We start from the raw sequence: 57,671 nt of genomic DNA, 5'->3' as shown, positions 1-57,671 counted from the left end.
CGAACCGTGATCAAGAACCTGGTCGAGAACGCCATCCGCCATGCGCCTGAGGGTGGGCATGTCGAGCTGCAAGTAGAGCAGAACGCCGAATGGATTGTGCTGAATGTCCATGATGATGGCCCAGGTGTTCCTCCGCAAGATTGGGAGCGTGTGTTCGATCCCTTCTACCGGGGCAGTGAGCACGTCGGGGAAGGTTCCGGCCTGGGGCTGTCGATCGTGCGTACCATGGTCCAGCGCGCTGGCGGGGAGGTGACGGTGGGTTACACCGATGAGGCCAGGCAGTTGGGCTGGCGTGTTTGCTTGCGCTGGCGGATGGCTGTCGACTGAGCCCCCCAAAATGACCAGCAAGCATATCAATCCAACAGCTGCGCCAGCACTTGGCTGGCGGCAGCTCCTTGATCAAGCGGCTGGATCACTCAGGTCGTCGGGATCGATCATCTTCCCGCATTGTTCACTGGCCAGCCGGCTGATGATCCGGATCGCCTGGTGGATACCTGCGGTGTTGCGAAAGCTCAGGTGAGGGTTGTGTTCGCACTCCAGCACCTCATCATGCTGGACCAGGGCTTCGCCAAGCAGTTCGAGGGTCCAGGCGTAGCTCTGGATGGTGGATAAGCGTTCCTGGTCAGTCATGGGGCACCTGCCTTGGTTTGGAGGTGCGGTGAGCCAAGTGGCAGATTGGGTGAAAGCGATGAGGTTTGAGAGCCGGCGCTGGGCGGCGGCGGAGAACGGATGCGAGGATCCTGAACGGATTTCTGATGGTCATGCATGAGTTCCTTTCGTTATGGAACTGCCACCGCTCGCGGCCAAGCGAGTTTGGGTGGCAGCAGTACGCGGGTTGGCCGACCGGGACGAAAGGAGCCCGGCACACCCGAAGGTGTCCCGCGCACCACCGCCATAACGCGACATCGCGGGCACAAAAAAAGCGCCTGCGATGAAGACTGGGCGCTGCTGCGCCTTTCGATTCCGACCGGCCAAGGTCGCATCGCCGATGCTTCGGCGACTTGGGCAATTTAGCCCCATGAGGCTGCTTTCGCAAGCGCCTGCGTTATTGGGGCCACCAAGCCGGCTCTGGTTGAAAGCGCGCAGGCTTAGCTTGCTGCGCACTCCATAAGCCAGTCGATCAATACCTGTAACCTTCTGGGCATCGGGTCGTGATGGGGATAGACCAGGTAGTACCCGTAGCTGGAAGCATCCACAAAGTCGCCGAACGGCAGCACCAGCTCACCATGCGCAATACGCTCCCTGACCAGTTGCTCACGGCCAATGGCAATGCCGGCGTGATTCAGCGCAGCGAGCGTGCAAAGGTCTGAACGATCGAATGTGAGGAACCGGCGCGGCGGTTTGATGACGGCACCTGTGCTGTTGGCCCAGAGCTGCCATTCTGCATCGAATGCGGCGTTGTCCCAGGCCGCAACGTCATGCAATGCGGTGCACTGATCCACCGGGTGCGGGTCGCCTGCCAATACATGGGTTTCTGCGTAATAGGGCGAGCACACCGGGGCGATCCGCTCATTCATCAAGTGGATGCTCTGCAATCCGGGATGGTGGCCATCCGAGTAGCACAGGACCAAGTCGATCTTGCGCGTGCGGTAATCGATGCTCTCGTTACCGACCCGAATATCCAGCTGTATATCCGGGTAGCGGGCGCTGAACTGTGCCAGCCGCGGCACCAGCCAGCACTGTGCTACGGACGGGCGTACATACAAGGTCAGCTGGCCGGCGATCTCGGCGTGGGCGCGCGTCTGCACGGCCTCGCCGAGTTCATCCATGGTCCGCTGCATGACGGTGAACAGACGCTCGCCGTCTTCGGTGAGGCTGACCTTGCGCGGCATGCGATGAAACAGCTTGAACCCCAGCTCATCTTCCAGACGGTTAATGCGATGGCTCACGGCACTTCCCGTCAGGCACAGCTCATCGGCTGCGCGCGAAAAGCTCAGGTGCCGTGCGGCCACCAGAAACACATGCAGGCTGCCCAAGTGCGAGCCGTTGAGTTTCACGGGGGTACCGCTGCCGGGCCTGTTCATTGAAGGCTTCGTCCTTTCGCCAGGTAGGCATTGAACTCATCGTCCGGCACCATGCTGCCACCCGTTCCCCAGACCAGGTGGGTAGCTTGCTGCAGCTGGGCCGGGGTGTAGCCCAGGCGCGCCAGATAGTCGCTGGCCTGCAGCACCCGCGCCATGCCGGGTACGCCGGCCAAGGCAGAGGGTTCCAGCTTGACCTTGTCCTGTTCAAAGGCGATCACCATCAGACGGTACAGTTCTTCGTCGGTCACGGTGTAGTAGCCATCGATCAGCCGCTGCATGGCTTTGCCGACGAACCCGGACGGTCGTCCGACCGCCAGGCCGTCGGCGGCGGTGATGTTGTCGATGCCGAAGTCCTGCACGCTGGTTTCGTCGTGCAGGCCGGTGTACACCCCCAGCAGCATGCAGGGCGAGTGGGTGGGCTCGGCGAACACGCAGTGCACGGCATCGCCGAAGACCAGTTTCAAGCCGAAGGCGACGCCGCCCGGACCGCCGCCAACACCGCAGGGCAGGTAGACGAACAAGGGGTGATCGGCGTCCACCTGGATGCCGGCCTGGTCGAATTGTCGAGCCAGGCGCTCGGCGGCGACGGCATAGCCCAGAAACAGTTGCGGGGAGTTCTCGTCGTCAACGAAATAGCAGCTGGGATCGGACGCTGCCTGCTGGCGGCCTTGCTCGACGGCAACGCTATAGTCCGAGGCGTGTTCAACCACCGTTACGCCGTTAGCGCGCAGCTTGTCCTTTTTCCACTGCCTAGCGTCGGATGACATGTGCACGCTCACCTGGAAGCCCAGCTTCGCGCTCATGATGCCGATCGACAAACCCAGGTTGCCGGTCGAACCCACGGCGATCTTGTACTGGCTGAAGAACGCGCGCGCCTGCTCGCTGGCGAGCAGGGCATAGTCATCGGCAGGCGTGATCAGGCCGGCTGCCAAGGCCAGGTCCTCAGCGTGCTTGAGCACTTCGTGGATGCCGCCACGGGCCTTGATCGAGCCTGAAATGGGCAGGTCACTGTCTGCCTTGAGCCACAGGCTACCCACGTTCTGCAGTGATCCTTCTTCGACGAGCAGTTGGCGAAGCTGCGGCAGCGGGGCGATGTGCGACTCGATAACCCCGCCAGTCGCTGCCGTTTCGGGGAATACGGTGGCGAGGTAGGGCGCGAACCTCTGCAGCCGCTCGCTGGTGGCCTGCACATCGGCAGCGGTCAGGCCCACGTCGCTCAACGCATCTGACGCCTTGGCAATGCCAGGATTGAACCAGCTGGTTTCTTTCAGGGCGACCAGGTCGGCGATGATCGGGTGGCTCTGTTGCCAGGCTTGCAAGGTTTTTCCGTGAACCATGATTTCACCCGCTTCTTGTTGGTTTCCAACCATTAGATCTCAGCGATTTGATCAGCTCAAACGATCCCTTCTCAAGGCACAGGTGAACGCATGTCATCCATGGCATTGAGGAGGCACAGACGAGGTGACGGCTCGGGAGGTCGAGCAGAGGGGGGGAGGGTCTATGCACCGATAGCGGCCTGGTGGCCGCTGGTGTTATCCGGGCGGGCCACTGCAGCGGATCTTCGCTGTAGCAGCCCGCCTTGTCAGCGAAGGGATTTTCGCTGGGGAGGGTCGTGGATCACTTGATCAGCGGCACGCCACTGAGCTTCTGCAGTTCGTCGAAGTCGATGTCCGCGCAGATCTCGACCACTTTCAGGCCATCGGCGGTCACTTCCAGCACGGCCAGGTCGGTGTAGATACGGCTGACGCAACCGATGCCGGTCAGCGGGTAGGTGCACTCGGGAACCAGCTTGCTTTCGCCGGACTTGGTCAGGTGGTCCATCATTACGAACACCTGGCGGGCGCCGGTGGCCAGGTCCATCGCGCCGCCCACGGCGGGGATCGAACCTTCGGCGCCGGTGTGCCAGTTGGCCAGGTCGCCTTTGACCGAGACCTGGAAGGCGCCCAGTACGGCGATGTCCAGGTGGCCGCCACGCATCATCGAGAACGAGTCGGCATGGTGGAAGAAGGCACCGCCGGTGAGCAGGGTCACGTGCTGCTTGCCAGCGTTGATCAGGTCATCGTCTTCCTCGCCTGGCGCCGGGCTCGGGCCCATGCCCAGCAGGCCGTTCTCGCTGTGCAGGAACACTTCCTTGTCGCCCAGGTAGTTGGCCACCAGGGTCGGGGCGCCGATGCCCAGGTTGACGTAGGCGCCTTCCTGGATGTCTGCGGCCACGCGCTGGGCCATCTCGGTGCGGGAGAGCTTTTTGGTGATGGTCATGGCAGGCCTCAGACAGCGTTGGCGATCGAAGAAGCGGCGGCGCCGGAAACGGCGACCACGCGCTGGACGAAAATACCCGGGGTGATGATGTGTTCCGGGTCCAGTTCACCGAGTTCGACGATCTGGTCGACCTGGGCGATGGCGGTCTTGGCGGCCATGGCCATGATCGGGCCGAAGTTGCGCGCGGCCTTGCGGTAGACCAGGTTGCCCCAACGGTCACCCTTGTGCGCCTTGATCAGTGCGAAGTCGGCGTGCAGCGGCATTTCCAGCACGTATTGGCGGCCGTCGATCTCGCGGGTTTCCTTGCCTTCGGCCAGCAGGGTGCCGTAGCCGGTCGGCGAGAAGAACGCACCGATGCCTGAACCTGCGGCGCGGATGCGCTCGGCCAGGTTGCCTTGCGGGACCACTTCCAGCTCGATCTTGCCGGCGCGGTACAGTTCGTCGAACACGTAGGAGTCGGATTGGCGGGGGAAGGAGCAGATTACCTTGCGCACGCTGCCGGCCATCAGCAGAGCGGCCAGGCCGATCTCGCCGTTGCCGGCGTTGTTGCTGATGATGGTCAGGTCGCGGGCACCGGTGGCGATCAGCCCATCGATGAGCTCCGATGGCATGCCGGCAGTGCCGAAGCCGCCGACCATGATGGTCGAACCGTCGGTAATCCCTTCCACCGCGCTGGCGATGGACTCAAACGTTTTATTGATCACAGCGAGCTCCTGGTTCTTCCTGGAGTTGAATTGTCGACCTGGCCGCGTACTGACGCGGTGGGGCCATTCAGCGCTTGGCGTGGTGTGCTGACTTGCCTATAGCGTGCCGCAATACCGTGCAACAGTAGAGGGGGCGGAGAGGAATTTGTGCGATTACCGAACTATTGTGCGATTTCTGAGCGGCCCGGATGATGTGCGTTCAGGCGGATGCAAACGACGGTCGTTCCGCGAACCACGCGACCGCCAAGGCCTTGAACGCTTCAGCCGAAGGCGTCAGCGGATAGCGCTGATCATGGGCCAGCACGATGCTGTGGGTTGGCAGTTTCTCCTCGGTCGGCCGGCACACCAGCGCCTGGCCGTCGTAACTGCGGTCACCAAAGGGCCGGGTGTAGATCAGTGCCACACCGAACCCATTGGCGACCAGGCTGCGTTGCAACTCAAAGGTGCGCACACGGTGCACGACGGCGGGCGAAAGGTCGTAAAAGCTGAACAGGTCCAGCACGTGCTGCCAGCTTTGCGCTTGATCGGTAACGACCAGGGTGTATTCGGCCAGCGCCTTGAGGCTGACACGCGGCTCCTTGGCCAGCGGGTGATCGGCCGCCAGCAGTACCTGGGCAGTCAGTTGGCACAGCTGAGTGCATTGCGTGTTCGGCGGTAACCCCAGGTCATACGTGATCGCCAACTCGATCGCGCCTTCGGCAAGCCGTTTGCCAACAAAATCGAAGCTGCCATCGCGCATGTCGACCGTGACCCTCGGGCAAGACGCCTGCAGCTGTCGCACGATCTGTGGCAGGCAATAGGGCGCCAGGTCTTCAAAACACCCGACCACCAGTTCCCCGACGCACTCGCCTGCGTTGGCATTGATCTCGGCAAAGGTCTGAGCCTCGGCCAGCACGCGGCGGGCCTGGACCATGACGGTACGGCCGAATGGCGTCAGCGAGATGCCCAGGCCTCGCTGGCGTATGAAGATCGACTGCCCGAGCACCTCCTCCAGCTCGGTGATGGCCGCCGAGATGGAGGGTTGTGAAACATGCAGCTCCATGGCGGCAGCCGTCAGGTTGCCGTGCTTGGCCGCTGTGAGTGCATAGCGCAGTTGCCGCAGGGTGAACTTCATAGCTTTTTCCGTTGTGATGCATCAGGACTTATTATTTCTTCCTTTCTTGAGGTTGTGAAATATTTCTCCCGTGCACATGTTCTTGTTCGGGAGCGTCACAATGACAATTACAAAAGCTCTGCTTGCCACAACACTTTCTTTCGGGCTGCTGGCGTCTGCGGGCGCCAGCCAGGCGGCCGGGTGGTGCGAGTCTGGCAAAACGGTGAAGTTCGCCGGTTTGAACTGGGAAAGCGGGATGCTGCTCACCGACGTGATGCAGTTCGTGCTGAAAAATGGCTATGGCTGCGACACCGATAGCTTGCCGGGCAACTCCATCTCCATGGAGAACGCCTTGAGCAGCAACGATATCCAGGTGTTTGCCGAAGAGTGGGTGGGGCGCAGCGAGGTCTGGAACAAGGCTGCGGCGGCCGGCAAGGTCGTTGGCGTCGGCTCGCCGGTCGATGGCGCGGTCGAAGGCTGGTACGTGCCGCGTTATGTGATCGAAGGCGATGCCAAACGCAAACTCGAAGCCAAGGCACCGAACCTGAAGACGATCGCCGACCTTGGGCAATACGCCCAAGTCTTCAAGGACCCGGAAGAACCGGACAAGGGGCGCTTCTACAATTGCCCGGCCGGCTGGACCTGCGAGCTGGACAACAGCGAGATGCTCAAGCGCTACGGTCTGGAGAGCCGCTATACCAACTTCCGCCCGGGCACCGGCCCGGCACTGGATGCCGCCGTCTTGTCGAGCTACAAGCGTGGCGAACCGATCCTGTTCTACTACTGGTCGCCAACGCCGCTGATGGGCCAGGCCGACCTGGTCAAGCTGGAGGAGCCCGGCGTGGATAAATCCCTGACCATTCAGGTGGGGCTGTCCAAGGCCTTCCACGAGCAGGCGCCGGAGCTGGTGGCGGTGCTGGAAAAGGTCAACCTGCCGATCGATCTGCTGAACCAGAACCTGGCGCGCATGAGCAAGGAGCGTATCGAGTCGCCGGAACTGGCCAGGTTGTTCCTCAAGGAGCACCCCGAGGTCTGGCACAACTGGGTCAGCGAAGACGCAGCCAAGAAAGTCGACGCGGCACTCTGATCCTGCGCGCGCGTCCGGCGCCTGCCGGGCAAGCCACACGACCGTCCGCTCCATGCACTTGCTCGAGACAATTCCATGTTTCCCAAAAACCTCACGTTCTCCATTGCCGATTGGGTCAATGGCTGGGTCGATGCGCTGGTCAGCAACTACGGTGATGTGTTCCGGCACATCTCTGACACCCTGCTGTGGGCCATCGTCAATCTTGAAGGCCTGCTGCGCGCAGCTCCCTGGTGGCTGATGCTGGCCATCGTCGCCGGTATCGCCTGGCACGCCACCCGCAAGGTCGCGACCACAGCCGTGATCGTCGGCTTGCTGTTCCTGGTGGGTGCGGCTGGCCTCTGGGACAAGCTGATGCAGACCCTGGCACTGATGCTGGTCGCCACGTTGATATCGGTGCTGGTCGGCATCCCGCTGGGGATCCTCTCGGCGCGCAACGACCGCCTGCGGGCGGTGCTGATGCCGCTGCTCGACATCATGCAGACCATGCCCAGCTTCGTGTACCTGATCCCGGTACTGATGCTGTTCGGCCTGGGCAAGGTGCCGGCGATCTTCGCCACCGTCATCTACGCCGCGCCGCCGCTGATCCGGCTGACCGACCTGGGCATTCGCCAGGTGGATGGCGAGGTCATGGAGGCGATCAATGCCTTTGGTGCCAACCGCCTGCAGCAACTGTTCGGCGTGCAGTTGCCACTGGCATTGCCGAGCATCATGGCCGGGATCAACCAGACCACCATGATGGCCCTGTCGATGGTGGTCATCGCCTCGATGATCGGCGCCCGTGGCCTGGGTGAAGACGTGCTGGTCGGCATCCAGACCTTGAATGTGGGGCGCGGCCTCGAAGCGGGCCTGGCCATTGTGATCCTGGCGGTCGTGATCGACCGCATTACTCAGGCCTATGGCCGGCCACGGCATGGGGTGGGCAAATGAGCGCCAAGCAGATGATGAACAAGATCGAAGTCAAGAACGTGTTCAAGATCTTCGGGGCCCGCGCCGAAGAGGCCCTGAAACTGATCCGCCAGAACAGGGCCAAGGACCAGGTGCTGGCCGAAACCGGCTGCGTGGTCGGGGTCAACGACCTTTCGTTGTCCATCGGCAGCGGTGAGATTTTCGTGATCATGGGGCTGTCGGGCTCGGGCAAGTCGACCCTGGTGCGCCACTTCAACCGCCTGATCGATCCGACCAGCGGCCAGATCCTGGTCGATGGCGAAGACATCCTGCAATACGACATGGACGCCCTGCGCGAATTCCGCCGGCACAAGATCAGCATGGTATTCCAGAGCTTCGGCCTGTTGCCGCACCGCACCGTGCTGGACAACGTCGCCTATGGCCTGAAAGTCCGCGGCGAGAGCAAGGCCCTGTGCACCGAGCGTGCCTTGCACTGGATCAATACCGTGGGCCTCAAGGGTTACGAGAAATCCTACCCGCACCAGTTGTCGGGCGGCATGCGCCAGCGCGTCGGCCTGGCCCGTGCCTTGGCGGCCGATACCGACATCATCCTGATGGACGAAGCCTTCAGTGCACTCGATCCGCTGATCCGCGCTGAAATGCAGGACCAGTTGCTGGAGCTGCAAAAGACCCTGCACAAGACCATCGTTTTCATCACCCACGACCTGGACGAAGCGGTGCGTATCGGCAACCGAATTGCCATTCTCAAGGACGGTCGCCTGATCCAGGTCGGCACACCGAAGGAAATCCTCTACCAGCCTGCGGACGAATACGTCGATCGTTTCGTGCAGCGCCGCGTAGCTTCGCTATAAGGAACCGCGTGTATGTCGATAGCCAAAACAATCATCATCGCCGATGCGCCCATTCGCTGGCAGGACGTGGTGGCCGTGGCGCGCCATGGGGCGAAGCTTGAGCTGGCCCCATCGGCCTGGGCGCGGATCGACAACGCCCAGGCGATTGTCCAGTGCATCGTTGCCAGCGGTGAACGCGCCTATGGCGTCAACACCGGGCTGGGCGCCTTGTGCAATGTCTCGCTGCAGGACGAACAGCTTAGTCAGCTATCGCGCAACACCTTGCTCAGCCATGCCTGCGGCGTGGGTGCAGCCCTGTCGGACGAACAGACCCGGGCGATCATGTGCGCAGCGATCGTCAATTTCAGCCAGGGCCGATCCGGCCTTCAGCGCAAGGTGGTCGAAACGCTGCTGACCTTGCTCAACCAGCACATCACCCCGCAGGTGCCGAAGCAGGGGTCGGTCGGGTACCTGACCCACATGGCACACATCAGCATCAGCTTGCTGGGCGTTGGCCAGGTCAGCCATCGCGGCCAGATCGTGCCGGCCAGGCAAGCCTTGGCCGAGGTTGGCCTGGCGCCGATCAGGCTGGGGGCCAAGGATGGCCTGTGCCTGGTCAACGGTACCCCATGCATGACCGGCCTGAGCTGCCTGGCCCTGGACGACGCCACGCGCTTGAGCCAATGGGCGGACGTGATCGGCGCCATGAGCTTCGAGGCCCTGCGTGGCCAGCTCGATGCCTTCGACCCTGAAATCATCGCGCTGAAACCGCACCCCGGCATGCAGCGCGTGGGTAGCAACCTGCGCCGCCTGCTCGACGGCAGCGAAGTCATTGCCAACAGCCATGGCATCCGCACCCAGGATGCTTTGAGCATTCGCTCGATTCCGCAGGTGCATGGCGCCGCGCGCGATCAATTGGCACATGCGGCGCGGCAAATCGAAACCGAGCTCAACTCGACGACCGACAACCCGATGCTGCTGGGTACACCCGAGTCGTACCGGGTGGTTTCCCAGGCGAACCCGCACGGCCAGTCCGTGGCCATGGCGGCCGACTTGCTGGCCATCGCGGTGGCCGAGATCGGGGCGATTGCCGAGCGCCGTCTCGATCGCCTGATCAACCCGTTGGTCAGCGGCTTGCCGGCCTTTCTGGTCAGCCAGCCGGGGGTGAACTCGGGGATGATGATCGTCCAGTATGTGGCCGCTTCGCTGTGTGCGGAAAACCGTCAGCTGGCACAGCCGGCAGTGATCGACAACTACGTCACCTCCGGGCTGCAGGAGGACCACTTGAGCATGGGCACCAATGCCGGGCTGAAGCTGCACCGCGCCTTGGAGAACTGTACGCAGATCCTCGCCATCGAGTACCTGTTGGCGGCCCAGGCATTCGAGTTCCTGAAGGAACAGCGCTTTGGCGCAGGGACGGATGTTGCCTGGCGCTTGCTGCGCGAACGGGTGCCGGCGTATGCGCAGGACCGGTGGCTGGCCCCGGATATCGTCAGCAGTGCAGCGATCCTGAAGGAACCGGGGGTGCTGGATGCTGCCTTCCCCGGGTTGCTGTGACGTGGGCTGTCATGCGTGCTCAACAGCGTTGCTAAACAGCTTGACGGCCTCTACGACCTGGCGCGCTCCGCTTTGAATGTCTTCGATTACCTGTCCCGCTTGGCCTACCATTTCGACGCCGAGGCCGGCTTTACCCAGACTTTTCTGCATGCCCTGGACAGCGACTTGGGAGAGATCATGGTTTCGCTTTACCACATCCTTGATCTCCGTTGTCGCTTGAGCGGTACGCACTGCCAACTTGCGCACCTCGTCTGCTACAACGGAAAACCCCCTGCCGTGCTCTCCCGCTCGGGCCGCTTCAATCGCTGCATTCAGGGCCAATAAGTTGGTTTGCTCGGCAACCTCGCGTATCGTTTGAATGATGCGGTTGATGGCTTCGGATTGCCTGCTGACTGCTTGAATCTGCTCCGCGGCTTGTGAAAGCTCATCGGCAATTTCTTGAACCGTGGCGATGGTTTGACGAACGATAATTGCGCCGTTGTGAGCGTTGCGGTCGGTTTTGTGGGCAATTTCATAAGCCAGCGCGGCAGCCGCTGATTCAGCGTGTTGATGGTTGACTTGAGGTGTGATGTCGCGGGCAAACTTGATGATTTTGTAAAGCCTGTTCTCGGTATCAAAGACGGGGTTGTAAGTAGCGCTCAGCCAGACGGTATTCCCGTGCCGGTCAACTCGGTGGAAGCGGCCAGAGAAAAACTCTCCTGCGTTCAGCCGTGTCCAGAATTGGTGGTATTCAGCCGAGCCCGCTTCCTGCGGCGTGCAAAACAGTCGGTGATGCTTGCCTTGGATGTCTTTTAATTCATAGTTGAATGTGCGCAAAAAGTTTTGATTGGCTTCAATGAGGTGCCCGTTCAGGTCGAACGAGACGATGGCCATTGCGCGATCGATGGCGTCTATTACGCTACGCTGCTCTTGCTCGATTTTTACTCGGCCTGTAACAACGGTGGCGAGCATCAGGATCTGTTCAACTACGCCATCTGAACGGAAAATCGGATTGTAGCTCGCTTCCATCCATACTTTTGTTTCCGCTTTACTACGGAGCGCAAACCGATCGCGAACATGCTCACCCCTGCGTAACGTTGTCCAGAGGTCGCTGCTCAGGCCTGCAGGGGTGTCATCCTTGGGGGCAAGTAGGTTGTGATGCTTTCCAATCAGTTCGTCTTGACGGTAATCCAGCGCATTCAGAAAGTTCTGGTTGGCGCTGAGGATGATACCGTTCGGTGTCAGTACCATCATCAGGTTGGACAGATCGATGGCGCGCGCCCTTGCCTCCGTATACCTTAGCGCCGATGAGGCATGTTCAAGTTCGAGCTTTAATCGTGTATTAAACATAAGCTATCCTAATGTTGCTTTGATTATGGGCTCGGTGCTTCTGTGCCATCGATGTCGCGGCTAAGGCCAACTAACAGGGGGGAGGGCCTCAATCGCTGGCTTTGCAAAAAGATAACCTTGAAATAAGTTGACGCCAATGTCTTGCAGTGTTGTCAATTCTTCAGCGGTCTCTACGCCTTCGGCGATGACCTCGATGCCGAGCGCCTTGGCTATCGTTACGATCCCATGGGTGATCACTCTTTTGGCTTTGCTGTGCTGAATCCCGCGGATGAGGTCCATGTCGATTTTTATGATGTCGGGCTGAAAATCGGCAAGTAAGTTGAGGCCTGAATAGCCGGCGCCGAAATCATCGATAGCCGTTTTAAAACCCTGCTTCTTGTAAGAACTCAGAATGGTCTTGATATGAGATTTGTCAGTGATGCTCTCGCCTTCAGTGACTTCGAATATGATTCTGTCAATCGGGAAACCGAATTGCTCGGCGGCCTCCAGTGTGGTTCGTATGCAGGCTTCTGCTTGATAGACCGCGTTGGGTAAAAAATTGATACTCAAAAAATTTTGAACACTGGCCTTTGCTGCTAATTCAACGGACTTGACACGGCATGCCTGGTCGAAGCTGTATCTATTCGTTTCATTGACTTTCTCCAGAATGGATTGCGCACCCGCTCCGTCTTTGCCACGAACCAGAGATTCATAAGCGAATACGGTGTTGTCGAATGTATTGACAATCGGTTGAAAGGCCATTGTGAAGTCGACATCAAAGCCTTGATTGTCCTTGCAGTTGCGGCAGCCGTAGGGCCGCTGAGCCATGACCGGTATGAGTTGTATAGACAAGCTGGCACCTCGTGTGGGGCGGTGGTATGGCTCCGTGCCGATGTCTTGGAGGTGCGTACACGCTCCCCGAGGTGCAGTATTGCCCCAATACTTGTACAAAGAAAGCTGTTTGTACAATTATCTGCGATGATTTAGGTGTCGTATAAGCCATATCAGGAGCCGAAATAGCCATTTGCAGGTATTCGGGGCTTCTGTGGCCCAGTCTGTACAGCCTTAGAGGCGTTGCAGCGACGCCATTGGCCTGTACAACTGGGCGTTCAACCGGGCCCGGAACCTTATCTTGCAGCGCCGGACCGTGGCCTGAAGCCTCAGAAATGCTTGCTGACACCGGCGACCACGGTGGCGCTGCAGACATCGTCGAAGCCATAGCTGCTGGCACATTCGGCCTGCGACAGGTTGGTGTCCATGTAGCTGAGCCGCCAGGTGAGCCCGAGGAAGTCGCGGCTGAGCCTGGCTTCCCATTCACGGTACGCGTCGCGCGCCTGGCCGCTCTGTGACCAGTAGCTCGGGTCCTTGAAGTCAACGCGCCCGTAGCGCAGCTCCAGGCCGACCTCCAGCGGCAGCACCGTGTGGTAGCCCACGAAGGTATAGAGGCTGTCCTGATCCTTGCCGTACTGAGTGTTGGAATCGTTGGAGTAGTAGGCCGCCAGCTTGAAGCCGTGCACATCGAGAACGGCGTAGAGCTCGGACAGGTTGTATTGGCTCTGCTTGGGGTAGCTGTACCGGAGATAACCCAGGTCCAGGTTCACCTGCTCAGTCATCTGCCAGGCCCAGCCAGCGTAATAGTCGACTTCCTGGCGGGTTTTGCTGCCAAAGCCGAAATCGACGTTCGAGGTCCAGGCGCCGAGGTACAGGCCGCTGGCGTGACTGAGCATGACATCGGCCTGCAGCGCCGGGTCGCCCTGGGTTTGCGAGATGCCGCGGCTGCGGTAGTCACTGACTGCGGCCAGGTCGATGTCGACCGCGAAGTCATTGTTGATCGGCACGGCGAGGGCGGCGGGGGCAAGCGCGAGCGCGGCGCAGCCGAGTGCACACACGGCTGCCAGGGTAGCGTGTTTCATGGGTATCCCTATCTTGTGTTGTGGTTGTTGTGGCAGATAGAAGAAGCGGCATGCCCGGGGGCATGCCGGGAGGATCGCGTTACTTGGCGTAGACCTCGCGGCCACCGAAGTAGGTGGCCAGCACTTGGGTTTCGCCCAGTTGCTGATCGTTCACCGCAAGCACATCGCGGTCGAGGATGACGAAGTCGGCCTGCTTGCCCGGGCTCAGCGAGCCGATCTGCTGCTCCAGCCCCAGCGCCCTGGCGGCATTGGCGGTGTAGGCATACAGCATGGTCTGGCGGTCGAGGCGCTCATCGGCATTGAGCACGCCTAGCTCGCCTTTGCGCGTTGACGCCTGGGCGATGGCCAGCCAGGGGCTTGGCGAGGACACCGGCCAGTCGCTGGCGCCAGCGATGGTCGCGCCATTTTTCTGCAGCGAATGGGCCGGGTACTGGTAGCGGAACGCCACCGCATCGACGTAGGGCTTGACCATGTCGACGGTGTAGTCGTCGCCAGCAGCCCACAGCAGCTGCATCGAGGCAATCACGTCGAGGGCCTTGAAGCGGGCGAAGTCCTGGGGATTGACCAGCTGCAGGTGGGTGATCGAGTGGTGGATGCCGCTGTTGCCGACCTTGCGCGCCTGCTCGACGCCATTGAGCGCTTCACGCACCGCACGGTCGCCGATGGCGTGGATGTGCACCAGCCAGCCACGCTGGTCGGCGGCGCTGACCAGCTCGCCGAAATGTTGCGGGTCGATCAGCAGTTCACCCGGTTTGTGCGTGTTGTGGTACGGCTTGAGCAGGGCGGCCGACTGCGCGGGGTACTCCAGCACGCCGTCGGCAAACACCTTGATGCCCGGCAAGGTCAGGTTCGGCACGCCGGCGAACTGCTTGCGCACGTTGTCGATGGTCTGCAGGTCGGCGGGGGTGCTTTGCGGGTTCACCACCAGCAGCGCGGCGACGTGCGCATTCAGCCCGCCTTGCTCGGCAAGGGCTTTGTAGGCGGGCAGCACGCCCACGGTGTGGTCGGTGGGTTTGATGGCGAAAATCGCCTCGCCCGGCATGCTGTTGGCGGCCGGGTCCATCCAGGCGGTGATACCCAGGCTGTTGTTGAACTGCACGGCGGCCTGTGCGCCCTTGAGCAGGGCAGCGGCATTGGCCTTGGGCAGTACGCTGGCGACCCGGTCCCAGCCGGCGTCGACCAAAAAGCCGCTGGGCTGGCCATCGTCGAAGCTGCCGATGGTGTCTTTTTCCTGCGTGCTCAGGGTGGCCAGCAACGCTTTGTCGATACCGGCGCGTTTGAGCATGGCCTGGTTGGCCCAGGCGGTGTGATAGTCCTCGCCGATGAACACGATGGGCGTGGTGGCCCACTCGCCCTGGCTGAAGCGCTCATTCAGAGCCTTGGCCTGGGCCCAGTAGTTCGAGCTGACACCGAGCACCTGCAGCACATCGCCGTTGCGCGCGCGGCCGTCGTCGCGCCAGGCGCGCAGGCGGGTTTCGAACTCATCCAGTGGCACCGCCTCGCCGCCCATGTCGGCGCCACTGAGTTGCAGGCCGCCGAATATGGCGTGGGAGTGGGTATCGATCAGGCCCGGCGTGACCCGTTTGCCTTGCAGGTCGATCACCTGGGTTTTCGAGTCAGCGCGTGCCCGCGCCTGGGTGTCGGACCCCACGGCAACGATCTTGCCGCCTTCGATGGCAATGGCTTGCACCTGTGGATTGTTGCGGTCGGCGGTGAAGATCTTGCCGTTGACCAGCACCAGGTCGGCGGCGGCCAGTACTTGCCCCGAGGAAAAAGCCACGGCCAGCGCCAGCAAGCCAGGGAGACATCTCGACATGTGTAGCCTCTTGTATTTATGGGTGTAACGCGAGCCTAACCAGCGCGGGCTTGGCATAGAATCGCCAGAACGTTAAAAAGCCTTTTGCCATTCAGGAAAAACCGTATGGATACTTTGGGTGCGATCTCAATGTTTGTCGCCACGGCCGAGCACGGCAGCTTCAGCCGCGCCGCCGAGGCGCTGGGCAAGACGCCTTCGGCGCTGACCAAGGCAGTCACGCACCTGGAGCGCGAGTTGGGCAGCCAGTTGTTCGAGCGCAGCACCCGGCGCATCGTGCTGACCGAAGCCGGGCGGCTTTACCTGGAAACCGCCCGGCAGGTGTTGAAGAGCCTGCACGAGGCCGGTGAAGAGATCAGCCAGCTGCAGGGTTTGTCCGGCACGCTGCGCCTGACCGCGCCGCTGGCATTTGGCCGGGCGTTCCTGGCCGATGCCTGTGCCGGCTTCATGGGCGAGTACCCGCAGATCCAGCTGCGGGTGGAGTTGTCCGACGCCTTCGTCGACCTGATCGAAGCCGGTTACGACCTCGCGCTGCGCGAAGGGCACAGCGACCTGCCGGGCCTGATTGCCCGGGTCATCGGCAACAACCGCATCTTCCTCTGTGCCAGCCCCGACTATGTCGAGCGCAACCCACTGCCGGTGACGGCGCACAGCATCGGCCAGCATCACTGGCTCAAGTACATTCACCCAGCGCTGGATGCCAAGTTCTGGTGGATGCAATGCGAAGGGGTGCGCATGCGCCTGCCGTACCCGCAGAAGGCGCGGCTGGAGAGCGACAATTACGACTTGCTGCTGCGCAATGCACTGGCAGGCCACGGCATCCTGCACACCCCGGAATGGAGCGTTCGTCGCTATTTGCAAGAGGGGCGGCTGGTACGGGTGATGGAGCACTGCGTGATCGAGCCGGATGCCTTCGGTGATGACATCCTGGCCGTTTACCCCAGCCACCGGCGCGCCAGCGGCAAGGTGCTGGCGTTCATCGACTACCTGCAGGGCTACCTGCAGCGATTGTGAGGCTTAGCCGATCGGGTCCTGGCCGAGCACCTTGCTCAACGCTACCCGGGCATCCTCCAGCTGCACCAGCGACGCATGCCGAGCGCCGAGGGCGTCACCGTTCTGGATGGCGGTGAGGATCGCCTTGTGCCGCGGCAGGGCCAGCTCGTCGAAGTTGGGGCGCTGGTTGGAATAGCGCACCGACTCGCGCAACGCCAGCGAGAGCATGTTGCACAGGTAGGCGAGCAGGTCGTTGTGGGTGGCGTCGGCGATACGCGCATGGAAGTCCAGGTCCGGTTGCAGGCGCTCTTCATGAGTGCGTGCGGCTTCCATGCGCTGGTAGGCCTCGCTGATCGACTCGATATCGGCGGGGGTGGCGTTGGTCGCGGCCAACGCCGCCGAAGCGGGTTCGATGACCCAGCGCACGCTGGACAAGGTGTTGAAGAACTCCTGCTGCGGCGTGGCCTGCATTAGCCAGTGCAGCACGTCGGGGTCGAGCATGTGCCAGTCGTGGCGCGGGCGCACGAGGGTGCCGACCCGAGGGCGTGCTTCGATCAGGCCCTTGGCGGTGAGGGCGCGCATCGCTTCACGGAATACCGGCCGGCTGATCGCATAGGCCTCGCACAGGCTGGCTTCGGCGGGCAGCTTCTGCCCCGGCTGGAGCTGGCCGGATACTATCTGCAGGCCGAGGTCCTGGACCAGGGTGGCATGCATGCTCTTGCGCGTGGTGGGCTGGCGGTAGTTCATGTGCGGTGCTGGCGGTCCATCGGAGCGGGGGGGCATCATATCACCAGCTTCCAGGCGTACGCTGTACTTGTGGGAGCCGCGCTTGCCGGCGATGGGCCGCGAAGCGGCCCCGGCAGTTTGTGCAAAACCTTGAAATCCTGGGGCCGCTTCGCGGCCCATCGCCGGCAAGCGCGGCTCCCACAGGGGAGGCGTTAGCCTCAGATATCGGGCAAGACCGTTGCTCCCGGGGGCAGGTACAGGCTCAGTGGGAGTGCTTGGGCACCGCAGAACCCCGGCAACCGACCAGGAAGTCGAAGTCGCAGCCTTCATCGGCCTGCATCACATGGTCAATGTACAACTTCGCATAACCCCCGCTGATCAACTGCTGCGGCGCCTGCAGATCCGCCAGGCGGCCGGCCAGTTCCTCATCGGAGATATCCAGGTGCAAGCGGGCTTCATGGCAGTCCAGCTCGATCCAGTCACCTTCGCGCACGGCCGCCAAAGGCCCGCCTGCGGCAGCCTCCGGAGCCACGTGCAGGACTACGGTGCCATACGCCGTGCCGCTCATGCGCGCGTCGGAGATGCGCACCATGTCGGTCACACCCTGGGCCAGCAGCTTGGCCGGCAGGCCCATGTTGCCCACTTCGGCCATGCCCGGGTAACCCTTCGGGCCGCAGTGTTTCATCACCAGCACCGAGCTTGCATCGACCTCCAGTTCCGGGTCGTTGATGCGCGCCTTGTAGTCCTCGAAGTTCTCGAACACCACCGCGCGGCCACGGTGGCGCATCAGCTCTGGGGTTGCCGCCGAAGGCTTGAGCACCGCGCCCTTCGGCGCGAGGTTGCCGCGCAGGATGCAGATGCCGCCATCGGCCACCAGCGGCTTGTCGATCGGGCGGATGACCTCTTCGTCATACAACGGCGCGCACTGGCAGTTGTCCCACAGGCTCTTGCCGTTGGCGGTCAATGCGCCGGGGTAGGGCAGCAGGTTGTGCTCGCCCAGGCGACGGATCACCGCCGGCAGGCCGCCTGCGTAGTAGAACTCTTCCATCAGGAAGCGCCCGGACGGTTGCAGGTCGACCAGGGTCGGCGTGCCACGGCCGACGCGGGTCCAGTCTTCCAGCTGCAGGTCGACGCCGATGCGCCCGGCGATGGCCTTGAGGTGGATCACCGCGTTGGTCGAACCGCCGATGGCGGCGTTGACACGGATGGCATTCTCGAAGGCTTCGCGGGTGAGGATCTTCGACAGGCGCAGGTCTTCATTGACCATCTCGACGATGCGCATGCCCGACAGGTGAGCCAGCACGTAACGGCGCGAATCCACTGCCGGGATCGCCGCGTTGTGCGGCAGCGAGGTACCCAGCGCTTCGGCCATGCACGCCATGGTCGAGGCGGTGCCCATGGTGTTGCAGGTGCCCGCCGAGCGCGACATACCGGCTTCGGCCGAAAGGAACTCGTTGAGGTCGATCTGCCCGGCTTTGTAGGCCTCATGCATCTGCCAGACGATGGTGCCAGCGCCGATGTCGCGGCCTTTGTGCTTGCCGTTGAGCATAGGTCCGCCGGTGACCACGATCGCTGGCACGTCGCAGCTGGCAGCGCCCATCAGCAGGGCTGGGGTGGTCTTGTCGCAGCCGGTCAGCAGCACCACGGCGTCCACCGGGTTGCCGCGGATGGCTTCTTCCACGTCCATGCTTGCCAGGTTGCGAGTGAGCATCGCGGTGGGGCGCAGGTTGGACTCGCCGCTGGAGAACACCGGGAACTCCACCGGGAAGCCGCCGGCCTCCAGCACGCCTTTCTTCACATGCTCGGCAATCTTGCGAAAGTGCGCGTTGCACGGGGTCAGCTCTGACCAGGTGTTGCAGATGCCGATGATCGGCTTGCCCTGGAATTCGTGGTCAGGAATACCCTGGTTCTTCATCCAGCTGCGGTACATGAAACCGTTCTTGTCGGCGGTGCCGAACCATTGGGCGGAGCGCAGGGGACGTTTGCTATCAGACATGACGGACACCTTATTAGTATTACTATTTGTCGTTCTGGATCGACTTTATCGCTAATAAAGCGCCGTGTGAAGGGTTGGTGTTTTAAATAGTAATACTATATGATCCTGTCACCGCGCCGGAGGTCTGCCCACAAAACCCCGGCCATGTGCTGTCCCCATTACAAGAACAATCGGAGACCTCGCCATGAATCAGGAGCAGCGGCTCGTCCGCCTGATCACGCTGAAACTCATCCCCTTTCTGGTCCTGCTTTACCTGGTGGCCTACGTCGATCGCTCGGCGGTGGGCTTTGCCAAGCTGCACATGGGGGCCGACATCGGCCTCGGTGATGCGGCCTACGGCCTCGGTGCCGGGCTGTTCTTCATCGGTTATTTTCTGTGCGAAGTGCCCAGCAACCTGCTGCTCGACCGCTTCGGCGCCCGGCGCTGGTTCGCCCGCATCCTGCTGACCTGGGGTGCGATCACCATCGGCATGGCGTTTGTCACCGGGCCCAATGGCTTTTATGTGATGCGCTTGCTGCTCGGCGCGGCGGAGGCGGGGTTCTTCCCCGGCGTGCTGTACTACATCACCCAGTGGTACCCGGTGCGCCATCGCGGCAAGATCCTTGGCTTGTTCATCCTCTCGCAACCGCTGGCGATGCTGGTCACAGGGCCCCTGTCGGGCGCCTTGCTGGGCCTGGATGGCAACCTCGGCCTGCACGGTTGGCAGTGGCTGTTTATCTGCATCGGCACCCCGGCGGTGCTGCTGGCCTGGCCGACCCTGCGCCTGCTGCCGGACGGCCCGGACAGGGTGCGCTGGCTGGACGATGCGCAGCGCAGCTGGCTCAAGGAGCAACTGGCCAACGACCTGCGCGAGTTCGGCCAGACCCGCCACGGCAACCCGCTGCACGCCCTGAAAGATGGCCGGGTGCTGCTGCTGGCGCTGTTCTACCTGCCGGTGACCTTGAGCATCTATGGCCTAGGCCTGTGGTTACCGACGCTGATTCATCAGTTCGGTGGCAGTGACCTAGTGACCGGTTTTGTCTCGGCGGTGCCGTACCTGTTCGGCATTATTGGCCTGCTGATCATCCCGCGTAGCTCGGACCGCCTCAACGACCGCTACGGCCACCTGGGCCTGCTGTATGCCCTGGGCGCGCTGGGCCTGTTTCTCAGTGCCTGGCTGACGGTGCCGGCGTTGCAGTTGGCTGCGTTGTGCCTGGTGGCCTTCGCGCTGTTCTCCTGCACGGCGATCTTCTGGACCTTGCCCGGGCGCTTCTTCTCCGGTGCCAGCGCCGCGGCCGGTATCGCCCTGATCAATTCGATCGGCAACCTCGGCGGCTACCTCGGGCCGTTCGGCATCGGCGCGCTCAAGGAACACACCGGCCAGCTGTCCTCGGGCCTGTATTTCCTGGCCGTGGTGATGGTGTTCGGGCTGGTACTGACCGGCGTCGTCTACAACCGCCTCGAGCGCCGCCAGCGCCAGGCATCCGTGAACATTGCAACCGACAAGCGAGCACAAGCATGCGACTGATCCAATTCGAAACTGCCGCCGGCCAGCGCCGGGTCGGCGTGGTGGAGGGCGAGCGCGCCCTGGAAATCCGCGGCGCCAGCAGCACCCGTGAACTGGCCTTGCAGGCTATTGCCGCTGGCCGCGACCTGCTCAGCCAGGTGCAGGCCGCAGGCCTGGGCGATGGCCATGACTACCTGGCGCTGCTGGCTGAAGGCCGGGTGCTGCCACCGCTGGACCACGAAGACCCGGCGCACTGCCTGGTCACCGGTACCGGCCTGACCCACCTGGGCAGCGCCGCCACCCGTGACAAAATGCACCAGCAGCAGGCCGAGGGCGCCGTCACCGACAGCATGCGCATGTTCCAGTGGGGCCTTGAAGGCGGGCGACCGCCAGCAGGTGAGGAGGGCGCGCAACCGGAGTGGTTCTACAAGGGCGATGGCGCCATTGTCGTGCGCCCCGGCGCCGACTTGCCGCTGCCGGCCTTTGCCGAAGATGCTGGCGAGGAGCCGGAGATGGTCGGGCTGTATGTGATCGGCGAGTGCGGCACGCCGTTCCGTCTGGGTTACGCCCTGGGCAACGAGTTCTCCGACCATGTGATGGAGCGCCGCAACTACCTGTACCTGGCGCATTCCAAACTGCGCGCCTGCAGTTTCGGCCCGGAACTGCGCCTGGGGGCGCTGCCGGCACACCTGGAAGGCCGCAGCCGCATCCTGCGCGATGGTCAGGAACTGTGGAGCAAACCGTTCCTGTCCGGTGAGCAGAACATGTGCCACAGCTTCGAGAACCTTGAGTTCCACCACTTCAAGTACGCCCAGTTCCTGCGCCCGGGCGATGTTCACGTGCATTACTTCGGCACTGCCACGCTGTCGTTCGCCGATGGCATCCAGGCCCGCCCCGGCGACACCTTCGAGGTCAGCCTCGACGCCTTCGGCCAGCCACTGCGCAATGGCATCGTCGCCTCGGGGCAAGCCGTGCGCCCGGGCTTGGTGAAAAGCCTCTGAGCCTTCAATCGTTGTCACAGGAGTCAATCATGTCGGGAAGCAACTTCATCGGCGGCGCCCGCAGCGCCGCTGGCAGCGTGCGCCTGCAGAGTTTCGATGCACGCACGGGCGAGGCCCTGCCGCCAGTGTTCACCCAGGCAACGCCTGATGAGGTGGATGCCGCCGCCCGCGCCGCCGAGCAGGCCTTTGTCGAATACAACGGGCTGGCGCCGGCGCGTCGCGCGCAGTTCCTGGATGCCATTGCCGAGCAGCTGGATGCGCTTGGCGAGGGGTTCATCGACACGGTCTGCCGCGAAACCGCTTTGCCCGCCGCACGCATCCAGGGCGAGCGCAGCCGCACCAGTAACCAGTTGCGCCTGTTCGCCCAAGTGCTGCGCCGCGGCGATTACCTGGGCGCACGCATCGACCGCGCACAGCCACAGCGTCAGCCGCTGCCGCGCCCGGACCTGCGCCAGTACCGCACCGGTGTCGGCCCGGTGGCGGTGTTCGGCGCCAGCAACTTCCCGCTGGCGTTCTCCACGGCAGGCGGCGACACCGCTGCCGCGCTGGCGGCCGGTTGCCCTGTGGTGGTCAAGGCCCACAGCGGCCACATGGCCACTGCCGAGTACGTCGGCGAGGCCATCCAGCGCGCCGCCGAGGCCACCGGCATGCCGGCCGGGGTGTTCAACATGATCTATGGCGCTGGCGTGGGCGAGGCGCTGGTACGCCACTCGGCGATCCAGGCGGTCGGCTTCACCGGCTCGCTCAAGGGTGGCCGGGCCTTGTGCGACCTGGCGGCGGCGCGCCCGCAGCCGATCCCGGTGTTCGCCGAGATGAGCAGCATCAACCCGGTGCTGGTGCTGCCGGCTGCGTTGCAGGCCAGGGGCGAGCAGCTGGCTGCCGAGCTGGCGGCCTCGGTGGTACTGGGTTGCGGGCAGTTCTGCACCAACCCGGGCCTGGTAATCGGTATTGCCGGGCCAGCATTCTCGGCCTTTGTTGCCGCACTGGCTGCACGCATGGCAGACCAGCCGGGGCAGACCATGCTCAATGCGGGCACGTTGCGCAGCTATACCAATGGCGTGGCGCGTCTGCACGAGCACCCGGGTGTACGCCACCTGGCAGGGGACGAGCAGTGCGGTGAGCAGGCTCATGCGCAGCTGTTCCAGGCCGATGTGAGCTTGCTGGTGGAAGGTGATGAGCTGCTGCAGGAAGAAGTCTTTGGCCCGACCACGGTAGTGGTCGAAGTGGCCGACGAAGCTGAGCTGCGCCGTGCGTTGGGCGCCTTGCATGGCCAACTGACCGCTACGCTGATTGCCCAACCTGAGGACCTGGAGCGGTTCGCCGCGCTGGTGCCGTTGCTCGAACGCAAGGCCGGTCGCCTGTTGGTCAACGGTTACCCGACCGGGGTCGAGGTGAGCGATGCGATGGTGCATGGCGGGCCGTATCCGGCTACGTCCGATGCGCGGGGGACCTCGGTGGGGACCTTGGCCATTGATCGGTTCCTGCGGCCGGTGTGCTATCAGAACTATCCGGATGCATTGCTGCCAGAAGCCCTGAAAGACGCTAACCCGCTCGGGTTGCTGCGTCTGATTGACGGTGAGCCGAGTCGGATTGCGCTGTAGGCAACTACCATTTTTGCCAGTTCTTTTTTTCTCGCTTTCCCAGTTAGCATGAGGAATCCGACGACGAGAGTGGCCGATGACCAGCATCGTACAGGTACTGAACCGGAACACGCCGACAGGCACGGTTACCGATAACCGTGGCTTGACCGTTCGCACTGTTGAGTATTTACGTCGGCCAGATAAACCGGAGGTGACGGATCAACGTATCACCTACCATCAGTTCAACGCCCGAGGCGTCCTGATACACAGTATCGACCCTCGGCTGGCGGCTGTGGGATGGACGAACTTCAACTACCTCACAGGTCTTGCCGGTTCGACCCGGTATACCCGGAGCGTCGATGCTGGCATCTCGATGACAATCGATGATGTTGCTGGCCGTCCCTTGATGGCGCTATCCCAGAGCGGTATCGACCCAGAAGGAAGCGAGGACCGAAGCCAGGCAGTTACCCGCACCTGGCAATATGAGAGCCGCACGTTGAGCGGTCGCCTGTTGAGCGTGACGGAGCGATTGGCCTACAACGATACTTGCGTTACCGAACGCTTCATCTGGGCCGGGACTACGCCAGAAGAGCAAGTCAGTAACCTGGTTGGCCATGCAACCAGTCATTACGACCCGGCTGGGCTGGTGGAGACCACTCGCATTGCTCTGAGCGGCGTGCCAATTTCGGTTACTCGGCGTTTACTGAAGTTCGCTGATAACCCCGACACTGTCGCCAATTGGCAGGGTGAAGAGATCGCCGATTGGAATGCCAGGTTAGGTTCCGAGACCTATAGGACGCTGACCATGGTCGATGCGTTGGGAGCGGCGCTGACAAAGCTCGATGCCATGGGCAACCTGCAGCGCATGGCCTATGACGTGGCTGGCCAATTCAGCGGTAGCTGGTTGACGATCAAAGGCTCGGCCGAGCAAACGGTCGTCAAGCGCCTGAGTTTCGCTGCGACTGGCCGGAGACTGCGCGAGGAACATGGCAACGGGGTGCTGACCTTCAACACCTACGAGGCCATGACGCAGCGTTTGTCCAGCATATTGACCGAGCGCCCCCCCGGGCATGCCAGTGGCGCGAAAGTATTGCAGGATCTGCACTATGCCTACGATCCGGTCGGCAACGTGATCAAGCTACGCAACGATGTCGAGGCAACTCGATTCTGGCGCAACCAGAAGGTGGCTCCGGAAAGTGAGTACGCGTATGACACCCTCTACCAGCTGGTCAAGGCCATTGGCCGTGAAATGGCCAACGCCGGCCAACAGACGTCCCTCGTCCCGTCGTTCGCTTTCTTTGACAGCACTATCGGGACCCAATACACACGCACCTTTTGTTATGACGATGCGGGCAACTTGACGCATGTTCGTCATAGCGCTCCTGCCACTAACAACAGCTATACGACCGACATCATAATCAGCGACCGCAGCAACCGAGGAGTGCTGAGCAACCTTGCCAAGGACCCGGCAGCGGTTGACGCATTGTTCACCCCTGGCGGCCAGCAGGTCTTGCTTTTGCCTGGGCAGCGATTGGACTGGACTCCGCGTGCGGAGCTCAGGCAGGTGTCTTCGATAATGAGTGATGGGGCGGCCAAGGACACAGAACACTACCACTATGACGGCAACAGCCAGCGTGTACTGAAGGTTGGCATACGGCAGACAGTTCGCAGTTTGCAATCACAACGGGTTATTTATTTGCCGGGGTTGGAGTTGCGTACGCTGCAACGTGGCGAAAATGTCATGGAGAACCTGCAGGTGGTCATCGTGGGTGAAAGCCCAGGGCAAGTGCGGCTATTGTACTGGGAGGCAGGACAACCTGCTGAGGTAGAGAACAACCAGTTGCGTTACAGCCATGAGAATCTGCTGGGCAGCAGTGCGCTGGAAGTTGACGGCGACGGTAAGTTGATCAGCCAAGAAGAATATTACCCCTTCGGCGGTACCGCATTGTGGGCTGCGCGCAATGAAGTTGAGGCGGGTTACAAGACGGTGCGCTATTCTGGAAAGGAGCGCGATGCGACCGGGCTCTATTACTATGGGTATCGCTATTATCAGCCCTGGGTCGGCAGGTGGCTCGGCTCGGATCCTGCTGGGCCTGTAGATGGGCTGAATCTCTTTTGCATGGTCAATAATAATCCAGTTGTTTGCGTCGATCTCGACGGTCGAGTGACCTTAGGTAACTCGTCAACGGAGGATGGAGCGTTGCTGGTAGACTTGTTTGAAAATGGCCATATTCTGTATGGTCTACGTTCATCGGTTGCTTCAGCGATGGGAAAAATAATCACCGCTAGGCTGAATCCAGATGGCAGAAACAGCAGGGAATCGGTGGAGTTTCATGCTCAAGCACAGATTACCGATGCCGTTTGGGACGCGAAGATATCAGCTACGAAATATAAGCCTGATGATATTATTCAGGAGCTCTATAATGATGCTGGTAGGGTTTTGGGATTTAAGCGCTTTCTCAATGCGCACCCTAAATATAATGTTCGGGCGCAGCGAGGCGCAAGGCAGTTGGAGCGAGAGTATTCAAAGGTCATTGAGGTTGGGCTCTGGAAGAGAACGAGCAAGGCGGGACTTGAATATCAACTGATCAGTCGGATGGCCCCGGTTCATTTTTTAATGGATGGCATCAATATTGGTAACGTCGCTTCAAAGCGCGGTGATGGTGGGCAAAGTGTGACGGCGGGTGAACTTCGGTGGCTGTATCGACATCGGGATGTTCCGGAGGTCAGGGAAAATTTATTTTTCCATAGGGAAGGTAAGGAAATAGCCCATGCTGAGGTTTTTGGAAGTCCGGAGTGGCAAGCATACTCCCCCAGAAGACAATATCGTCAGTCGTCCCTTGGCAACCATGGGGTCAATAGGGTGTTTGGTAGGCTGATGACTTACGCGCGTTCAAAGTTTCGATGAGACATATCAGTGCATTTTCGGAAGGGTTTCGATAAACGTTGTTCAAAGGTGAAAAGAGATTATGCAGTCCTGTGTACTCCTTTTGTGCCGCTAAAGGGCCAAGTGCAAGCGTGTGGGCTCGTAATGCGCTAGGCTGCGTTGCTCAACCGTACTGAAGAAACGGTATCTGACGGTAAACACTCACGTCCGCACCCCAGCCTGTGAGAGGATGTCCACCACCCCAGCCAGGACCCCGAACGCAGCCTGATGAAGACACCAAAACGAATCGAACCACTGATCGAAGACGGCCTGGTCGACGAAGTACTGCGGCCATTGATGAGCGGCAAGGAAGCAGCCGTCTACGTGGTGCGCTGCGGTGCCCAGGTGCGCTGCGCCAAGGTCTACAAAGAGGCCAATAAACGCAGCTTCCGCCAGGCCGCCGAATACCAGGAGGGCCGCAAGGTCCGCAACAGCCGCCAGGCCCGGGCCATGGCCAAAGGCAGCAAATACGGCCGCAAGGAAGCCGAAGACGCCTGGCAGAACGCCGAAGTGGCGGCGCTGTTCCGCCTGGCTGGTGCCGGCGTGCGCGTGCCCAAGCCCTACGACTTCCAGGACGGCGTGCTGTTGATGGAACTGGTGACCGACGCCGACGGCGATGCCGCACCGCGCCTTAACGACGTGCACCTCGAGGCCGAAGAGGCCCGTGAGTACCATGCCTTCGTCGTCCGCCAGATCGTGCTGATGCTCTGCGCTGGCCTGGTGCATGGCGACCTGTCCGAATTCAACGTGCTGCTGGGCCCTGACGGCCCGGTGATCATCGACCTGCCACAGGCGGTGGATGCGGCGGGCAACAACCACGCGTTCAGCATGTTGCAGCGGGACGTGGCGAACATGGCGCATTACTTCGGGCGTTTTGCGCCGGAGCTCAAGGCCACCCGCTACGCCGATGAAATGTGGGCGTTGTACGAAGCCGGCGAGCTGCGCCCGGACAGCCCGCTGACCGGGCAGTTCGCGGAAGACGACCACGCCGCCGATGTCGTCGGAGTGATGCGCGAGATCGATGCCACCCTACGTGATGAAGCCCGCCGCCGTGCGGCGCGGGATGAGGCCGAGCATGGGCCGGCCAAGGCTGAAGAGCCGACGCCGCCGTGGATGCAGTGACGGCCTGAGCGATCTGCTCTGCAGAGCAGATCGCTTTCTTTGGTGCTCCGCCTCTCTCTGGGTAGGGTGGGGCTCCGAGGGCACTGGCATGTCACTGAACTGAGTGGCAGTAATAACGGCCTTAAATCTAATATCTCCGCATATATTCCTACTTGGCTGGTAATAAATTCCTACGCATACATTCGCACTCCTTGGATTGCTCCTACAGCAATAATTTGTAATTGCGTATATTCCTACAGGATAAGTCTGATCGGTGTAGGACTATTATTCTATTGCCAGACGCTAGTATCTGCCCATGTTCAAGTAGCACATGGGGTGGACAGGTGTCCGATCTATCTGAAGTTGCTGGTCACCCGGCGAGTGACAGCGGCCTGGCCTGCCTGGTCATGCTGGCGCGGTATCACGATGTAGCGGTTTCTTCCGAGCAACTGAGTCATGAGTTTGCCACCGATGGCAAGCCATTCTCGATTGCTCAAATACTGCAGGCATTCCAGCATGCTGGCCTGAAGGCCAAGCATCGGCAAACGGACCCGAAGCGTCTGGCACACATGCCGCTGCCGGCCCTCGCAGCGGACAGGCAAGGTGGCTATTTCATCATCGCCCGGGTGGAGGGCGAGCAAGTACTGGTGCAGGACCCGCGGGTCTGTGCGCCGCAAACCTGGACGCTGGTTGAGCTGAAACAGCGCTGGGCCGGGGAGCTGATTCTGGTCCGCTCGGACGCTCCCTTGCCTCGAGGGCTTGAACGGTTTGACCTGACCTGGTTTATCCCGGCAGTGGTCAAGCATAGAAAGTTGCTGGGCGAGGTACTGCTGGTTTCTTTCATCATCCAGATCCTCGCATTGCTGACACCGTTGTTTTTTCAGGTAGTAATGGACAAGGTGCTGGTCCACCGAGGCCTTACCACCCTGGATGTCATCGCGCTGGGCTTGTTGACCGTAGTGCTGTTCGAAAGTGTGCTCAGTACTTTGCGCGCCTATGTCTCGGCGCATACCGCTTCGCGTATCGATGTCGAACTGGGCGCCAAGTTGTTTCAGCACCTGATCGAGTTACCACTGGCGTACTTTCACGCGCGGCGAGTGGGCGATTCGGTTGCTCGTGTGCGAGAACTTGAAAACATCCGAAGTTTCCTGACCAGCAACAGCATTACCTTGCTGCTGGATGTGTTGTTCGTTGCGGTATTCATCGTGGTGATGTGGCTGTACAGCGGTTGGCTGACGCTGCTGGTCATTGCTTCGCTGCCGCTTTACCTGCTGGTCTCACTGCTGGTCACCCCCTTGCTGCGTGCTCGGATCGATCAGAGTTTTCAACGCGGGGCGCAGAACCAGGCGTTCCTGGTCGAAGCGGTCAATGGCATCGACACCCTCAAAACCATGGCCGTCGAGCCGCAGGTGACGCGGCGCTGGAACCAGCAGCTGGCGGCCTATGTCGACGCCAACTTCAAGACCCAGAACCTGTCCAACATTGCCCACGAAAGCGTGGCGCTCATCGGCAAGCTGGTCACGGTCGGCACGTTATGGCTAGGGGCACGACTGGTCATCGAGGGGGCGCTCACGGTGGGTGAACTGATCGCCTTCAACATGCTCGCCGGCCGCGTGGCACAGCCGATCATGCGCCTGGCGCAGTTGTGGACCAGCTTCCAGCAGACCGGCATTTCCATCCAGCGGCTGGGGGACATTCTCAACAACCGTACCGAGGTCAGCCACGGCGCCCAGTTGCCTGTGCTGGAAGGGCGGGTCGAACTCGATCAGGTGTGTTTCCGTTATCGTCCGGGCGGCAACGAGACCCTGCGAGATGTCAGCCTAAAGATCGCGCCTGGCGAGGTGATCGGCATCGTCGGTAGGTCCGGTTCCGGCAAAAGCACGTTGACCCGGCTGATCCAGCGGCTGTACTCGCCAGAACGAGGGCGTGTGTTGCTCGATGGAGCCGACCTGGCGCTCGCGGATGTCTCCTCGCTGCGGCGGCAGATCGGCGTGGTACTGCAGGAGAACATGCTGTTCCGGCGCACCGTGCGCGAGAACATCGCGCTGGCCAACCCGGCGGCTCCCCTCGAGGAAGTCATTGCCGCGGCCACGCTGGCAGGCGCACATGAATTCATCCTTGAGCTGCCAGACGGTTATGAAACGCTGGTTGGCGAGCATGGCGCCAGCCTGTCGGGTGGCCAGCGCCAACGGATCGCGATCGCAAGGGCGTTGATGGGCAACCCGCGCATCCTCATCCTGGATGAAGCCACCAGTGCCCTGGACTACGAGTCCGAACGGATCATCCAGCAGAACATGGCGCGCATCTGCGCCCGGCGCACGGTCATCATCATTGCCCACCGCCTTTCTGCCGTGCGCCATGCCGACCGCATCCTGGTCATGGAACGTGGGCAGATCATCGAGCAGGGCGCTCACGATGAGCTGATGGGCAACCCGCAAGGCGCCTATGCCTATCTGCATCGTTTGCAGCAGGGGGCAGCAGCATGAGTGCGCCGATCCTCGACCTGCTGGAGCGCTACCGCCAGGCATGGCGCAACGCTTGGAGGCGCCGCGCAGCCATGCAGGGGGCGCCACGGGAGCTTGATGAGCTGGCGTTTCTGCCCGCAGCGCTGGCTCTGCAGGAAACGCCGGTACATCCGCTGCCGCGCCGTGTGCAATGGAGCCTGCTAGCGCTCGTAGCCTTGGCCCTGCTGTGGGCCTGCGTAGGCGAAATCGATGTGGTCGCCAGTGCCGAGGGCAGGATCGTGCCCAGTGGCAGGAGCAAGGTAATCCAGGCCAGTGAAGTCGCGGTGGTGCAGGCGATTCATGTGGTGGACGGCCAGACCGTTGCCAAGGGCGACCTGCTGGTCGAGCTCGAAGGGCAGCTGACCGCCGCCGACATCAAGCGCCTCAACAGCGAGCTGCTGGCCGCCCGGATCGACCTGGCACGCGCCGCTACCTTGCTCGAAGCACTCGATGGCAACACCGCGCCGGCCTCACTGGCGCCCCGCATTCCCCAGGCCACGGCGCACCAGCAAGCGGCCGCACAACGCTGGCTGGAAGGGCAGTACCAGGAGCTGCGCACATCCTTGCAGCAGGCCGATGCCGAAATCGCTCAGCGCGGCGCAGAGACCCGCTCTGCTCAAGCCCGTGCCGATGCGCTGCAGCAATTGCTGGTGATCACCCGCCAGCTCACGGCGGACTACCAGCAACTGTTCAGCGAATCGGCGGTTGCCAAGCACACCTACCTGGAAAAGGAACAGGCCCGCCTGGAGCAGGAGCGTGAACTGGCCATTCAACGTTCACGCATCGAAGAACTCGGCGCTGCCCGCCTGGCGGCCCTGCACCGCCGTGAGGGCGTCATCGCTCAGTTGCGCCGGGCCATGCTCGACCTCCATGCCGAGGCCGAGCGGCAGAGCGCGACCCTGAGCCAGGAGCTGTACAAGGCCGAACAACGCCACCGGCTCAGGGCACTGACGTCCCCGGTCGACGGCACGGTGCAGCAGTTGGCCATTCATACCCAGGGCGGCGTTGTGACGCCTGCGCAGACATTGATGGTGATAGTGCCGAGCGATCAACCGGTTGAAGTGGAAGTGCAGGTGGAGAACAAGGATATCGGCTTTGTTCGGGCGGGGCAGGCGGTGGAAGTGAAAGTGGAGACATTCACATTTACAAAGTATGGCGTTGTACCGGGGGTTGTTCAGAGTGTTTCCAATGATGCCGTTGAAGATGAGCGGCGGGGGTGGGTTTATAACGCTCGGATTCAGTTGGGGTTAAGTAGTTTGCGGGTTGGAGATACAGATGTGCCGCTTGCTCCGGGCATGGCGGTGCGTGCGGAGTTAATTATTGATAGGCGGAAGGTGATTAGTTATTTCCTTAGTCCGTTGCAGCGGCATGTTGGGGAAAGCTTGGGGGAGCGATGACAATAACCAAGGTGATAATTGTTCGGTTGTACAGGTTCGTTTGGACGGTGTTGAGGATTTTTAGTGGCTTGCTGTTGCTAATTCCTGCGATCGTCTTCGTTGCACATATTGCTGATCGTATAGAGCGGAGCACCACGAGCACTTACATTCCACCCGGTCCGATTGTCTGCGGAAAAATGGCGGGAATGGTATATGAATTTCCGAGGGTGTACTTCCCTTTTTGGCCTGAATATGAAGGAAAGAGCTCATTTCATCCGGACTTTATTAATAACAAGAGAGGCTGCGATGCCAATCTTCGCTCAGTCTTTTTAGCGATGGCTTGGCCTACATTAGAACCAGCGAAGGACCGACTTATATTTGAGCAAGGGCTGGAGCATGAGGGATTACTTGTCGCCATTTCTCCGATCTTTGCCAAGGAGGGTGACTTGCGTCGTGGGCGAGACTATTTGCTGAGCAAGCTTGATGAGGTAAAAGGGCGGAAATTTACATACGACGAGTTGCTTGAACTGTATATGGTAGAAGGCGGCGATACGTCTTGGGAAGGGGGGAGGAAACGAATTTATTGGAGTGAATCTCCGGGCGAGGTTACTTCGCTTATTGAATGTCGGTGGCGTCCTCGAAAGCCAAATTTTTATAGTTGTGAGATGACTTTTGTTGTTTTCGGGCAGCTGTATGTAAAGGCTAACATGCTTCCGGAAAAGTTGGTGCAGTGGTCGCAGATACAGCTGGCGCTTGAAGTCTTTATCAGTAAGAGTAGGAAAAGAGGTGGCGTATGACTGGTTTGCTTATTGAGGATGTAAGGCGCGCTCGTGAGCTCTTTGAATCTCAGGGCGTAAGTGATATGTATGATTATCTGGCGAGTAAGGGTGATCGATACGCTGTTCTTGCGAACGGTGTAGCAAAGGGGAACTCAGTCGCAGGTGTTGTCGCGATTGACTTTATGAAGCGCACGGAGCGAGATGCTGGTCGCCCCATGCAAGATGCTGATGTCGAAACGGTGCGGTTCAAGATGGCGGAGGCTTATCTTGGGTTATTGGATAAAAAGGTAAGGGAAGGGACGATAGGCGTAGAAATAAATCATGAGGAAGTATGGGGTTTTCACACTGAAGTTTTTCAAGGTCTGGGGCGGTCGAAGGATGCTTGGACGCTCAATACCATTTTTGAATTGAAGCATGAAAAAGCTCGCGATGGATATTGGAAAATGGTGTTGGACGCGGCAGGTAAGCCAGGCTCTGAATTAGAGTTGGCAGTTAGCACTGATATGCAAGTTTCGTATGCTACAGCGATGGCTCCGGTTGATCTACGCGCTCAGGCAAAATCGTGGTTGTCGAGAATTGACTCACCTGAGGGATTAGCGTCCATTGCAATGGGTTTGGGGACCGTCATGTTTAATGGCATCCAAAGCGTGATTTCCGACGTGATACCAATCGATGAGCCCGTACCTGCCCAACCCATCCAGATCGAAATCACCCCAACCACCGAATCCCGCCGCGACCTGCAAGGCCAGGACGACATCCGCAACGACGTCAACGCCGGCTACGTCAACCGCCGCCTGACCCACAGCATCGCCTTCACCGACAACACCCTGAACAACACCGACTTCACCTCCGCACAGCTGGGCAGCCTGGCCACGGGTGGCATTCGCCCCGGCGAGCTGCAGCTGGACCCCAACGTTCGCCCCAACCAGCACCTGGCCCAGTTCTATCAGGATGGTACTGACAAGCCCGACTTCAGCCTGCGCAACGCCGCCGTCCTCAACGGCCTGGCCGCCATGACCACGGTCAACACCTTCGTCGATCCGCTGCTGTTCGACCTCAGCGGCCAAGGCGCAGGGATGACCGGTATCGAAGACGCCGTGCTGTTCGATGTCGACAACAGCGGCCAGCTGCGGCGCACAGGCTGGGCCGATCGGCAGACCGGCATGCTGGTGCACGACGACGGCAGTGGCCAGGTCGTCAGCATCCGTCAGCTGTTCTCTGAATACTTCGGCGGCCAGCCAGGCACTAATGGCGCCCCGGGCGAGGCGCCGTTCACGGATGGCTTCGCCGCGCTGGCCAGCATCGATGCCAATGCCGATGGCTTGATGACGGCCGATGATGCAGCCTTGGCACAGCTGAAGCTTTGGGTCGATGCCAATCACGATGGCCGTGCCGATGCCGGTGAGCTCAAGACACTGCCGGAACACGGCATTACGCAGATCGACCTGCGCCAGGTGCAGCCGCTGAACGAGGTGCGTCAGGGCAACGAAGTCATCGCCCGCGGCGCGTTCGTGGCCAACGGCGTGGAGCGTGAAGTGCTGGCGGTGAAGTACCTCGCCGACACCGTCGGTAACCTCGCCGAGCAGCAAGACGGCGCCACCTTGCTAACCTCCATCAGTGGAGCGACTTCGCGCCGTTCCTATATCAGCAACAGCCCGCAAGGGGCCGAGCTCGATGCCGCCGCGCTGGGCGTGGATACCGTGCAGGGCGGGGCCGGGGACGATGTGCTCAAGGCCGCCCCAGGCGGCAGCTGGCTGGTTGGCGCCGGTGGCAGCAACACCTATGTGGGCGGCGCCGGTGACGATGTGCTGGTGATCAGCGCCACTGACCAACTGGCGAACATCCGTGGCAACGGCGGGCGTGACATTGCACTGATCGTCGGCGAGCAGGGTGTCGGCCTGAACATGGCCGAAGCCGGGCTGACCATCGCCCAGGGCGGGCGTGGCAAGGATGTCATCGTCAGTGGCGGGCAGCGCGGTGTTTTCATCAAGGGCGGAGCGGGTAACAGCCTGCTGATCGGTGGCGGCGGCAACGATGTGCTGGTAGGCGGCACGGGGCGTAACACCCTCATCGGCGGTACCGGCAAGGCCGTCATCTATGCCGGCCCCAATGGCGATCGTATTCAGGCTTCGGCTGCGGGCAGCATCATCCATGCTGGCGGCGGTGCTGACCAGATCACCGGCGGTCCAGCAGATGATGTCATCGAGGCCGGGCGCGGCAATGCCACCATCGACGGCGCAGGCGGGGTCAACCTCGTCACCCTGCACGGCAATCACGATGAGTACCTGATTACCCGTACGGCAACGGGCTACCAGGTCAGTGATCGGCAAGCCGGGCGTGATGGCAGCCTTACCCTCAGCAATATTCACAAGCTCAGTTTCGCCGATATCGCGGCGATCGACCTGCAGGCCCCCGGTGCTTTGCCGATAGGCGACACGCTTGCCCCTGAACAGATGGCTGCATTCGCCACCACGGCAACCGCCTTGGTCATTCCTGCTGCGGTGCTGCTGGCCAATGACCAGCTGCTTAACAGCACTGGTCCGCTGCGGATTGCCTCGGTCGCTGACGGCAAGGGCGCCACCGTTCGGCTCAATGAGCGGGGCGATGTCGAAGTCACGCCGTTGCCCGGCCATGACGCGGATGTGGCCTTCCGCTACGACCTGGTCGATGCTGCCGGCAATGCATCGGTGGGGGTGACGGAGGTGTCCAGCGGCGCATCGGCGCCATTGCGCGCTACGGTGACCTTGCGTCACGACCAGTCGCCTGTCGATCCGTTGGCATCTCGCCAGTGGTACCTCAACGAGATCGATGTCCAGCCGGTCTGGCGTGATTTCTCGGGCAAGGGCGTGAGGATCGGCCAGTTCGAGCCAGGGGGCGAGTTTGCCGTTGCGCCGGAGATTTTCGACATCCAGCATCCGGACCTGCAAGCCAACGTCGACCCCATCTGGCTGCAGACCCAGCGCAGCAATGGCACGCTCCCGGCCCTGGCGTCCAACCATGCGACGCAAGTGGCGGGGGTCATGGTAGGCGGGCGCAATGATCAAGGTGGCATCGGCATTGCCTATGAGGCGAAGCTCGGCGGGCACTACCTGGCCAACAAAGGCGATGACCTGACCAACCTGGGGCAGATGGTCAATTACGACATCGCCAACCACAGCTGGGGCTTCAAGCACGATTTCGCCATCGGCAACGTGCCCGAAGGCAGGGTCGACACGTCCCTGGCCCTGGCCTTCAGCGCAACACTGGCGGCCACCAACGGTCGTGGCGGGCTGGGGACCGTCATCGTCACCTCGGGCGGCAACCAGCGCGAGCGCGGCGGCAGCGCGCAAGGTTCGCTGATCAACAACAGCCGCCACGCCATCGAAGTGGCGGCAGTCAATGCCAAGGCGGACCTCTCGGTGTTGCAGGTCGCCAGTGCGCCATTCTCCAGCCCCGGTGCAAGCCTGCTGGTGGCCGCGCCGGGTAGCCATGTGCTGTCCAGCGGTATCAACCTGGAGGCCGAACGTGGTGCCAAGGTTGGCAGTGCTTATGGCACGACCCAGGGCACCAGTTTCGCTGCGCCGATCGTCTCCGGTGTGGTGGCGTTGATGTTGCAGGCCAACCCGGGGCTGGGTTACCGGGATGTGCAGCAGATACTTGCGTTGTCCGCACGCAAGGTCGATGACCCGGCGACTGCCTGGCGCGACAACGCCGGGCTCAACTGGAATGGCGGGGGCATGCGTGCCAGTCACGACTACGGATTCGGCCTGATCGACGCGCGCGCTGCCGTGCGCCTGGCCGAATCGTGGGCCGGCCAGGCGAGCAAGGCCAACGAGGAGCAATTGGCTGCCGGCAGCGAAGCGCTTGCGCAGGTGATTGCGCCGGGGCAGGCCAGTACATTTACCTTGAGCCTGCCGGCCGGGGTGCTGGTGGAGCATGTTGAAGTCGACATTCATTCGCAGGTCGGCCGCCTTGGCGACATGACCGTCACGCTCATATCGCCGGGTGGCACACGCAGTGTGCTGCTGGACCGCGCTGGCAAGGCCCCGGGTTCTGCCGATGACGACCAGGGCAACCCACGCACGGGCGAGTTCAAGTATGGCTTCATGTCGACCCATCATCGCGGCGAACGCTCGATTGGCGAGTGGCGGCTGGAGGTCAGCAATGCCAGCAATGGGCTGCCACTGACGTTTGATCGCTGGGCACTGCGCGTCGTGGGCAGCTCCAGCAATGCCAACGATGTCTATTACTACACCAATGATTACGCTGATGCCGTGACCCAGAACGCTGCGCGGGCTGTGCTGGACGATGCGGTCAATGGCACCGCAGGCGGGCGCAATACCCTCAATGCGGCCGCTGTGAGCCGCAGTATTTCAATCGATCTGGTCAGTGGTATCGCCAGCATTGCCGGGAGCGCGCTGACCATCGCGCCCGGCGCGGTGCACAACCTGATCGGTGGTGACGGAGACGACACCCTCATTGCCGGTGCGGATGGTGCCTTGCTCGATGGTGGCCGTGGTTACAACCTGCTCAAGGGCGGCAGCGGAACAGACCGCTATGTCATTCACAAGCGTGCCGCTGGCCGTGATGAACTTGAACAGTTCGAAGGCTCCCGTGAGATCGTCGACCTGGTCGGGTTTGAAGGCAAGACCTTCGCCGACCTGCAACTGACCCAGGAGGGCTCGGCTGCTGTGGTCGATCTGGGAAATAGGCAGACACTGCGTTTCGCCGACCGAACCATTGCCCAATTGCAGCCGAGCAACTTCCGTTTCCTGGACTCGCCCATTGCTGCCGCAGGTTATTTTGACGGTAGCCCCGAAGGGCAAATGCAGCTGCCGGCCAGCGGTACAGTGCTGCTCAGTGGTGGCGCAGAGGGCGTGTCGCTGTCGTCGGATGCCTCGGGGCAATTTGTCGCGTCACTGAAAGGCACGATCTATAGCCCGGCGAGTGTGGCTCCCAGTGTCTTCGTGGTGGGGCAGCAGGACGGTGTGGCCGACTACAAGAACACGGTGCGTGGTTTCCGTCACGGTATCGACAAGATCGACCTGAGCCAGGCCGGCATCAGCCGCTATGAAGACTTGCAGCTCACCAAGGACGAGCGCTTCCAGTTGAATGGGTTCGCTCAGATACACGGTGTGACAGTGGCGGGGCAGGGCAACAGGGTCAAACTGCTGTATCTGGATGCGCTGGAACTGGCCCAGGTAACGGCTGACGATTTCATCTTCGCCCCGCTACCCGCCGCGGCTTTGCCCGCCATGGCACCCGCAGCGCAGCCCAACCTTGCCAACCTGGTCGATGCCATGGCGGCGTTCGCCCCGCAAGCCACCAGCACCGGCCTGCTTGCCGAAGCAGCCACGCAGCGCTGGGAATCGACGATTGCCGTCGCGGCTTGATTCAGCACATGCGCCGGGCGGGAAAAAAGCGCTCCAGCTCATTTGGGTATCTCCTGTGCCGGCCCCATCGCGGTTTACCCGCGAAGGGGCCGGCACAGGAGATAGGCTTGTTACCATTGATGCAAGACATAATCTTGTCATCCGCCCTTTTCACTGGCGCTCGACAAGCATAAGGTATACGCCGTTCAAAAAATGCCCTGGAGCTGTCATGTCCAACCGTTTCCCTTCCGTTCGTCCCCGCCGCCTGCGTCAGAACGAATCCCTGCGCACGATCTTCCAGGAAACCGAATTCCGCCTGGAAGACCTGATCCTGCCGATCTTCGTCGAGGAAGGCATCGATGACTTCGTGCCGATCACCAGCATGCCGGGTGTCAACCGCATTCCGGAAAAACGGCTGGCCCAGGAAATCGAGCGCTATGCCCGCGCCGGCATCAAGTCGGTAATGACCTTCGGCGTGTCGCACAACCTGGATGCCACCGGCAGTGACACCTGGAACGAAAACGGCCTGGTTGCGCGCATGTCGCGCATCTGCAAGGACACCGTGCCGGAAATGGTGGTGATGTCCGACACCTGCTTCTGTGAATACACCAGCCATGGCCACTGTGGCGTGCTGCACGACCATGGTGTGGACAACGACGCCACCCTGGCCAACCTGGGCAAGCAGGCGGTCATCGCCGCCGCTGCCGGTGCCGACTTCATCGCCCCGTCGGCGGCGATGGACGGCCAGGTGCAGGCCATCCGCAGCGCGCTGGACGGTGCTGGCTTCCACGACACCGCAATCATGGCTTACTCCACCAAGTTCGCCTCGTCGCTGTATGGACCTTTCCGTGAAGCCGGTGGCACTGCGCTCAAGGGCGACCGCAAGAGCTACCAGATGAACCCGATGAACCGCCGCGAAGCGGTGCGGGAGTCGCTGCTCGACGAGCAGGAAGGGGCCGATGTGCTGATGGTCAAGCCGGCCGGTGCCTACCTCGACGTGATCGCCGACATCCGCGCCGCCTCGCGCTTGCCACTGGCGGCGTACCAGGTGAGTGGCGAGTACGCGATGATCAAGTTCGGCGGCCTAGCCGGTGCCATCGACGAAGGCCGGGTAGTGCGTGAAAGCATCGGCGCGATCAAGCGTGCCGGTGCTGACCTGATCCTGACCTACTTCGCCATGGACCTGGCCCGCGAAGGGATCTGATTGCCGGCCTCTAGGTGTTTGTCGCCTTGGAGATCGAGCGGCGCGCGGGTGGCGCTCGATCTCCAAGGTTCAGAAAAAATCAGTAAGCGCTGAATTATTTAGTGTCCCGTTGTATCTGATGCCATAGAGCCTTCAGTAACAGGGATACAGGCATGAAATCTCGCAAGAAAAGCGTCCAGCCAATCGGCCTCAAGGACATCACCATCGTCGACGACGCGAAGATGCGTAAGGCGATCACCGCCGCCGCACTGGGCAACGCCATGGAGTGGTTCGACTTCGGTGTGTACGGCTTCGTCGCCTTCGCCCTGGGCAAGGTGTTCTTCCCCAATGCTGACCCCAGCGTGCAGATGATCGCGGCGCTGGCCACGTTCTCCGTGCCGTTCCTCATCCGCCCGCTGGGCGGGTTGTTCTTCGGCGCCCTGGGCGACCGCTTCGGGCGGCAGAAGATCCTCGCCGCGACCATCGTGATCATGTCGCTGAGCACCTTCGCCATCGGCCTCATACCGTCTTACGCCTCGATCGGCATCTGGGCGCCGATCTTGCTGTTGCTGGCGAAGATGGCCCAAGGCTTCTCGGTGGGGGGCGAGTACACCGGTGCATCGATCTTCGTCGCCGAATACGCCCCGGACCGCAAGCGTGGCTTCCTCGGCAGCTGGCTGGACTTTGGCTCGATTGCCGGCTTCGTGCTGGGGGCAGGGGTGGTGGTGATGATTTCCACCCTCCTTGGCGAAGAAAAGTTTCTCGAATGGGGCTGGCGCCTGCCGTTCTTCCTGGCCTTGCCGCTGGGCATCATAGGCCTTTATCTGCGCCACGCGCTGGAAGAAACCCCGGCGTTCCAGCAGCACGTGGACAAGCTCGAACAAGGCGACCGCGAGGGCCTGGCGTCTGGGCCGAAGGTGTCGTTCAAGGAGGTCGCGACCCAGCACTGGCGCAGCCTGGTGACTTGCATCGGCGTGGTGATCGCCACCAACGTCACCTACTACATGCTGCTCACGTACATGCCCAGCTACCTGTCACACAACCTGCACTACAGCGAAGACCACGGCGTGCTGATCATCATCGCGATCATGGTCGGCATGCTGTTCGTGCAACCGATCATCGGCCTGCTCAGCGACAAGTTCGGCCGCCGCCCGTTCATCGTGGTCGGCAGTGTGGGGCTATTCGCCCTGGCCATCCCGGCATTCATGCTGATCAACAGCGGCGCGCTCGGGCTGATCTTCGCCGGCCTGCTGATCATCGCCGTGCTGCTGAACTTCTTCATCGGCGTAATGGCCTCGACCTTGCCGGCGATGTTCCCCACGCACATCCGCTACAGCGCCCTGGCCAGCGCGTTCAACATCTCGGTGCTGATCGCCGGCCTGACCCCGACCCTGGCCGCCTGGCTGGTGGAAAGCAGCGGCAACCTGTACATGCCGGCGTATTACCTGATGGTGATTGCGCTGGTCGGCCTGGTCACCGGCCTGACCATGAAGGAAACCGCCAACAAGCCGTTGCGTGGTGCAGCGCCAGCAGCGTCGGATATCGAAGAAGCGCGTGAACTGCTGCAGGAGCACCACGACAACATCGAGCAGAAGATCGAAGACATCGACGCGCAGATCGTCGAGCTGGAGGCCAAGCGCAAGCTGCTGGTGCAGCAGCACCCGCGCATCGAGTGAGGCTCAGCGTGGCATGTAGCCGCGCTGCCACGAACGTGGGATGAAGCGCGACACCAGCGCCAACAGGCAGGCCAGGGCACAACTGCCCGCCATGGCCTGCAACCCCAGGTGCTGTTGCAGCCAGGCACCCAAGGCGGCGCCCAGCAGCATGCCGGCCCAGGGCACCAGTTGTACCCGCCAGCCGTTGCGCCGCTCGCCCAGCAGCCAACGGCCCAGGCCGCGACCGAAGCGCGACAGGGCACCGGTGACGTAGGTCAGGCCGATGGGCAGGCCGTTCACCTGTTCCACCACCGCGTTGATCATGCCCATGGCCAGGGTGGCGGCCAGCAGCGCCGGGAACGTCGCCGCAAACGGCCACAACGCGGCGCAGGCCAGCAGTGAGGCGACCGCCAGCAACACTGGCCAGGCCCGGCGGCGGAACCCGCGGGCCAGCAACACGCCCAGCGCATTTCCCGCGACGAATCCCAGCACGGCGCCGCTCAGGCGCAGCACCAAGGCCAGGTCCGCGTCACTGATGGCCACGGCCAGGCGCGTGGTGTTGCCGCTCATGAACGAGACAAAATCGCCCAACGCCAGCAGGCCGATGGCATCGGTCATGCCGGCCAGCACCGACAGCCCGGCCACCAGGCCAAGGCCGACGCGGCCTCGCAGCACTTGCAGGCGCAGGCGCGTGGCCGTGCGCGCGGGGAGGGTGTTGGGCAGCATGGTCGGGCTTCAGCGCGGCATTTCGCGGGCGAGGGTGCTCTTGATCGTGCGCTCCACCACGTCCACCAACACCATGGTCTGGTGGTCCACCTCGATGTTCAGCAGTTCGCCGGCCTGGTAGCGGGCGAAGGTGGTCTGGCGCAGGGTCTCCGGGATCAGGTTGATGGTGACCACGTTGTCCTCGACATCGGCGACGGTCAGGCTGCAGCCATTGACCCCGATGAAGCCACGCGGGAATACGTACTTGCCCCACTCAGGTGGCATGCGGAAGGTGATGAAGGCGCCGGTTTCCTTGATCGACAGCTCGACGACTTCGGCGGTGGTGGCGATGTGGCCGGCCATCAGATGGCCGCCGACTTCGGCATTCATTTTTGCCGAGCGCTCGATGTTCACCCCCTGGCCAGCCTTGAAGCGGCGCAGGTTGGTGCGTTCGAGGGTGGCGGTCATGGCGTCGAACTTCACTTCGGTGCCGTTGATTTCGGTAACCGAGAGACAGGTGCCTTCGACACTGACACTGGCGCCGATCTTCAGCTCGTCGAGCAGTTCCGGAGTGAGGTCGATGGTGAACTGGTTGTGGCCCGGGTAGGTGGTCACATCAAGCAGCGGGCGGACGGCCTGGACGATGCCGGTGTACATGGGGTTGCTCCTGGGCACAGAGTGGGAAAACATCAGGAAGCTATGCCCATGGAGCTGCAAATGCAAGTTGCCTGTAACGGCCTCAGAGATGCCCGCTGCTGTTCACAATCCTCAAGCACAGTGCCTCGTAAGGGTCCAGGTTGATCATCAGGCGGCCATCTTCGCTCAAGTCGCCTTCGACCGTTTCGTTGATCATGTCCACCACCGTCCCAGGGGTGAAGCCAGTCAACTGCAACTCCTCGGCAATCACCGCCTGGCCGAAGTTCAACGCGCTGATCTGGATGCCACGCCCGGCCGGCAGCTCGTGCACCATTACCAGCAGGCCCGGGCTGCTGACCTCGGGCACCAGTACCTGGCGGCTGGTGGCGATGCCATAGGCCTGGCGCACGGCGAGCAGCTTCTTCACCTGGCTGGCGAACGACTCGGGGTTGTCCAGCTGGCTGTCGAGGCTGCCGTACAACGCGCGCGCACGCGGCATGCCACGCACCGACGCCTCCGCCTGCGGGTCGAGCCCGGCCAGGTCGTAGCCGCCACGGTGGATCCAGCGGGTATCACCGTCGACCATGCGCTCGGCCACCGCCTCGGCCGGCAGCGGCAGGGCGCCGACCAGGTCCCAGCCGGACAGCGCGACCACGCCCGGTTGCATGGCGTTGTACATCACCAGCAGCAAGTGCACCTTCTGGATCAGCGCAATGTCCGCCGGGCTGATCTGGTCGAGGTCGCGGATGCCCAGTGCTGCGGTGATCAGGCTGGCGGTGGTGCAGGCGATGCCGTTGGTGACAAAGCGTAGGTTGTACGGCGCATGCTCACCCGACAGGCGCTCGTAGATTTCCTCGCGGATGTGCTCACGGAGAATGCCGCCGGGCAAGGTCTGGCCCTTGTACAGGTACATGTCGTGGGCGTGCAGGGTCCAGAAGTGCACCAGCTCGACGGTCAGTTCGTCGTGGTTCTGCAGGGCGTGGATCAACGACGCCGGGTCGATGCCGAAGGCGTGCATTTCCTTGAGCATCAGGCGCAGGAACTCGGTGTCGCCGCTCAGCAGGGCATGCTGGTAGGCGGGGCGGGTAATGAAGTCGTAGGACAGGTCGGCTCCGCCCTTGGACATCTGCGCGATGTCGTCGAGGGTCAGGTTCAGCTCCTGGAAGCTGAAGCCGCCGGCCTTGCGGATCATGCCACCGATCAGCTGGTTGCCAACGATCGACAGCGGGTGGCTCTCGGACCAGGCACTGCCGCTGGCGCGGGTCTCCACACCGAGAAAACCGTTGGCATCCAGGCGCAGGCCGCGGGCGCCCAGGCAGTCCAGCGCGTGCAGGGCATCGCCGATGATCATCTGTTGGGCGGCGAAGCTGGGGTCGAGCCAGTTCAGTGACGGCTGGCCTTCCTTGAAGTAGTGCAGGTACACCCAGCGCCGGGTCTTGCCGTCGACCCCGGTGATCGGCGCCGTGGCGCTCCAGTCGGTTTCCTTGACCCCGGGCTCGAAGAAGATCACCCGCTGGAGCTGGCCGACGATGTAGTGGCGCAGCTTGAGTTCATCACACAGCGCCGGCGGCAGGTTGACCGCATCACGGCCCTCGGGCACGTCGGGCAGCAGCGGCCAGTCCTCCTCGCGGATTTCGACCATGTGGTAGAGCCCAGGGTAGGCGCCGTGGGCCAGTTCGGCCAGGCGAAAGTCCGCGCCCTTGCCAGTGTGCGAGGGGATCAGGTCGTCGATGGTCACGGCGTTGTGCGCGGCAGCCAGGCGGCTCATCTGCACCAGCTCCTGCTCGGTGCCGTAGAGCGGGTCGATGTCGAAGCTGATGCGGTCGAAGTTGCCGTCGATGCTCGGGGTGAACTCACGCCCGCGCACCCCGCCAGACTGCTTGATGGGGCCTGTGTGGATGCCCTGTATGCCGATTTCCGACAGGCGTTTCCACAGCGTTTCATGGCCGAGGGCGGCAAGCACCGAGCAGCCTTCAGGGGCGATGATCGCGTCAGGGTAGACCGTCAGCCACACCGAGGCGATCTCGGTGGCACGGCGTGGCTGGGCTTCGGCGTAAGGGTTCTGCCACAGACGTGACTGGCCCGAGTACAGGCGCGCCCGCTCCTGCGAGGCCTTGAGCATCGAGCGGTCTTCGAGCCATTTGAGATATGACGGGTCGGGCTGGGTCATTTCGCGTCCTCTTTGCGTGGCGGCACCGGCCAAGGTTATGACGGTATTGCGGACGGATCGTTCGGCTGAGGGCCTGCAAGGGCCTCATCGCTGGTGATTTGGATATCAGCGCCGGGCCGAGAGTTGCTGCGGAGCCAGGAAGGCATCATGGAAGTAGGTGCGCAGCGCCTGCATCGCCGGGCTGAAGGCGCGCTCGCGGTGCCAGGCCAGGCCCACGCTCATGGGGGTCACCGGGTCCGTGATGGTCACCGTCTCGATGCGCTTGCCTTCCAGCGACCAGGGACGGTGCACCAGGTCGGAAAGGATCGCCACACCGCTGCCGTTGGCGACCATGCTGCGCACGGCCTCCACCGAGCTGGTGCGGACCCGCACATTGGGCCGTTGCCCGGCTTGCTGCCAATAGCGCATGGCGCTCTGTTCGGCCTCGTCCACGGTGAGCAGGATGTACGGCTCCTGGGCCACGTCGGCCAGGCTAACGGCCGAGCGTTCGCACAACGGATGATGGCCGGGCAGCCACAGCCGACGTTCGGAGTTGAACAGGGTTTCCGAGACGATATCCGGGTGGGTGAGGTTGGCGGTGAGCACCACCGCCATGTCGAAGCGGCCTTCCAGCAGCCCTTGCTCGATGGCGCTGCGCTCCTGCTCGTGCACTTCCAGGGTCACGTCCGGGTGCCAGTGTTCCAGGCGCTGCAGGTGGTGCGGCAGAAAGTAGCCAATCACCGTGTAGCTCGCTGCCAGGCGCAGCAGGCCGCTGGCGCGCACATCGGGCAGGGGGCTGTTCAGGGCATCGTCGACGCTGCGCAGGATCACGTACGCACGATTGAGGAAGTGCCGGCCGGCTTCGGTCAGGCTCATGCCCTGGGCCGAGCGCTGGAACAGCAACACCCCCAGCATCGCCTCCAGTTCCTTGATGGCGGTGGTCACTGCCGATTGGGAAATATTGAGGTGGATCGCCGCCTGGGAGATCTGGCCGATCTCGGCGGTGGCGACAAAATAGCGAACCTGGCGCAGGGTCAGTGACACGGTGAACTCCTGGGTATCTGATTTTCAGAAGACACCCTATCTGTTTATAAATCTTCCCAAGGGGGTCGGCAGAATCTAACGTGGCTGGCATGCCGCCACAAGCCAGGAGAACAGCGATGCGCGCAGTGGATTTCAACTCTGACATGGGCGAAGGCTTCGGCCCCTGGACCATCGGCGATGGCGTCGACAACGAACTGATGGCCTTCATCAGCTCGGCCAACATCGCCACCGGCTTCCATGCCGGCGACCCCGGCACCATGCGTCGCACGGTCGAACGGGCCAAGGCGCTGGGGGTGGGCGTGGGTGCGCATCCTGGTTTTCGTGACCTGGTCGGCTTCGGCCGCCGGCATATCAATGCCCCGCCCCAGGAGTTGGTCGACGACATCCTCTACCAGCTCGGTGCGCTGCGCGAGATTGCGCGGGCCCAGGGCGTCAAGCTGCAGCACATCAAACCCCATGGCGCGCTGTACATGCACCTGGCCCGGGATGAAGCGGCCGCGCGCCTGCTGGTGGAAAACCTGCGGGTGATCGAACCCGAGCTGTTGCTGTACTGCATGCCCGGCTCGGTGATCTGCCGCATTGCCCAAAGCCTCGGCCAGCCGGTGGTGCGCGAGTTCTATGCCGACCGCGAGTACGACCTGAGTGGTTCCATCGTGTTTACCCGCAATGTACGTGGCTACGAGCCGCAGCGGGTTGCCGAGCGGGTGCTGCGGGCCTGCCAGGAAGGCCGGGTGCGCACCGTGGAAGGCGAGGACCTGACGATCGAATTCGATTCCATCTGCCTGCACAGCGACACCCCCGGCGCGCTCGATCTGGTCGAAGCCACCCGTGCGGCACTGGATGCCGCCGGCATCGAGGTGCGCGCACCGCGCTGAGTTTCGACGGCTGCTGGCGCAAAGACGCCGCAGCCGGTTACACCTGTTTTGTTTTGCCTGCCGTTCGATAAAGATTCCAAAAAAGGAGCAGACATGGCCAGTACCCCGATCCGCTACAGCTTCGGTGCCGACGAGCACCTGTTCGCCGAAGTCAGCGACAGCATGTCGCTGCAGGCCTTCTTCAAGGGCATGGCGGTGACCCGTGCGGTGGAGCGCCTGGCGCTGGAGGGCGTGCTCGACATCTGCCTGGCCAACGCCTCCTTCCAGATCCGTTTCGACCCGGATCGCATCGCCCCCGAGGCACTGCTCGAAGCGGTGCGTGGCGCCGAGGCCGAGGCGGTAGCCGAGCGCTCGCTGAGCACGCGGATCATCGAGATTCCGGTGCTGTACAACGACCCCTGGACCCATGAAACGCTCATGCGCTTCCGTGATCGCCATCAGGACCCCGACAGCACCGACCTGGAATACGCGGCGCGCATCAACGGCCTGGCCGATGTCGACGCGTTCATTGCCGCCCACAGCGGCGCGCCATGGTTCGTGTCGATGGTCGGCTTCGTCGCCGGCCTGCCGTTCATGTTTCAAATGGTCGAGCGCGAGCGCCAGTTACAGGTGCCCAAGTACCTGCGCCCACGCACCGACACGCCCAAGCTGACCCTTGGCCACGGTGGCTGCTTCGGTTGCATCTATTCGGTGCGCGGGGCAGGGGGCTACCAGATGTTCGGCGTGACTCCGGCACCGATTTACGACCCGCAGCAGGCGCTGGCCTACCTGAAGGAACACATGGTGTTCTTCCGCCCCGGCGACATCGTGCAGTTCAAGCCCATCGACCGTCAGGCCTATGACCAGGCCGTGGCGGATGTCGAGGATGGGCGCTTCGACCTGCGCATCCGCCCGGTGGAGTTTTCCCTGGATGCATTCCTGGCCGACCCGGTCGGCTACCCCAAATCGCTGCAGGAGGTGCTGGCATGATCAAGGTCATCAAACCCGGGCTGGCCACCTCGGTGCAGGACATGGGCCGCGAAGGCTATTACCACCTGGGCATCCCTCCCTCTGGTGCACTGGACCAGTATGCCTTGCAGGCTGCCAATCACCTGGTCGGTAACCCCGCTGGCGCGGCGGGCCTGGAGTGCACGCTGGTGGGGCCGGAGCTGGAGTTTCAGCATGACGCGCTGGTGGCAGTGTGCGGTGCGCAGATGCCGGTGTTGCTCGAGGGTCGCGAACAGCGCCCGGATACCGCCTTCGCCGTGCGTGCCGGGCAAGTGCTGCGCTTTGGCTTCCCTACGGCGGGCGCACGAGCGTACCTGGCCGTGGCGGGCGGCATCGATGTGCCTGAGGTGCTTGGCAGCCGCTCGACCTATGCACTAGGTGCGTTGGGCGGCCTGCAGGGGCGCAAGCTGGTGGCCGGTGATGTGCTGCCGGTCGGCATAGCGAGTGGAAAGAACCGCGCCGGGGCGAGCCTGCCGATGGCCTTGCGCCAATCGCTGGGGGGCGAAGTGGTGCTGCGGGTGGTGCCGGGGCTGTATTTCCATCGGTTGACCGAGGCGGCGGCGAAAAGCTTCTTCACGGATGCCTGGACAGTCGGTTCAGAGGCCGACCGCATTGGCTATCGCTACAAGGGCGGTAGTGCGTTGAGCTTCCAGCCGCGTCAGCAACCGTTCGGGGCGGGGTCGGACCCGTCGAACATCGTCGACAGCTGCTACCCGATCGGCTCGATTCAGGTGCCGGCGGGGCTGGAGCCGATCATCCTGCACCGGGATGCGGTGTCGGGCGGCGGCTACGCGATGATCGGCACAGTGATCAGCGCCGACCTGGATCTGATCGGACAGATGCAGCCGAATCAGCAGGCGCGGTTTTTGGCGGTGAGCCTTGAGGATGCGCTGGCGGCCAGGCGTTCGTACAAGAAGAAACTCGGTTGCCTGGCAAGGCTGTTTGGCTGACTGAATCAACAGCGCCTGTGAGACCGAGCGCCGCCCGCGCGGCGTTTGGTCTTACAGGCGCTGAAGCGGTAACGGCGAAAAATCAGAAGCTGTACTTGGCCGTCATCATCAGGTTACGCGGCGCCCCCCAGGTATCGCCGGCGTAATCCACCGAGCTGGCAACGGCCGAGTAATACTTGCGATCAAACACATTGTTGGCATTGAGCTGCAGATCAAGATGCTGGTTGACCCGGTAGCCCGCCATCAGGTCAGTAACGGCATAGGCGCCCTGAACCAGCCGGTACTCGCTGCCATCGGCCACGGTGAAGTCGTTGTAGATGCGGCTCTGCCAGGAGATGTTACCGCCGACACGCAGCTTCTCCAGCGGCCCCTGGAAGTGGTACACGGTGTTGAGCTTGAACAGGTGTTCCGGGGTGTCGGTGTCGAAACGCTGGTTGACGTTGGCAGGGTTGGCGGCGTCCTTGATGGTGTGCGCACGCGCATAGGTATAGCCGCCACCGACCTGCCAGTTCGGCGTCAGCGCGCCTTGCAGCTCCATGTCGATCCCCTGGCTGCGCACCTCGCCCGAGGCTTCGTAGCAGGAGGTTTGCGGGCAGTTCGCCACGAACACCTGGGTGGCGCGGTTTTCCTGGTCGATACGGAACAACGCGATGCTGGCATTGAGCGCGCCGTCGAAGTACTCGCCCTTGATGCCGACCTCGTAGTTCTTGCCGACGATAGGCTTCACCGGTGTACCGGACGTATCCTTGGAGCTTTGCGGGGTGAAGATGTCGCTGTAGCTGACATACACCGAATGATGGTCGTCGAGGTCGTAGATCAGGCCTGCATATTTGGTGAGGTTGCGGGTGACCTTGTAATCGCCGTCACCGTCGCGGTTGTCATAGTCATACCAGTCCAGGCGCCCGCCGAGGATCAGCTTGAGCGGGTCGGCCAGGTTCAGCCGGGTGGTGATGTACACGCCGTCCTGGGTGGTGACTTCGCGCTGGGTATCGGTATGCACGAAGTTCGGCTTGCTGCCGTTGAGCGGCCAGTTGGTGTCGTAGGGGCTGTAGTTGCGCGTATCCATGTCGTAGATGCGCTTGCTCGCGCCGACCACCAGCTCGTGGCTGCGACCGAGCAATTCGAACGGGCCGCTGACGAAGCCGTCCAGGCCTGCCTGGTTTTCCTGGTGCTTGGACTGGTAGACCGTGCGCGAAATCGGCGCCTGCAACCCGGCCCAGCGCGATTGGTAAGACCCGGTGAACGTGGCTTGCTGCTGCGCGTAGTTGGCATTGACCTGCAGCTTCCAGTCATTGGCCAGTTGGTGGCGCAGTTCGGCGAACAGGGTATCGATCTGCTGGTCCTTGTTCTCCCAGTCGCTGCCGGGGTTGTAGGAGCGCGAGAAGCCCATGTGATGGCCGTCGAGCGCTGTGGGCATGGCGCCCCAGAAGTTGTTGGTCTTGTCCTTCTGGTGGGAGAAACCGAGCATCAGGCTGGTGTCATCGGACAGGTCGGCCTCGGTCACCGCGTAGAACAGGCCGTGGTCTTCCTCGACATCATCGATGTAACTGTTGGCGTCGCGGTAGGACGCCACCACACGCCCACGCAGGGTGCCACTGTCGTTGAGCGGGCTGGAGGCATCGAGCTCGCCGCGGTAGTCATCCCAGCTGCCGGCGGCGCCGGTCAGGGTGACTTTCTGCTCGGCCAGCGGGCGCTTGCGCACCAGGTTGATCGCCGCCGACGGATTGCCGGCACCGGTGACCAGGCCGGTGGCACCGCGCACCACTTCGACCCGGTCGAACATTGCCAGGTTCGGCTGAGCCCCGACTATCCAGCCGGTATAACCGCTAGGGATGCCGTCGTACATCAGGTTGTCGATGTTGAAGCCGCGTGACGAGTAGCTCTGCCGGCCTGGGCCGTTGGAGTAGTCGAGGAACAGCCCCGGCGTGGCCTTGACCACATCGTTGATGCTGGTCATGGCCTGGTCGTCCATGCGCTGGCGGGTAATCACGGTCACCGACTGGGGCGTTTCGCGCATGCTCAGCGGCAGCTTGGTGGCAGTGGACATGGCGCCGGTGGTGTAGGAGCCCGAAGCCTCGGTGGTGCTGCCCAGCCTGTCCGAGCTGATCTCGGTGGCGCCCAGTTCCAGCGTGGTTGGGGCGTCTTCGGCGAGGGCGGGGGCGGCGATGGCCATGTATACGGCCATGGCGAGCAGGTTACGGGCGGGGAGAGTGCGCGTGTGCGCAAGGGGCGACAACATGGCGGGCGGGCTCCTGACTTCGGCTAATGCAACTACGTATGAGAACGATTAGCAGTTAGTTTGTCAGGATGTGTCGCACCTTGGGAAGGTGGTATGCCAAAACCATTACAAAATTTTCACAATTCAGTCGGGACGGGTGATCTGCTTGCCGCGCTGGCTGGCCACCTCCAACGCCTGCCCGTCGCGTTGTTTGCCCTGCCGCGCCAGGCCTTCGAGCTGTGGAATCAGCATGCCTTCCGGCAGGTGCCGCCAGAACCGCCCCGGCATGTGCAGGCGCAGGGCGTCGGGGTTGAGGCGGGCCGGGTTGAAGGTGTGCCGGTAATAGGTACGCCACAGTTCAGCACCCGGGTCATCGGCATTTTGTGCCCACTGTCGCCAATCGTCAGGGCAATGGCGCCGATAATCGAAAGCCTGCCCATCGAAGCGAATGCCGTCCTGCGGCGTTGCGATCAACCATCGCTGGCGCCCAAGGCGGTCGGCGAAGTGCGCGCTGGCGCTTTCCAGAATGTCGTGAGCGGGTTCGTGGTAGGCCACCAGGTCCAGCTGCAACTGTTCGGCCAGCGCCTCTGGCAGCGGCACGAAGCGCACGAACGCATGCAGGTGGTGCGCCTCGCGGCTGACCTGCTTGATACGCCGCTGCAGTTCGCTACCCAGGCGGTCACCGGCGAGCATGGCTGTGCGATCACCGTGGGCCACGCGCCAGAGCACTTCGTACAGCAGGTTCCAGCGCTGCTCACCGCGATAGCGTGCTGCTTGCTCCAGTTGCGCCAGCAGTGCGGCGGGCACCTTTGCGCGAAAAGGGCCGGCGCTTTCGGGCAGGGGTGTGGGCAGGGCCAGCAGGTCCTTGATCGGCCCTTGCGCCCAAGTCACATCGGCGGGGTCAATACCGTGGCTGAGCAGCGTGCGGGCCTGGTTGCGCCAGGTGCCGAACTGGTCATCGCAATCGAGCGCGATCACCCCCACAACCCCATCTGCTGCGGCGCCTGAGGTTCGCGCAGGCGCGCCCTGAGCAGGCCGCTGCGCAGCTCGCCATCGGCAGGGCGGTAATCGCTGGTAACGATGAACGGCCGCGCCTTCTCCAGCACGCAGCGCAGCTGGATCAGGTCGTCGTAGCGCACGCGCCGTTCGCGGCGCAGTGCCACCAGCCGCTGCACGCTGCGCAGGCCGATGCCGGGGATGCGCGCGAGCAGCGCTGGCTCGGCGCGGTTCACATCCAGCGGGAATACCTCGCGGTGGGCCAGGGCCCAGGCCAGCTTGGGGTCGATGTCCAGCGCCAGGTTGCCGGCCTCGCCAAGCAGCTCACCGGCCTTGTAGCCGTAGCCACGCAACAGGAAGTCGGCCTGGTACAGGCGGTGTTCGCGCAGCAGTGGCGGGGCGGCCAACGGTACGCTGCCAGGGCTGTCGGGGATCGGGCTGAAGGCCGAGTAGTACACGCGCTTGAGCCCGTAGCCCTGGTACAGCGACTCGGCGTTGCGCAGCAGGGTGCTGTCATCGGTGGCGTCAGCGCCGACGATCACCTGGGTGCTCTGCCCGGCCGGGGTGAAGCGCGGCGCTTTCGGCTCACCGGCCACGGCCTGCTGGCCCTGGTGGATCACGCCCATGGCCTGGCGGATGGTATGCGCCTGCTTCTCCGGGGCCAGGCGCTTGAGGCTGGCATCGGTTGGCAACTCGATGTTGACGCTGAGGCGGTCGGCCAGGCGCCCGGCTTCTTCGATCAGCAGCGGGTCGGCATCGGGGATGGTCTTGAGGTGGATGTAGCCACGGAAGTTGTGCTCCTCACGCAGCAGGCGTGCGACGCGGATCAGTTGTTCCATGGTGTAGTCGGCCGAGCGGATGATGCCGGAGCTGAGGAACAGGCCGCTGATGCAATTGCGCCGGTAGAAGTCCAGGGTCAGGCGTACCACTTCCTCGGGGCTGAAGCGGGCTCGCGGCACGTTGCTGGAGCGGCGGTTGACGCAGTACTGGCAGTCATACAGGCAGAAGTTGGTGAGCAACACCTTGAGCAGCGACACGCAGCGGCCATCGGGGGTGTAGCTGTGGCAGATGCCCATGCCATCGGTGGCGCCCAAGCCATCGCTGCCGCGTGAACTGCGCTTGGGCGCGCCGCTGCTGGCGCACGAGGCATCGTACTTGGCGGCATCGGCGAGAATGCCGAGTTTGGCGATGAGCTGCATGGGGCTGTCTCGAAATACTGAATATTCATACAGTATTTCGAGACAAGTGCATTTGCAAGGGCCTGAGGTGAATGATCGCGCTCAGGGCTTGCTGAAGCGGTAGAACAGGTTCGGCTCGCTGACGACATAGAGGTTGCCGGCGCTGTCCATCGTCATGCCTTCGGGTTGCGGTGCATCACGGTGCATGTCGCCGAGCCAGGCACGCAGCGAACGGATGCTGACGAAGCGGCCATCGCCATCGAGTTCGGTGATGTTCTTCGACTGGTCGCTGAGCACCAGCAGGTGGCCGGTGCGCGGGTCGTAATAGCCGTCGGACAGGTCGGTGGCGAACACGCTGCGCTTGACCCAGTCGCGGCGGTCGCTGACGGTCAGCTGCAGAGGGCCGCCGTTGAGCGCCTTGAGCATGCCGGTGACGGTGAACAGCTGACGTGGGTCGCGCTCCTTGATGGCGAACAGGCGGTCGTGCTGGCGGTCGTAGGTGACCCCCTCGAAGCCCTTGTTTCGGCGGGTCGGGTTGATGTCGAGGGTGATCCACTGGGCCTGGCTGGCGTGGATCGGCTGCGGGTGGTCGGGCAGGGTGATCACGTCCAGCCGTTGCATCTGCTCGTCGCTGATGGCCAGGCGGCCATTGCCCAGGTACGCCAGGCCTTCGGTATCTTCGAAGTCCATCAGCGGGTAGCGCGCCACGATGTCGCCGCCTTTGCTCAGCTCCAGCAGCTCCATGGGCAGGCCATTGGTGATTGCCAGCAGGCGGTCACGGTCGTAGTCGTAGGTGATGCCGGACAGGTTGTTCAGGCCGGGTTCCACCACCTTGGCGTCGACCGTGACCTTGAAGTCTGGCAGCCAGACGTTCTTGCCGGGCGCGGTGTCGCCGGTCCAGCGGTTGCTCAGGTGCGCGTAGAGCTGCTGTGGCCAGAACGAGCGGGTGGCTTCGATGCCCACCAGCGCCATGGCCACCAGCACGCTGGCTGCGCCGATCTGGCCCCAACGGTTCAAGCGTCGCCACAGATAGCGGCGTGGGGCGGGCAGGGTGCGGGTAGTCATGGTTCGGAGCCCTGTGCGGCGGTTTGCAGATTTCCGGGTGTGCCGGCCCAGGCGAAGTGATAGACCTGCGCCGGTATTGCCGGCTGGCATTGGCCGTTGTCGGCATCGGCGCCTACCACGTACCACTCGGCGCGGGAGGTATCGCCCAGCCGGTGAGCCTTGTCGGCGTTGAAGCAGCGGCCCAGTTGCGTCTGCGGAATCAGGGCGAAGGCGGAAGGGTTGTGGCGTAACCAGTACACCGCCGTTTCGGGCTTGGACTGGTTGGCGAAACCGAAATGGACGATGGGTTGGCGGGCGAACAGCCAGTGCCCTTCACGCCAGTTGACCAGCACCAGCTCGGCGCCGCCGGTAGCCCGCGCGGCGTCGGCCATCAGGGTTTCGTGCGGGTTGTGGCCTTCCTTGAGCGGCTCGACGAAGCCGCGGGCGAACCACAGGCAGAACCAGGCTACGGCAATGGCCACGAACGCCATGCGCCAGGCGGGGCGGCGTTGCAACCAACGCTTGAGCAGCCAGGGCACCAGCGGGGCGATCGCCAGCACCAGGCCGGGCAGGGCCGGGAAGATGTAGAGCTTGCGCTTGCCGCTGCTGAGGCTGAAGAACAGCAGCACCAGGGCCACCCAGCCGAGCAACAGCAGGAAGCGCCCGTCGCGCTTGTGCAGTTGCCGACGCCAGGCCGGCACCAGCCACGGCAAGGCCAGTATCAGAGGCAGCCAGTACTGCGGGATGACGTTGACGAAGAAATACCAGAACGGCTCGCGATGGTCCCAGGCATTGGCATAGCGGCTGGCGGTCTGGCGCAGCAGAATCTCTTTCAGGTAGGCCAACTCCGCCTCACCGCCGCCTTGGGCGATCGATACCAGCAGCGGCAGCAGCCACACCGCGCAGCCGGCCAGCAGCCAGACGAAACCCAGGCTCCAGCGCCAACCCTGGCTGGTATACGCCACCGCGCCGCGCCAGCCTTTGCGCACGGCCCAGGCATAGGGCAGCAGCATCAGTGCCGGGACAAAGCCAACGCCCTTGCTGATGATGCCCAGGCCCATGGCCGCGCAGGCCAGGTAGAACCAGCCCCAGGCCGGCCCGAGCAGCAGGTGGCGGACCATGCCGTACAGGCCCAGCGCCACCCACAGGCACAGGAAGCTGTCGATCTGCCCAGTCCGCAGGATGCTGTAGCTCTGGTAGGTCGCCAAGAACAGTAGTGCGGCAATCACGCCGATGCGCCGGGTCCACAGGCGCCGCCCGAGGTCATGCAGCACCAGGGTGATGGTCGCCGCAGACATCAGCCCCGGCAGGTACAGGGCGACCTTGGGCGAGCCGGTCAAGTAGCTGAACAGGGCCACGGTCCACATGAACAACGGCGGTTTGTCACCGTAGATTTCCGCCGCGCGGTGGGGGATGAACCAGTTGCCGTTCTGGAGCATTTCCAGGGCCACGCCGAGGAAGCGTTCTTCATCGACGTTCATCGGCTGGCGCCAGCCGATGCCGGCACCGACCAGCAGCACAGCGAATACAACCAGGGCCAGGCGTTCGGCCCCGAGCGTCTTGAACCTTGGCAAGGGCTATTCCTTCTGCTCTTTGTGGCGAGCAATCAGTTGCAGGTTGCGCAGGTAGACCACCAGGCCGAACGACTGGCCGATGATGAACACCGGGTCCTGGCGGTAGATGGCGTAGATCAGCAGCAGGGCGCTGCCGAGCATGCTCAGGTACCAGAAGCCCACCGGGATCACGCTGCGTTTCTTGAATTCGCTGTACAGCCACTGCAGGACGAAGCGGCCGGTGAACACGACCTGACCGGCGAAGCCGACGATCAGCCAGAGGGTTTCGCGGGTCATCCTTCGAGCTCCTGGGGTTGGCTGTCGAGGCGCGTGCGGCGGATCAGCCACCAGACCCCGACCAGGTCGAGAATGCCGACCAGGGCGCGGTCCAGGTTGCCGTACTTGGACACCCCGGCGTGGCGCGGGCGATGGTTGACCGGGTGCACCAGCATGCGGCCCTTGTGGCGCAGGATCAGCGCCGGGATGAAGCGGTGCATGTGGTCGAAATACGGCAGGCTCAGAAAGGCCTCGCGGTCGATCAGCTTCAGGCCGCAGCCCGTGTCTGGCGTGGCGTCCTTGAGCAGGCGGCTGCGCAGGCCGTTGGCAAAGCGCGAGGCCCAGCGCTTGCTGGCGGTATCGCGGCGGTTGACGCGGTGCCCGGCCACCAGCTTGATGCCACCGCCGAGGTCTTCGTTGCCGCGCACCAGGGCGAGCATGCCGGGGATGTCGGCCGGGTCGTTCTGCCCGTCGCCGTCCAGGGTGGCCAGCCAGCGGCCGTTGGCAGCCTGGGCGGCGTGCCAGATCGAGGTGCTCTGGCCCAGCGAGCGGTCGTGGCGCAGGATGCGCAACTGGGTGAAGCCTTGCTGCTTGAGCTGGCGCAGCATGCTGAGCGTCTGGTCAGTGCTGCCGTCGTCGACCACCAGCACTTCGTAATGTTCTTTGGCCAGCGCCGTGCGAATTTCCGCCAGCAATGCCGGCAGGTTGTCGACCTCGTTCTTGGCGGGGATCAGTACCGAGAGGTCAAGTGGGTCAGTCATTGAGGCTACCTGTGTGCTTGTAGTGATTGCGTGGCTCAAACCCGGTAGAAGTCCCGGTACCAGCCAACAAAAGCAGCGACGCCGTGCGCCAGCGGTGTGCTCGGCGCAAAATCGATCCAGCGCGTCAGTGACTCCACATCCGCCCAGGTTTCCAGTACGTCACCCGCCTGCAAGGGCAGGTACTCGCGCCGGGCCTTGATGCCCAGCGTGTCCTCCAGGCATTCGACGAACGCCAGCAGGCGCACCGGCTGGCCGCGGCCAATGTTGAACAGCCGGCAGGGCGGTTGCCCGGCATCAGGCCGTGGCGGTTGCTGGCGCAGGCGCAGGATGCTTTCGACGATGTCGTCGATGTAGGTGAAGTCGCGCGCCATCTGGCCGTGGTTGTAGAGCTGGATCGGCTGGCCCGCGAGCATCGCCCGGGTGAACTTGAACAGCGCCATGTCGGGGCGGCCCCACGGGCCATAGACGGTGAAGAAACGCAGGCCGGTGATCGGCAGCTGGTACAGGTGCGCGTAGCTGTGCGCCATCAGCTCATTGGCGCGCTTGCTCGCGGCATACAGCGAAATCGGCTGCTCGACCGGGTCGTCGATGCTGAACGGCTGCTTGCTGTTGGCGCCGTACACGGAACTGCTGGAGGCATAGATCAGGTGGCGCGGTGGGTGCCGGCGGCAGGCTTCGAGCAGGTTGAGAAATCCGGTCAGGTTGGCTTGCCCATAGACCGCCGGGTTGTCCAGCGAGTAGCGCACCCCCGCCTGCGCCGCCAGGTGAATCACTTCGCTGAATGGCTGCCCGGCGAACAGTTGCTGCAGGTCGGCGGTGTTGGCGATGTCGACCGTCTCGAAGCGGAAATGGGGGTAGGCGAGCAACTGCTGCAGGCGTGCCAGTTTGAGCTCGACGCTGTAGTAGGCGTTGAGGTTGTCGATGCCCACCACTTCGATGCCCGCTTCGCACAGGCGACGGGCGAGGTGGAAACCGATGAATCCGGCGGCGCCGGTGATCAGCACGGGCATGAGGATTTCACCTGGCCACGGCCGATGCCGTAATACGTGAGGCCAGCGGCTGCCATGTGCTCGGGCTCGAACAGGTTGCGGCCGTCGAACACCACGCGGTCTGCCAACTGCTGCGGGACCTTCTCCAGGTTCAGCACCCGGTAGTCCTGCCACTCGGTGACGATCACCAGGGCATCGGCGCCTTCCAGCGCATCGTCCTTGCACGGCACCAGCGTCAGGTCGGGGCGTACTCCGTAGTGCCGCTGGATTTCGCCCATGGCCTGCGGGTCATGAGCCTGGATGCTGGCGCCAGCGGCCCACAGCGCTTCGAGCAGCACCAGGCTGGAGGCTTGGCGAATGTCATCGGTGTTGGGTTTGAACGATAGCCCCCACACGGCAAAGACCTTGCCGTGCAGGCCGCCGGGGTAGTGACGCTGGATCTTGCTGAACAGCCGGCTTTTCTGCCGCTGGTTGACCGCTTCCACCGCGCCCAGCAGCTGCGAATCGAAGCCCTCGGCTTCGGCCGTCTTGCGCAGCGCCTGCAGGTCCTTGGGGAAGCACGAGCCGCCGAAGCCGCAGCCGGGGTAGATGAAGTCGTAGCCGATGCGTGGGTCCGAGCCGATGCCGCGGCGGACCATTTCGATGTCGGCACCCAGGTGCTCGGCCAGGTTGGCCATTTCGTTGATGAACGAAATCTTGGTCGCCAGCATGCAGTTGGCGGCGTACTTGGTCAGTTCGGCGCTGCGCGCATCCATGACCATGATCTTTTCGCGGTTGCGGCTGAACGGCTGGTACAGCTCGCGCAGCAGCTCGACCTCGGCCGGTGCGGCGCCGCCAATGATGATGCGGTCCGGGCGCATGCAGTCTTCCACCGCCGAGCCTTCCTTGAGGAACTCGGGGTTACTGATCACCGGGTAGCGTTCAGCGTCGGCCACGGCCTGGCCGATGTGCGCCTTGATGCGGTCTACCGTGCCGACGGGTGAGGTGGACTTGTTGACGATCACTTTGGGGCCCTCGGCATGTTCGAGGATGCTGTCGACCACGGCGAACACATGGCGCATGTCGGCGCTGCCATCGGCCTGCGGCGGGGTGCCGACAGCGATGAACTGCAAGTTGGCGTGGCGCACCGCCTCACCGGCGTTGGTGGTGAAGCGCACGC

Annotated in this window: 44 protein-coding genes and 2 pseudogenes (2 of these 46 running past the window's edge); 20 read left to right on the top strand and 26 right to left on the bottom strand. The window is 62.6% G+C overall.

All coding sequences use genetic code 11. The annotated features are described in order from the left end of the window. A protein-coding gene (locus APH28_RS02680) for a HAMP domain-containing sensor histidine kinase (protein ID WP_060507498.1) crosses the window boundary here: on the top strand, window positions 1–327 show its 3' end. It extends 1,026 nt beyond the left edge of the window; the window shows 327 of its 1,353 coding nt (coding positions 1,027–1,353); its start codon lies beyond the left edge, outside the window; it ends in the stop codon at window positions 325–327. A gap of 72 nt (window positions 328–399) precedes the next feature. Here APH28_RS02680 and APH28_RS02675 read toward each other — a convergent pair whose 3' ends face one another. The 6 genes from APH28_RS02675 to APH28_RS02650 all read right to left on the bottom strand — a co-directional run bounded on the left by APH28_RS02675 (window position 400) and on the right by APH28_RS02650 (window position 6,101). Beyond that, entirely contained in the window at window positions 400–630 is a 231-nt protein-coding gene (locus APH28_RS02675) for a hypothetical protein (RefSeq protein WP_060507497.1), read from the bottom strand. Between the two features lie 458 nt (window positions 631–1,088). Further along, entirely contained in the window at window positions 1,089–2,024 is a 936-nt protein-coding gene (gene dsdC, locus APH28_RS02670; RefSeq protein WP_060507496.1) for a DNA-binding transcriptional regulator DsdC, read from the bottom strand. Further along, a complete protein-coding gene (locus tag APH28_RS02665) occupies window positions 2,021–3,361 on the bottom strand; it encodes a D-serine ammonia-lyase (protein WP_060507518.1) in 1,341 nt (446 codons plus the stop codon). The genes dsdC and APH28_RS02665 overlap by 4 nt, the downstream gene beginning before the upstream one ends. Before the next feature lie 280 nt (window positions 3,362–3,641). Beyond that, entirely contained in the window at window positions 3,642–4,283 is a 642-nt protein-coding gene (locus APH28_RS02660) for a 3-oxoacid CoA-transferase subunit B (protein WP_060507495.1), read from the bottom strand. Window positions 4,284–4,291: 8 nt separating this feature from the next. Next, a complete protein-coding gene (locus APH28_RS02655; protein ID WP_060507494.1) occupies window positions 4,292–4,987 on the bottom strand; it encodes a 3-oxoacid CoA-transferase subunit A in 696 nt (231 codons plus the stop codon). A 199-nt stretch (window positions 4,988–5,186) separates the two neighbouring features. Continuing rightward, window positions 5,187–6,101, bottom strand: coding sequence for a LysR family transcriptional regulator (locus tag APH28_RS02650; RefSeq protein ID WP_060507493.1), 915 nt, complete (start codon window positions 6,099–6,101; stop codon window positions 5,187–5,189). Between the two features lie 100 nt (window positions 6,102–6,201). On the opposite strand from APH28_RS02650, the gene APH28_RS02645 reads away from it, so the two are divergent. From APH28_RS02645 to hutH, 4 genes are all read left to right on the top strand, one after another. Further along, window positions 6,202–7,167: an ABC transporter substrate-binding protein gene (locus APH28_RS02645; protein ID WP_060507492.1), complete on the top strand. Its 966-nt coding sequence runs from the start codon at window positions 6,202–6,204 to the stop codon at window positions 7,165–7,167. 75 nt (window positions 7,168–7,242) lie between these two features. Then, a complete protein-coding gene (locus APH28_RS02640; RefSeq protein ID WP_060507491.1) occupies window positions 7,243–8,094 on the top strand; it encodes a proline/glycine betaine ABC transporter permease in 852 nt (283 codons plus the stop codon). Next, complete coding sequence (locus tag APH28_RS02635) at window positions 8,091–8,924, top strand: glycine betaine/L-proline ABC transporter ATP-binding protein (protein WP_082432246.1); 834 nt, start codon at window positions 8,091–8,093, stop codon at window positions 8,922–8,924. Before APH28_RS02640 ends, APH28_RS02635 begins: the two co-directional genes overlap by 4 nt. Window positions 8,925–8,936: 12 nt before the next feature. Further along, on the top strand, window positions 8,937–10,460 hold the full coding sequence (gene hutH, locus APH28_RS02630; protein WP_060507490.1) for a histidine ammonia-lyase: 1,524 nt from the start codon (window positions 8,937–8,939) through the stop codon (window positions 10,458–10,460). 9 nt (window positions 10,461–10,469) lie between these two features. Here the strand turns inward: hutH and APH28_RS29400 are convergent. The 5 genes and pseudogenes from APH28_RS29400 to APH28_RS02610 all read right to left on the bottom strand — a co-directional run. Next, a pseudogene (locus APH28_RS29400) lies at window positions 10,470–10,907 on the bottom strand (methyl-accepting chemotaxis protein); the annotation flags it as partial. A 111-nt stretch (window positions 10,908–11,018) separates the two neighbouring features. Beyond that, window positions 11,019–11,789: pseudogene (locus APH28_RS29395) on the bottom strand (PAS domain-containing protein); the annotation flags it as partial. Window positions 11,790–11,849: 60 nt separating this feature from the next. Further along, window positions 11,850–12,596, bottom strand: coding sequence for an EAL domain-containing protein (locus APH28_RS02620; RefSeq protein ID WP_060507488.1), 747 nt, complete (start codon window positions 12,594–12,596; stop codon window positions 11,850–11,852). A 332-nt stretch (window positions 12,597–12,928) separates the two neighbouring features. Continuing rightward, window positions 12,929–13,681 (bottom strand): TorF family putative porin, encoded by a 753-nt coding sequence (locus tag APH28_RS02615; RefSeq protein ID WP_060507487.1) that lies wholly within the window; start codon window positions 13,679–13,681, stop codon window positions 12,929–12,931. Window positions 13,682–13,760: 79 nt separating this feature from the next. Next, window positions 13,761–15,497 (bottom strand): amidohydrolase, encoded by a 1,737-nt coding sequence (locus APH28_RS02610; RefSeq protein ID WP_060507486.1) that lies wholly within the window; start codon window positions 15,495–15,497, stop codon window positions 13,761–13,763. A gap of 105 nt (window positions 15,498–15,602) precedes the next feature. Between APH28_RS02610 and APH28_RS02605 the strand changes: the two genes are divergently transcribed. Further along, window positions 15,603–16,508, top strand: coding sequence for a LysR family transcriptional regulator (locus APH28_RS02605; RefSeq protein ID WP_060507485.1), 906 nt, complete (start codon window positions 15,603–15,605; stop codon window positions 16,506–16,508). Window positions 16,509–16,511: 3 nt separating this feature from the next. On the opposite strand, the gene APH28_RS02600 is transcribed toward APH28_RS02605, so the two are convergent. Both APH28_RS02600 and APH28_RS02595 read right to left on the bottom strand, forming a co-directional pair. Beyond that, on the bottom strand, window positions 16,512–17,234 hold the full coding sequence (locus tag APH28_RS02600; protein ID WP_060507484.1) for a FadR/GntR family transcriptional regulator: 723 nt from the start codon (window positions 17,232–17,234) through the stop codon (window positions 16,512–16,514). 241 nt (window positions 17,235–17,475) lie between these two features. After that, window positions 17,476–19,209, bottom strand: a complete 1,734-nt coding sequence (locus tag APH28_RS02595) for an IlvD/Edd family dehydratase (protein WP_060507483.1) — start codon at window positions 19,207–19,209, stop codon at window positions 17,476–17,478. Between the two features lie 184 nt (window positions 19,210–19,393). Here APH28_RS02595 and APH28_RS02590 point away from each other — a divergent pair, with 184 nt between their 5' ends. The 11 genes from APH28_RS02590 to proP all read left to right on the top strand — a co-directional run bounded on the left by APH28_RS02590 (window position 19,394) and on the right by proP (window position 40,172). After that, a complete protein-coding gene (locus APH28_RS02590) occupies window positions 19,394–20,716 on the top strand; it encodes an MFS transporter (RefSeq protein WP_060507482.1) in 1,323 nt (440 codons plus the stop codon). Then, on the top strand, window positions 20,707–21,696 hold the full coding sequence (gene araD1, locus APH28_RS02585; protein ID WP_060507481.1) for an AraD1 family protein: 990 nt from the start codon (window positions 20,707–20,709) through the stop codon (window positions 21,694–21,696). The genes APH28_RS02590 and araD1 overlap by 10 nt, the downstream gene beginning before the upstream one ends. A gap of 29 nt (window positions 21,697–21,725) precedes the next feature. Beyond that, window positions 21,726–23,297 carry an aldehyde dehydrogenase (NADP(+)) gene (locus tag APH28_RS02580; RefSeq protein ID WP_060507480.1) on the top strand — a complete coding sequence of 524 codons (1,572 nt, stop codon included), beginning with the start codon at window positions 21,726–21,728 and terminating at the stop codon, window positions 23,295–23,297. A gap of 76 nt (window positions 23,298–23,373) precedes the next feature. Then, a complete protein-coding gene (locus APH28_RS02575; protein ID WP_060507479.1) occupies window positions 23,374–26,184 on the top strand; it encodes an RHS repeat-associated core domain-containing protein in 2,811 nt (936 codons plus the stop codon). A 246-nt stretch (window positions 26,185–26,430) separates the two neighbouring features. Further along, window positions 26,431–27,324, top strand: a complete 894-nt coding sequence (locus tag APH28_RS02570) for a PA4780 family RIO1-like protein kinase (protein WP_060507478.1) — start codon at window positions 26,431–26,433, stop codon at window positions 27,322–27,324. Between the two features lie 323 nt (window positions 27,325–27,647). Beyond that, the gene (locus APH28_RS02565) at window positions 27,648–29,789 is read left to right on the top strand and encodes a type I secretion system permease/ATPase (RefSeq protein ID WP_060507477.1); all 2,142 of its coding nucleotides are present in this window, start codon (window positions 27,648–27,650) and stop codon (window positions 29,787–29,789) included. After that, window positions 29,786–31,204 carry an HlyD family type I secretion periplasmic adaptor subunit gene (locus tag APH28_RS02560; RefSeq protein ID WP_060507476.1) on the top strand — a complete coding sequence of 473 codons (1,419 nt, stop codon included), beginning with the start codon at window positions 29,786–29,788 and terminating at the stop codon, window positions 31,202–31,204. Before APH28_RS02565 ends, APH28_RS02560 begins: the two co-directional genes overlap by 4 nt. 68 nt (window positions 31,205–31,272) lie before the next feature. Then, a complete protein-coding gene (locus APH28_RS02555; protein ID WP_156340861.1) occupies window positions 31,273–31,980 on the top strand; it encodes a hypothetical protein in 708 nt (235 codons plus the stop codon). A gap of 608 nt (window positions 31,981–32,588) precedes the next feature. Further along, window positions 32,589–37,334, top strand: a complete 4,746-nt coding sequence (locus tag APH28_RS02550) for a S8 family serine peptidase (RefSeq protein ID WP_256248365.1) — start codon at window positions 32,589–32,591, stop codon at window positions 37,332–37,334. A 208-nt stretch (window positions 37,335–37,542) separates the two neighbouring features. Continuing rightward, window positions 37,543–38,517, top strand: coding sequence for a porphobilinogen synthase (gene hemB / locus APH28_RS02545; RefSeq protein ID WP_060507473.1), 975 nt, complete (start codon window positions 37,543–37,545; stop codon window positions 38,515–38,517). Between the two features lie 152 nt (window positions 38,518–38,669). After that, window positions 38,670–40,172: a glycine betaine/L-proline transporter ProP gene (proP, locus tag APH28_RS02540; RefSeq protein ID WP_060507472.1), complete on the top strand. Its 1,503-nt coding sequence runs from the start codon at window positions 38,670–38,672 to the stop codon at window positions 40,170–40,172. A gap of 3 nt (window positions 40,173–40,175) precedes the next feature. Here proP and APH28_RS02535 read toward each other — a convergent pair whose 3' ends face one another. The 4 genes from APH28_RS02535 to APH28_RS02520 form a co-directional block, all read right to left on the bottom strand. After that, the gene (locus tag APH28_RS02535) at window positions 40,176–40,877 is read right to left on the bottom strand and encodes a YoaK family protein (protein ID WP_060507471.1); all 702 of its coding nucleotides are present in this window, start codon (window positions 40,875–40,877) and stop codon (window positions 40,176–40,178) included. Between the two features lie 9 nt (window positions 40,878–40,886). Further along, window positions 40,887–41,513 (bottom strand): riboflavin synthase, encoded by a 627-nt coding sequence (locus tag APH28_RS02530; RefSeq protein WP_060507470.1) that lies wholly within the window; start codon window positions 41,511–41,513, stop codon window positions 40,887–40,889. Between the two features lie 82 nt (window positions 41,514–41,595). Then, entirely contained in the window at window positions 41,596–43,662 is a 2,067-nt protein-coding gene (treS, locus tag APH28_RS02525) for a maltose alpha-D-glucosyltransferase (RefSeq protein WP_060507469.1), read from the bottom strand. 105 nt (window positions 43,663–43,767) lie between these two features. Further along, entirely contained in the window at window positions 43,768–44,685 is a 918-nt protein-coding gene (locus tag APH28_RS02520; RefSeq protein WP_060507468.1) for a LysR family transcriptional regulator, read from the bottom strand. Between the two features lie 116 nt (window positions 44,686–44,801). Here APH28_RS02520 and APH28_RS02515 point away from each other — a divergent pair, with 116 nt between their 5' ends. The 3 genes from APH28_RS02515 (at window position 44,802) to APH28_RS02505 (ending at window position 47,497) form a co-directional block, all read left to right on the top strand. After that, window positions 44,802–45,560, top strand: a complete 759-nt coding sequence (locus tag APH28_RS02515) for a 5-oxoprolinase subunit PxpA (RefSeq protein ID WP_060507467.1) — start codon at window positions 44,802–44,804, stop codon at window positions 45,558–45,560. A gap of 93 nt (window positions 45,561–45,653) precedes the next feature. Next, the gene (locus APH28_RS02510) at window positions 45,654–46,529 is read left to right on the top strand and encodes an allophanate hydrolase subunit 1 (RefSeq protein WP_060507466.1); all 876 of its coding nucleotides are present in this window, start codon (window positions 45,654–45,656) and stop codon (window positions 46,527–46,529) included. After that, the gene (locus APH28_RS02505) at window positions 46,526–47,497 is read left to right on the top strand and encodes a biotin-dependent carboxyltransferase family protein (RefSeq protein ID WP_060507465.1); all 972 of its coding nucleotides are present in this window, start codon (window positions 46,526–46,528) and stop codon (window positions 47,495–47,497) included. Before APH28_RS02510 ends, APH28_RS02505 begins: the two co-directional genes overlap by 4 nt. Window positions 47,498–47,579: 82 nt before the next feature. Here the strand turns inward: APH28_RS02505 and APH28_RS02500 are convergent, their stop codons facing one another. The 9 genes from APH28_RS02500 to APH28_RS02460 form a co-directional block, all read right to left on the bottom strand. Next, on the bottom strand, window positions 47,580–49,736 hold the full coding sequence (locus APH28_RS02500) for a TonB-dependent siderophore receptor (RefSeq protein WP_060507464.1): 2,157 nt from the start codon (window positions 49,734–49,736) through the stop codon (window positions 47,580–47,582). A gap of 123 nt (window positions 49,737–49,859) precedes the next feature. After that, the gene (locus APH28_RS02495; RefSeq protein WP_060507463.1) at window positions 49,860–50,699 is read right to left on the bottom strand and encodes a TIGR03915 family putative DNA repair protein; all 840 of its coding nucleotides are present in this window, start codon (window positions 50,697–50,699) and stop codon (window positions 49,860–49,862) included. Continuing rightward, on the bottom strand, window positions 50,690–51,910 hold the full coding sequence (locus APH28_RS02490; RefSeq protein ID WP_060507462.1) for a putative DNA modification/repair radical SAM protein: 1,221 nt from the start codon (window positions 51,908–51,910) through the stop codon (window positions 50,690–50,692). Before APH28_RS02490 ends, APH28_RS02495 begins: the two co-directional genes overlap by 10 nt. Window positions 51,911–51,991: 81 nt before the next feature. Further along, window positions 51,992–52,954: an SdiA-regulated domain-containing protein gene (locus APH28_RS02485; protein WP_060507461.1), complete on the bottom strand. Its 963-nt coding sequence runs from the start codon at window positions 52,952–52,954 to the stop codon at window positions 51,992–51,994. Then, window positions 52,951–54,507, bottom strand: a complete 1,557-nt coding sequence (locus APH28_RS02480) for a glycosyltransferase family 39 protein (RefSeq protein ID WP_060507460.1) — start codon at window positions 54,505–54,507, stop codon at window positions 52,951–52,953. The genes APH28_RS02485 and APH28_RS02480 overlap by 4 nt, the downstream gene beginning before the upstream one ends. Window positions 54,508–54,510: 3 nt before the next feature. Continuing rightward, the gene (locus APH28_RS02475; RefSeq protein ID WP_027916822.1) at window positions 54,511–54,783 is read right to left on the bottom strand and encodes a lipid-A-disaccharide synthase N-terminal domain-containing protein; all 273 of its coding nucleotides are present in this window, start codon (window positions 54,781–54,783) and stop codon (window positions 54,511–54,513) included. After that, complete coding sequence (locus APH28_RS02470) at window positions 54,780–55,523, bottom strand: glycosyltransferase family 2 protein (RefSeq protein WP_060507459.1); 744 nt, start codon at window positions 55,521–55,523, stop codon at window positions 54,780–54,782. The genes APH28_RS02475 and APH28_RS02470 overlap by 4 nt, the downstream gene beginning before the upstream one ends. 35 nt (window positions 55,524–55,558) lie before the next feature. Next, on the bottom strand, window positions 55,559–56,533 hold the full coding sequence (locus APH28_RS02465) for an NAD-dependent epimerase/dehydratase family protein (RefSeq protein ID WP_060507458.1): 975 nt from the start codon (window positions 56,531–56,533) through the stop codon (window positions 55,559–55,561). Continuing rightward, on the bottom strand, window positions 56,521–57,671 hold the 3' portion of the coding sequence (locus tag APH28_RS02460) for a UDP-glucose/GDP-mannose dehydrogenase family protein (RefSeq protein WP_060507457.1). 187 nt of this gene lie beyond the right edge of the window; the window shows 1,151 of its 1,338 coding nt (coding positions 188–1,338); its start codon lies off the right edge, out of view — the gene reads right to left on this strand; the stop codon is at window positions 56,521–56,523. Before APH28_RS02460 ends, APH28_RS02465 begins: the two co-directional genes overlap by 13 nt.

The organism is Pseudomonas sp. NBRC 111124, from assembly GCF_001320245.1.
In the GTDB taxonomy this organism is placed as follows: Bacteria; Pseudomonadota; Gammaproteobacteria; order Pseudomonadales; family Pseudomonadaceae; genus Aquipseudomonas.
The sequence above is the reverse complement of the archived record's forward strand: the minus strand, read 5'-3'. Positions and strand labels throughout refer to the sequence as shown.

Excerpts from the sequence above, each read along its gene's own strand:
- APH28_RS02675 (WP_060507497.1), bottom strand. The coding sequence starts at position 630 with ATGACTGACCAGGAACGCTTATCCACCATCCAGAGCTACGCCTGGACC.
- dsdC (WP_060507496.1), bottom strand. The coding sequence starts at position 2,024 with ATGAACAGGCCCGGCAGCGGTACCCCCGTGAAACTCAACGGCTCGCAC.
- APH28_RS02665 (WP_060507518.1), bottom strand. The coding sequence starts at position 3,361 with ATGGTTCACGGAAAAACCTTGCAAGCCTGGCAACAGAGCCACCCGATC.
- APH28_RS02660 (WP_060507495.1), bottom strand. The coding sequence starts at position 4,283 with ATGACCATCACCAAAAAGCTCTCCCGCACCGAGATGGCCCAGCGCGTG.
- APH28_RS02650 (WP_060507493.1), bottom strand. The coding sequence starts at position 6,101 with ATGAAGTTCACCCTGCGGCAACTGCGCTATGCACTCACAGCGGCCAAG.
- APH28_RS02645 (WP_060507492.1), top strand. The coding sequence starts at position 6,202 with ATGACAATTACAAAAGCTCTGCTTGCCACAACACTTTCTTTCGGGCTG.
- APH28_RS02640 (WP_060507491.1), top strand. The coding sequence starts at position 7,243 with ATGTTTCCCAAAAACCTCACGTTCTCCATTGCCGATTGGGTCAATGGC.
- APH28_RS02635 (WP_082432246.1), top strand. The coding sequence starts at position 8,091 with ATGAGCGCCAAGCAGATGATGAACAAGATCGAAGTCAAGAACGTGTTC.
- hutH (WP_060507490.1), top strand. The coding sequence starts at position 8,937 with ATGTCGATAGCCAAAACAATCATCATCGCCGATGCGCCCATTCGCTGG.
- APH28_RS02620 (WP_060507488.1), bottom strand. The coding sequence starts at position 12,596 with ATGGCTCAGCGGCCCTACGGCTGCCGCAACTGCAAGGACAATCAAGGC.
- APH28_RS02615 (WP_060507487.1), bottom strand. The coding sequence starts at position 13,681 with ATGAAACACGCTACCCTGGCAGCCGTGTGTGCACTCGGCTGCGCCGCG.
- APH28_RS02610 (WP_060507486.1), bottom strand. The coding sequence starts at position 15,497 with ATGTCGAGATGTCTCCCTGGCTTGCTGGCGCTGGCCGTGGCTTTTTCC.
- APH28_RS02605 (WP_060507485.1), top strand. The coding sequence starts at position 15,603 with ATGGATACTTTGGGTGCGATCTCAATGTTTGTCGCCACGGCCGAGCAC.
- APH28_RS02600 (WP_060507484.1), bottom strand. The coding sequence starts at position 17,234 with ATGAACTACCGCCAGCCCACCACGCGCAAGAGCATGCATGCCACCCTG.
- APH28_RS02595 (WP_060507483.1), bottom strand. The coding sequence starts at position 19,209 with ATGTCTGATAGCAAACGTCCCCTGCGCTCCGCCCAATGGTTCGGCACC.
- APH28_RS02590 (WP_060507482.1), top strand. The coding sequence starts at position 19,394 with ATGAATCAGGAGCAGCGGCTCGTCCGCCTGATCACGCTGAAACTCATC.
- araD1 (WP_060507481.1), top strand. The coding sequence starts at position 20,707 with ATGCGACTGATCCAATTCGAAACTGCCGCCGGCCAGCGCCGGGTCGGC.
- APH28_RS02580 (WP_060507480.1), top strand. The coding sequence starts at position 21,726 with ATGTCGGGAAGCAACTTCATCGGCGGCGCCCGCAGCGCCGCTGGCAGC.
- APH28_RS02575 (WP_060507479.1), top strand. The coding sequence starts at position 23,374 with ATGACCAGCATCGTACAGGTACTGAACCGGAACACGCCGACAGGCACG.
- APH28_RS02570 (WP_060507478.1), top strand. The coding sequence starts at position 26,431 with ATGAAGACACCAAAACGAATCGAACCACTGATCGAAGACGGCCTGGTC.
- APH28_RS02560 (WP_060507476.1), top strand. The coding sequence starts at position 29,786 with ATGAGTGCGCCGATCCTCGACCTGCTGGAGCGCTACCGCCAGGCATGG.
- APH28_RS02550 (WP_256248365.1), top strand. The coding sequence starts at position 32,589 with ATGTTTAATGGCATCCAAAGCGTGATTTCCGACGTGATACCAATCGAT.
- hemB (WP_060507473.1), top strand. The coding sequence starts at position 37,543 with ATGTCCAACCGTTTCCCTTCCGTTCGTCCCCGCCGCCTGCGTCAGAAC.
- proP (WP_060507472.1), top strand. The coding sequence starts at position 38,670 with ATGAAATCTCGCAAGAAAAGCGTCCAGCCAATCGGCCTCAAGGACATC.
- APH28_RS02535 (WP_060507471.1), bottom strand. The coding sequence starts at position 40,877 with ATGCTGCCCAACACCCTCCCCGCGCGCACGGCCACGCGCCTGCGCCTG.
- APH28_RS02530 (WP_060507470.1), bottom strand. The coding sequence starts at position 41,513 with ATGTACACCGGCATCGTCCAGGCCGTCCGCCCGCTGCTTGATGTGACC.
- treS (WP_060507469.1), bottom strand. The coding sequence starts at position 43,662 with ATGACCCAGCCCGACCCGTCATATCTCAAATGGCTCGAAGACCGCTCG.
- APH28_RS02515 (WP_060507467.1), top strand. The coding sequence starts at position 44,802 with ATGCGCGCAGTGGATTTCAACTCTGACATGGGCGAAGGCTTCGGCCCC.
- APH28_RS02510 (WP_060507466.1), top strand. The coding sequence starts at position 45,654 with ATGGCCAGTACCCCGATCCGCTACAGCTTCGGTGCCGACGAGCACCTG.
- APH28_RS02505 (WP_060507465.1), top strand. The coding sequence starts at position 46,526 with ATGATCAAGGTCATCAAACCCGGGCTGGCCACCTCGGTGCAGGACATG.
- APH28_RS02500 (WP_060507464.1), bottom strand. The coding sequence starts at position 49,736 with ATGTTGTCGCCCCTTGCGCACACGCGCACTCTCCCCGCCCGTAACCTG.
- APH28_RS02490 (WP_060507462.1), bottom strand. The coding sequence starts at position 51,910 with ATGCAGCTCATCGCCAAACTCGGCATTCTCGCCGATGCCGCCAAGTAC.
- APH28_RS02485 (WP_060507461.1), bottom strand. The coding sequence starts at position 52,954 with ATGACTACCCGCACCCTGCCCGCCCCACGCCGCTATCTGTGGCGACGC.
- APH28_RS02475 (WP_027916822.1), bottom strand. The coding sequence starts at position 54,783 with ATGACCCGCGAAACCCTCTGGCTGATCGTCGGCTTCGCCGGTCAGGTC.
- APH28_RS02470 (WP_060507459.1), bottom strand. The coding sequence starts at position 55,523 with ATGACTGACCCACTTGACCTCTCGGTACTGATCCCCGCCAAGAACGAG.
- APH28_RS02465 (WP_060507458.1), bottom strand. The coding sequence starts at position 56,533 with ATGCCCGTGCTGATCACCGGCGCCGCCGGATTCATCGGTTTCCACCTC.